The 45,117-nt window shown below is 64.0% G+C and carries 43 protein-coding genes, 1 tRNA gene and 1 riboswitch (1 of these 45 only partly in view); of the genes, 24 read left to right on the top strand and 20 right to left on the bottom strand.

Annotated elements, in window-relative coordinates; genetic code table 11:
* Positions 1-345: 345 nt before the first annotated feature.
* On the bottom strand, positions 346-2,631 hold the full coding sequence (locus GGQ89_RS10065; RefSeq protein WP_184105657.1) for a DUF262 domain-containing protein: 2,286 nt from the start codon (positions 2,629-2,631) through the stop codon (positions 346-348).
* A 412-nt stretch (positions 2,632-3,043) separates the two neighbouring features.
* On the opposite strand from GGQ89_RS10065, the gene GGQ89_RS10060 reads away from it, so the two are divergent.
* Positions 3,044-3,442 carry a hypothetical protein gene (locus GGQ89_RS10060; RefSeq protein ID WP_184105656.1) on the top strand — a complete coding sequence of 133 codons (399 nt, stop codon included), beginning with the start codon at positions 3,044-3,046 and terminating at the stop codon, positions 3,440-3,442.
* On the top strand, positions 3,439-3,807 hold the full coding sequence (locus GGQ89_RS10055; RefSeq protein WP_184105655.1) for a hypothetical protein: 369 nt from the start codon (positions 3,439-3,441) through the stop codon (positions 3,805-3,807). Before GGQ89_RS10060 ends, GGQ89_RS10055 begins: the two co-directional genes overlap by 4 nt.
* Before the next feature lie 175 nt (positions 3,808-3,982).
* Here GGQ89_RS10055 and GGQ89_RS10050 read toward each other — a convergent pair whose 3' ends face one another.
* The 3 genes from GGQ89_RS10050 to GGQ89_RS10040 all read right to left on the bottom strand — a co-directional run bounded on the left by GGQ89_RS10050 (position 3,983) and on the right by GGQ89_RS10040 (position 6,390).
* Positions 3,983-4,261 carry a hypothetical protein gene (locus GGQ89_RS10050; RefSeq protein ID WP_184105654.1) on the bottom strand — a complete coding sequence of 93 codons (279 nt, stop codon included), beginning with the start codon at positions 4,259-4,261 and terminating at the stop codon, positions 3,983-3,985.
* Between the two features lie 71 nt (positions 4,262-4,332).
* Positions 4,333-5,487 (bottom strand): site-specific integrase, encoded by a 1,155-nt coding sequence (locus tag GGQ89_RS10045; RefSeq protein ID WP_206362724.1) that lies wholly within the window; start codon positions 5,485-5,487, stop codon positions 4,333-4,335.
* Positions 5,488-5,742: 255 nt separating this feature from the next.
* Positions 5,743-6,390, bottom strand: a complete 648-nt coding sequence (locus tag GGQ89_RS10040) for a VapE domain-containing protein (protein ID WP_184105652.1) — start codon at positions 6,388-6,390, stop codon at positions 5,743-5,745.
* Positions 6,391-6,443: 53 nt separating this feature from the next.
* Here GGQ89_RS10040 and GGQ89_RS10035 point away from each other — a divergent pair, with 53 nt between their 5' ends.
* The gene (locus GGQ89_RS10035) at positions 6,444-7,643 is read left to right on the top strand and encodes an IS256 family transposase (protein WP_017503803.1); all 1,200 of its coding nucleotides are present in this window, start codon (positions 6,444-6,446) and stop codon (positions 7,641-7,643) included.
* Positions 7,644-7,688: 45 nt separating this feature from the next.
* On the opposite strand, the gene GGQ89_RS10030 is transcribed toward GGQ89_RS10035, so the two are convergent.
* The 5 genes from GGQ89_RS10030 to GGQ89_RS10010 all read right to left on the bottom strand — a co-directional run bounded on the left by GGQ89_RS10030 (position 7,689) and on the right by GGQ89_RS10010 (position 10,477).
* The gene (locus tag GGQ89_RS10030) at positions 7,689-8,462 is read right to left on the bottom strand and encodes a VapE domain-containing protein (protein WP_184105651.1); all 774 of its coding nucleotides are present in this window, start codon (positions 8,460-8,462) and stop codon (positions 7,689-7,691) included.
* A gap of 471 nt (positions 8,463-8,933) precedes the next feature.
* Entirely contained in the window at positions 8,934-9,329 is a 396-nt protein-coding gene (locus GGQ89_RS10025) for a hypothetical protein (RefSeq protein WP_184105650.1), read from the bottom strand.
* Positions 9,330-9,432: 103 nt separating this feature from the next.
* Positions 9,433-9,786 carry a hypothetical protein gene (locus GGQ89_RS10020; RefSeq protein WP_184105649.1) on the bottom strand — a complete coding sequence of 118 codons (354 nt, stop codon included), beginning with the start codon at positions 9,784-9,786 and terminating at the stop codon, positions 9,433-9,435.
* A 73-nt stretch (positions 9,787-9,859) separates the two neighbouring features.
* Complete coding sequence (locus GGQ89_RS10015) at positions 9,860-10,129, bottom strand: hypothetical protein (RefSeq protein WP_184105648.1); 270 nt, start codon at positions 10,127-10,129, stop codon at positions 9,860-9,862.
* Between the two features lie 3 nt (positions 10,130-10,132).
* Positions 10,133-10,477 (bottom strand): hypothetical protein, encoded by a 345-nt coding sequence (locus GGQ89_RS10010; RefSeq protein ID WP_184105647.1) that lies wholly within the window; start codon positions 10,475-10,477, stop codon positions 10,133-10,135.
* Between the two features lie 805 nt (positions 10,478-11,282).
* Between GGQ89_RS10010 and GGQ89_RS10005 the strand changes: the two genes are divergently transcribed.
* Together GGQ89_RS10005 and GGQ89_RS20030 are read left to right on the top strand one after the other, a co-directional pair.
* Positions 11,283-12,350 carry a dsDNA nuclease domain-containing protein gene (locus GGQ89_RS10005; RefSeq protein ID WP_184105646.1) on the top strand — a complete coding sequence of 356 codons (1,068 nt, stop codon included), beginning with the start codon at positions 11,283-11,285 and terminating at the stop codon, positions 12,348-12,350.
* A gap of 47 nt (positions 12,351-12,397) precedes the next feature.
* Positions 12,398-14,107, top strand: a complete 1,710-nt coding sequence (locus tag GGQ89_RS20030; RefSeq protein WP_240456400.1) for a coiled-coil domain-containing protein — start codon at positions 12,398-12,400, stop codon at positions 14,105-14,107.
* 325 nt (positions 14,108-14,432) lie between these two features.
* Here GGQ89_RS20030 and GGQ89_RS09990 read toward each other — a convergent pair.
* Positions 14,433-14,508, bottom strand: a tRNA-Thr gene (locus tag GGQ89_RS09990).
* A gap of 130 nt (positions 14,509-14,638) precedes the next feature.
* On the opposite strand from GGQ89_RS09990, the gene GGQ89_RS09985 reads away from it, so the two are divergent.
* Positions 14,639-15,469 carry a hypothetical protein gene (locus tag GGQ89_RS09985; protein WP_184105645.1) on the top strand — a complete coding sequence of 277 codons (831 nt, stop codon included), beginning with the start codon at positions 14,639-14,641 and terminating at the stop codon, positions 15,467-15,469.
* An 80-nt stretch (positions 15,470-15,549) separates the two neighbouring features.
* Entirely contained in the window at positions 15,550-20,163 is a 4,614-nt protein-coding gene (locus tag GGQ89_RS09980; RefSeq protein WP_244955774.1) for an NAD-glutamate dehydrogenase, read from the top strand.
* A gap of 343 nt (positions 20,164-20,506) precedes the next feature.
* Here GGQ89_RS09980 and GGQ89_RS09975 read toward each other — a convergent pair whose 3' ends face one another.
* Positions 20,507-22,297 carry an aminopeptidase P family protein gene (locus GGQ89_RS09975; protein WP_184105644.1) on the bottom strand — a complete coding sequence of 597 codons (1,791 nt, stop codon included), beginning with the start codon at positions 22,295-22,297 and terminating at the stop codon, positions 20,507-20,509.
* A 128-nt stretch (positions 22,298-22,425) separates the two neighbouring features.
* Here GGQ89_RS09975 and GGQ89_RS09970 point away from each other — a divergent pair, with 128 nt between their 5' ends.
* From GGQ89_RS09970 to GGQ89_RS20270, 7 genes are all read left to right on the top strand, one after another.
* The gene (locus tag GGQ89_RS09970; RefSeq protein ID WP_184105643.1) at positions 22,426-23,526 is read left to right on the top strand and encodes a glycoside hydrolase family 43 protein; all 1,101 of its coding nucleotides are present in this window, start codon (positions 22,426-22,428) and stop codon (positions 23,524-23,526) included.
* Positions 23,527-23,721: 195 nt separating this feature from the next.
* Positions 23,722-25,788: a S9 family peptidase gene (locus tag GGQ89_RS09965; RefSeq protein ID WP_184105642.1), complete on the top strand. Its 2,067-nt coding sequence runs from the start codon at positions 23,722-23,724 to the stop codon at positions 25,786-25,788.
* Positions 25,764-26,369, top strand: coding sequence for a DedA family protein (locus GGQ89_RS09960; protein WP_236697072.1), 606 nt, complete (start codon positions 25,764-25,766; stop codon positions 26,367-26,369). The genes GGQ89_RS09965 and GGQ89_RS09960 overlap by 25 nt, the downstream gene beginning before the upstream one ends.
* Positions 26,366-26,761 carry an acyl-CoA thioesterase gene (locus GGQ89_RS09955; RefSeq protein ID WP_184105641.1) on the top strand — a complete coding sequence of 132 codons (396 nt, stop codon included), beginning with the start codon at positions 26,366-26,368 and terminating at the stop codon, positions 26,759-26,761. The genes GGQ89_RS09960 and GGQ89_RS09955 overlap by 4 nt, the downstream gene beginning before the upstream one ends.
* Positions 26,762-26,829: 68 nt before the next feature.
* Complete coding sequence (locus GGQ89_RS09950) at positions 26,830-27,309, top strand: methylated-DNA--[protein]-cysteine S-methyltransferase (protein WP_280529161.1); 480 nt, start codon at positions 26,830-26,832, stop codon at positions 27,307-27,309.
* A complete protein-coding gene (locus GGQ89_RS09945) occupies positions 27,306-27,953 on the top strand; it encodes an FMN-binding negative transcriptional regulator (RefSeq protein ID WP_184105639.1) in 648 nt (215 codons plus the stop codon). Before GGQ89_RS09950 ends, GGQ89_RS09945 begins: the two co-directional genes overlap by 4 nt.
* A 198-nt stretch (positions 27,954-28,151) precedes the next feature.
* A complete protein-coding gene (locus GGQ89_RS20270; RefSeq protein WP_221238915.1) occupies positions 28,152-28,442 on the top strand; it encodes a chorismate mutase in 291 nt (96 codons plus the stop codon).
* A gap of 44 nt (positions 28,443-28,486) precedes the next feature.
* Here GGQ89_RS20270 and GGQ89_RS09935 read toward each other — a convergent pair whose 3' ends face one another.
* From GGQ89_RS09935 to GGQ89_RS09910, 6 genes are all read right to left on the bottom strand, one after another.
* Positions 28,487-28,891, bottom strand: coding sequence for an OsmC family protein (locus GGQ89_RS09935; RefSeq protein ID WP_184105637.1), 405 nt, complete (start codon positions 28,889-28,891; stop codon positions 28,487-28,489).
* Between the two features lie 5 nt (positions 28,892-28,896).
* Positions 28,897-31,572, bottom strand: coding sequence for a phosphoenolpyruvate carboxylase (gene ppc / locus GGQ89_RS09930; protein WP_184105636.1), 2,676 nt, complete (start codon positions 31,570-31,572; stop codon positions 28,897-28,899).
* A 119-nt stretch (positions 31,573-31,691) separates the two neighbouring features.
* Positions 31,692-31,910, bottom strand: a complete 219-nt coding sequence (locus GGQ89_RS09925; protein ID WP_184105635.1) for a hypothetical protein — start codon at positions 31,908-31,910, stop codon at positions 31,692-31,694.
* The gene (locus tag GGQ89_RS09920) at positions 31,907-32,950 is read right to left on the bottom strand and encodes a hypothetical protein (protein ID WP_184105634.1); all 1,044 of its coding nucleotides are present in this window, start codon (positions 32,948-32,950) and stop codon (positions 31,907-31,909) included. Before GGQ89_RS09920 ends, GGQ89_RS09925 begins: the two co-directional genes overlap by 4 nt.
* A 77-nt stretch (positions 32,951-33,027) precedes the next feature.
* Complete coding sequence (locus GGQ89_RS09915) at positions 33,028-33,486, bottom strand: EF-hand domain-containing protein (RefSeq protein ID WP_184105633.1); 459 nt, start codon at positions 33,484-33,486, stop codon at positions 33,028-33,030.
* A gap of 17 nt (positions 33,487-33,503) precedes the next feature.
* The gene (locus GGQ89_RS09910) at positions 33,504-34,070 is read right to left on the bottom strand and encodes an HNH endonuclease (protein WP_042485172.1); all 567 of its coding nucleotides are present in this window, start codon (positions 34,068-34,070) and stop codon (positions 33,504-33,506) included.
* 110 nt (positions 34,071-34,180) lie between these two features.
* On the opposite strand from GGQ89_RS09910, the gene gluQRS reads away from it, so the two are divergent.
* The 9 genes from gluQRS to GGQ89_RS09865 all read left to right on the top strand — a co-directional run bounded on the left by gluQRS (position 34,181) and on the right by GGQ89_RS09865 (position 43,333).
* The gene (gluQRS, locus tag GGQ89_RS09905; protein ID WP_184105632.1) at positions 34,181-35,032 is read left to right on the top strand and encodes a tRNA glutamyl-Q(34) synthetase GluQRS; all 852 of its coding nucleotides are present in this window, start codon (positions 34,181-34,183) and stop codon (positions 35,030-35,032) included.
* 10 nt (positions 35,033-35,042) lie between these two features.
* Entirely contained in the window at positions 35,043-35,270 is a 228-nt protein-coding gene (locus tag GGQ89_RS09900; protein WP_056435854.1) for a twin transmembrane helix small protein, read from the top strand.
* Between the two features lie 4 nt (positions 35,271-35,274).
* The gene (locus GGQ89_RS09895) at positions 35,275-35,838 is read left to right on the top strand and encodes a cob(I)yrinic acid a,c-diamide adenosyltransferase (protein WP_184105631.1); all 564 of its coding nucleotides are present in this window, start codon (positions 35,275-35,277) and stop codon (positions 35,836-35,838) included.
* A 39-nt stretch (positions 35,839-35,877) separates the two neighbouring features.
* Positions 35,878-37,149, top strand: a complete 1,272-nt coding sequence (egtB, locus tag GGQ89_RS09890) for an ergothioneine biosynthesis protein EgtB (protein WP_184105630.1) — start codon at positions 35,878-35,880, stop codon at positions 37,147-37,149.
* A gap of 2 nt (positions 37,150-37,151) precedes the next feature.
* A complete protein-coding gene (egtD, locus tag GGQ89_RS09885; RefSeq protein WP_184105629.1) occupies positions 37,152-38,129 on the top strand; it encodes an L-histidine N(alpha)-methyltransferase in 978 nt (325 codons plus the stop codon).
* A 200-nt stretch (positions 38,130-38,329) separates the two neighbouring features.
* Positions 38,330-39,310 carry a ferritin-like domain-containing protein gene (locus GGQ89_RS09880; RefSeq protein WP_184105678.1) on the top strand — a complete coding sequence of 327 codons (981 nt, stop codon included), beginning with the start codon at positions 38,330-38,332 and terminating at the stop codon, positions 39,308-39,310.
* Positions 39,311-39,344: 34 nt separating this feature from the next.
* A complete protein-coding gene (locus GGQ89_RS09875) occupies positions 39,345-40,376 on the top strand; it encodes a ferritin-like domain-containing protein (RefSeq protein WP_056435841.1) in 1,032 nt (343 codons plus the stop codon).
* 153 nt (positions 40,377-40,529) lie between these two features.
* A riboswitch (TPP riboswitch) is annotated at positions 40,530-40,620 on the top strand.
* Positions 40,621-40,668: 48 nt separating this feature from the next.
* Entirely contained in the window at positions 40,669-42,516 is a 1,848-nt protein-coding gene (gene thiC, locus GGQ89_RS09870) for a phosphomethylpyrimidine synthase ThiC (RefSeq protein WP_184105628.1), read from the top strand.
* Positions 42,517-42,703: 187 nt separating this feature from the next.
* A complete protein-coding gene (locus GGQ89_RS09865; RefSeq protein ID WP_184105627.1) occupies positions 42,704-43,333 on the top strand; it encodes a hypothetical protein in 630 nt (209 codons plus the stop codon).
* On the opposite strand, the gene GGQ89_RS09860 is transcribed toward GGQ89_RS09865, so the two are convergent.
* The 3 genes from GGQ89_RS09860 to ung all read right to left on the bottom strand — a co-directional run bounded on the left by GGQ89_RS09860 (position 43,330) and on the right by ung (position 44,639).
* Positions 43,330-43,515 carry a type II toxin-antitoxin system Phd/YefM family antitoxin gene (locus GGQ89_RS09860; protein WP_184105626.1) on the bottom strand — a complete coding sequence of 62 codons (186 nt, stop codon included), beginning with the start codon at positions 43,513-43,515 and terminating at the stop codon, positions 43,330-43,332. The two genes, GGQ89_RS09865 and GGQ89_RS09860, sit on opposite strands and share 4 nt — an antisense overlap.
* A gap of 38 nt (positions 43,516-43,553) precedes the next feature.
* A complete protein-coding gene (locus GGQ89_RS09855) occupies positions 43,554-43,865 on the bottom strand; it encodes an alkylphosphonate utilization protein (protein WP_056435829.1) in 312 nt (103 codons plus the stop codon).
* Between the two features lie 78 nt (positions 43,866-43,943).
* Positions 43,944-44,639: a uracil-DNA glycosylase gene (gene ung, locus GGQ89_RS09850; protein ID WP_184105625.1), complete on the bottom strand. Its 696-nt coding sequence runs from the start codon at positions 44,637-44,639 to the stop codon at positions 43,944-43,946.
* Positions 44,640-44,750: 111 nt separating this feature from the next.
* Between ung and GGQ89_RS09845 the strand changes: the two genes are divergently transcribed.
* A protein-coding gene (locus tag GGQ89_RS09845) for a hypothetical protein (protein ID WP_184105624.1) crosses the window boundary here: on the top strand, positions 44,751-45,117 show its 5' portion. 11 nt of this gene lie beyond the right edge of the window; only the first 367 of its 378 coding nucleotides appear in the window; its start codon is at positions 44,751-44,753; the stop codon falls past the right edge of the window.

Raw genomic sequence — 45,117 nt, 5'->3', positions numbered from 1 at the left:
GGGGAAGCTACGTCCGGGCTACGCCCGGCCTCCGCTTCCCCCCACACGTCATCTACGATGTCGCTGACCCTTCAACTGCGATGTCGCTGTGCACGCTTGTCCCGTCTTGCCCAAAGCATGAGCTCTCACGCGCCCATGGCACTCCACACAGCGCATGAACCGCCCTTTTGGCATCCGAACGGCCAGTTCGATGTCGATCAGTTCCCAGCGCTTATTGGCCCAGAGCTCGCAATCCGTGGATCTTGCCATTCAATCCTCTCTTCGTCTCGGGGTGCCGCCAGCGCTTCAAATTGAGCCGACAACAGCGGGGGCGTGAACGCCGCCGCAACATGACCCGGGTGGGGCTCAGTCGCGTACGACCTGCGATACCGTGCTGACGTAGCGATCCGTCTCTGCGATCAGCCAGCGAGCTGCGACATCCCATGACGCAGGATCGTCAGTGATCGACGGGCCATGTTTTTCATACAGATACCGATCGCTTCCCGGCGGCACGCCAAGCGCAGCTTCGAGTTGCCCACGGAAAGGCTCCAGGCGTCGTGCTTCCTCGCTGTAGTCCCGTTTGCGCGGCCCCCGGATGAAGATACCAACCCGTTCGCCACCGCTGATGAAACGGGACACGACGCTCCTGACATCGGGGACGGCTCGCCATCGGACGGAACCACCCACGGCGTGATCAGCTTGCGTCGCAGGATCGAGTTGCACGTATCGTTCCCAGAAGGCACGGGCGCGCATGGTTCCTGCACCGGCTACCGTATCCGAAGACCATTTCGGTGCAGATGCGTCGCCTGCTCCTTGGGTCTCGACGCGAGCGGGGGCGGTCCAGATCGTTTTAGCCGTCTCAAAAAGTGACGCGCCGCGTTCCTGAATCGTGTCCTCGTTCCACTCCACATAGCTGTTGAGCTCGCGATTCAATGCCAACGCCGTATTAGCCCTCAAGGCAGGCATCTTGAGCGAAAAGGGGCCGTTGGAGACGGTCGAGTTCAACGCCTGCGTGATGAGCGTCAGATTGCCGAGAACGTTGATCGATGCCTGTCGTGCACGAACCTGACTGGCGATATGCGGGTCGAGATCGGCTTCGCTCAAACCTTCCGCTTCTGGTATCTGCCAATTCGCCTGCCACTTCTGCGGCATGATATGCTCGACAGTCAGCGCCGATCGGATCGTGATGTCTTCGGTCAGAGAGGTGCGCTTCGCGCGCTCGATTTCCTCGAAAATGTATCGCAGGCGTGGCTGGCGTGCGGACTTGTACTGTTCGCGAAGCAGCCAGTGATGTCGCAGTTCCGCGTCGCCGGGCCACCTGTCGGTATCGGCCGTCCGGCTTGAGAGGTAGTGGATCAATGCGTCGACCTTGTCGCCATCGTGGGCGCGTAGGCGACCGATCAAGCCGACGAAAAAGCGGTTATAATTCTTCGTTGTATGCCCGCAGATATCACGACGCAGAATGTAGCTCTCGAGCGCGGCGAACGCTTCCCCTAGACGTGACGCCACACTGGGTTCGGTCGCAAGGTATACGGCAAGCGGCATCGCCGTAGACACATCGAAAGCGTCCGCCATTCGGCCGAAACGTGCAACGGGATCGCCATGCGTGGGTGCGAATAGGCGCTGCTCGACGGCGGCGGTGGTGGAAATCGACTCCAATTCGTCTGTCACCGAGGCGAACGGCGTATGATCGAGAACCCATTTGCGATAGTCGGAAAACAGGCTTTCGATCGACACGATGTCGCCGACATGCATCGCAAGATGGTCGGTCAACATCCAGTCCAGGCGGGTGCGGGTTTGACGGCCCCGTGAGGCTTGGCGGGTCCAGAAACTCCGGTCCAACGGCAACCAATGCCGCTCGTACAGCCGATCGACATTTAGGCTGGCGCCGTTCTGACCGAGGCCCTTGGCTCTTTGAAAGATGAAGTTGCGCAGAAGGTCGGCGGGCGACAACGGCACCCCCCGACTGTTCAGCGTCTCGAAGATGGTCTGGGGATCGTCGCCGCCCTCCAATTCGATCGAGACGACTGCGAGGCCCTCTTTCAGCGCTTCGAACAGCAGTTCCAGCCGATCTTCGCGATACTCGCCCTCGACCATGACGTGACGGTTGATACGGCTGCGGAAAGCGGCGTGAGCTGCGTCGGCCCTTTTTCCGACAAGTTCGTCGCCTTCCGGCAGTCCGGCGACCCTGGACAGGTCCGCGCCGGGATCGATCAGGCGCACGAAAGCTTGACGGTCGGTGATCGAGGGCCAGAGCTTGTAACGCTCCTCGTCAGGGTTCTCCATCACCCCGTCGTTCATCAGGTACTTGCCAACCTCCAGCGCGTAATGGGACTGATGTTCCAAGGCAACGTCGCGAAGGGCCGTCAGCAAGAGTTGAAAAGTCGTCAGCCGCTGTTGACCGTCGATCACCTCGAACGCTTGAACTTGTCGACCATAGGTCTTGACCTGATTGATGACGATCGCGCCCATGAAGTGGGGAACAAGCCCCGACCGATCGGTTTCGATCCGCACCACCGCGCGCTCTATATCTTCCCAAAGAAGGCGGAGCTGGGGTTCGTCGCACCACGAGTATTGGCGTTGATAGAGAGGAATCAGATAGCGGCGCTTGCCGTCAAAAAGATCGATGATCGAACGCGTATATGGCTTCATCGCGGGCGGTGGCTCCGTTGAAATACAAGAGGCTGCAAATTTACATGACTATGTTTGCGGCGGCCGATTGAGATAGGATTAACGATAAGCGATCAATTGATAATTCTTCGGTCGTATACGATGGTATCGTGACTCATGAACGTTGGCCTTCGCTATGCTTATGCATAAGCCGAGGCGCGTCCTGCATAATAGCGGAACTGAAAAATCGCGTTAGCCCATTCCGTCGTATGAGTGCGTTCGGTCACGAGGAATTTGCAAAACGAATAGGTACTTTTTTAGTACCAGCAGATTAGGGAGCGAAATTCGGTCAATTAGTGTATGGTCAATAGGTCGAATCGCGATTGCTCTTCACGCGATAAGTGCTGCGGTGCGGCGTGTGCTTACCTCTCTAAGATATAACGGGAGACGCGCAGTGAATGATATCGCAAAAGGACCTGAGGTACCATTTCCGCTAAAACAGACCGAAAAGGATCCGGGGGTTCCTTTCCCTTGGGGGCAGCTGGAAACCACCCTGTGTCGTGATTGTCCGTTCCCCATGAAACCGGGTTGGCCTGACGATGTAATGCAGGCGTTTGAAAAGTGGCGGGAAAGCGCTTTGTCCTTGGTTAAAAGTCGGATCTTCGTCGAAGGGCAGGTGGAAGAAACCGGTCCTTATCCTGAGTTAATGGGAAAGAGACTCGAAGTCGTGCTGCCCGGTGGAGGCGCCCAATTTATTGACGATCCAAATCGGATAGTCATTTCGATCGACGATCACAGCAAAATTCAACACATCTCTGTCGGCCGAAATATCCAGCCGAGCGGAGGTGAATGATGGAGCAGGTCAAAGAGGTGAGGATAGTCGCGGCGACCGTCTTCGATCTGATCGATCGCAAGGTACTTCATGTAGGAGCGATCGGCATCGTCGGTAGAGGAGGTTACTCCGACGGGCGATTGGAACCGCGCGTTTACATCACACCACCGGACGACGGCACATGGGACTTCGACATGGTAGCTGCGCCGCCCGCTGAGGTCGCAATACAGGTGGAGACACCCATAGGCGCGTCGTTCAGCGGGGTCGCCGCGGACTGGCTCAAATGCGTCCGCGTACATGCGGCACAGAATGCCTTGGTGCAGGAGGTGATCGTGATGCTGAACGCTGCACCTGATTCAGGCGGCGGTTCTGCAGATACGGCATAATGCCGATATGGATTGAATCGAGCGGCGTTCGTGTCTGGCGTGAGAATCATCGTCGTTAAATGTCGCTCGCCTTTCAAGTGTCGGGCTGTAGCGTTATGCGGTCAGGGTGTCTTCCAGGGCAAAATCGTGCCGAACCGTAGAAAAAGACCTGCCGCATAACGCAAGCCTTGGGTCGTCAGGGCATAAAATAGTATCCGGAGACGTTGTTGCGGCTCCATTGGACTCCGGTCAGGTCTTTCAATATCATACCAATATGTTTCTTATTAAAGTCGAGCTTGGCCAAGGCGCCGGTGATGCGCTTTCCTTCATTAAATCCTTCCAAAATAGACGCACCGATCATTAGGGCTGCTAACTCGTGGCCATCCAACTTGCTGTCGTATTGCTTCTTGATGCGCCGGAGGTTGCGGAAGGCGGCGTTGACCTGGTCGTCCGTCATCTGATTGTCGGGGTGCATGTCATTCTTCCAAAAAAAAATAAGCGGGAAAGGCGCCCCCGACCGGCGTGAACCGGAAGAGGGCGAGGGGTTCAGGCGGCGATGTTCAGCTTGGCGGCACCGGCCTCCACGGCGGCCATGAGGGTGTCGTCGGCAAGGTGGCTGTACCGGGCGCTGGACGACAGGTCGGCATGGCCCAGCAGCTTACCCACGGTCGCCAGACTGACGCCGTTGTTGATCCAGGCCGACGCGGCCGAGTGGCGCAGGTCATGGATACGCAGCGAAGGCATTCCTGCGGCCTCTCGGACCGCCTGCCAGCCGTGTTTGATGGTCGTGAGATGCGCTTGCGGGTTGCGCGGGTTGGGAAAGAGATAGGCGCAGCCGGTCGGGCGAGGCAGGGCGTCGATGATGTCGATGGCGGCTTGGGGTAGAGGCAGGCGCCGCGATCGTCCGGTCTTGGAGGTCGGAATGAAGAGTGTCCGCTTGGCGGTATCGACGTTTTCCCACCGCATGGACAGCAGCTCCGACACCCGCATGCCGAGCAGGAGCAGAAGCTGGATGATCGCGGCCAGCTGCTTGTTCCGGGACTTCTGCGCCGCAGCGACCAGGCGGGCAGTTTCGTCGGCGTCGATATAGGTCTCGCGGGCGTTGCTGAACTTCACGCGCGGGACGCCCCGGACCGGATTGCGATCGGCACCGGGGACTTGCCACTGCGCACCCAGCTGGAACGATCGGTTCATGATGACGCGGGTTTTCTCGACCGTGGCAGGGGCCAGACCGCTCTGCCGAAGCTCGGCCAGCCAGACCGCGACATCCTGCTGTCGAATATCGGTCAGGCGGAGGCGACCCCAGCGCTTGCGGATGCGCTTCAGATAGCCCTCGAGTGTCTTGATGCTCTTTATGTGTGTCCGGGCATGGGCGACGTGCTGGTCGGCAAGGGCGTTATAGGTGCCGACCGCCCGCGCCTCCTTTTTCTTGGCCGCCGGGTCGCCGCCGAGGACGAGTTCTGCACGCAGGCGCATAGCCTCGCGCTTGGCCTTGTCGAAGCTGATGTCGCCGTAGGCCGCAATCTTGATGGTCCGGCGGGACTTTCCTTCGTTGTGACTCAGATAGTAGGTCTTGCCGCCACTGGCGCGGCATTCCAGCACGAAGCCCCGGACGATTTCGTCGTACCAGTCGGTCTTGCGCTTGCCGGGTTCGCATTGGGCAATGAGGCAGAAAGCTGCGTCGAGTTTGCGGATGGGCATTGTCGGTATCCTTATGTCGAGGTGATGATGGCGCACGCCCCCAGACGCGCGCACAGGGCGCACCGGGCAGCGGGTGCAGTGGGGAGGGGACGGGCGGAAAAGTTGCTCTGGGCGGGCCCAGGGTGCGTTGGGCGGGCCGGGCCGCCGGATAGCGATGGTGGGGGGAGGGGGCAGGAGAAGCGCGAAAGGACGCTGGCGGTAGACCCCATCCAGGCTGACCTCTTACGATTTGCCACCCCCTGCCCCCACCGGAAATCAGAAGACTTCCTCGGACATGTCGTTAAGTTGTTTTTTCAAGGGATATGGGGTGGGAGCCTTCACGCCGAGATCGTGCGTGGTTGGTGTCCGAAAACTGACCTTCCATTTGTCTCGGCCATTGATTCGGTGGGGACTCCCGTACTCTGTTCTGAGGATAGCCCCGCATTCCTTCGCTTGAGCATTGTTCGGATGTGGCATGCCGACCGCCTTCAAGACCTCGCTGGGCGTCATCCAGACGGGTGGTTCGTCCTGATCGAGGTCGAGCCATGCATAGACGCTGTCGGCCACGACGCTGCTCGCGGCATGGCGCTTGTTCCATTCGGCAAGCTCGGCTTCTTCGAGATGGTCGAGCCACCACTTCTCGCCCGCTTCGACTTCTGTGGCCATCTGCGCGAAGACCTGCTGCATGTCGATGCCGTGCGAATGGCGGATGTATTTCACCGCGATGGTCCACCAGCGTGAATTGCCCGTGCTGTCGACCAGAAAGGCCGGGTCGTTCACGGTCGCGACGAACAGTGTCCGGCGTGGGTATTCGCTTTCCCGGGTCGTGTCCCGCGTGGTGGTGTAGCTCAGCGGTAGTGAAGCTGACCGGCCGCGCGCTATCATCCAGCGCTGTAGCGGCCGGTCAGGTTCACGGGTGGCCATCGAAGATCTTCGGATAGGTTTGGGTTGCAAGACTCAACCAAAGGAGACCTTCGATGACCGACGACACGATGAACCTGCAGGCGCTGGTGGGAAAGAGCGCGGATGCAGATTTCCTGCGTGAGATGATAGGCTTTGCCGCGCAGCGGCTGATGGATCTGGAGGTCGGTAGTCTGACCGGCGCTGGATATGGCGAGAAGAGCAGCGACCGGCTTGCCCAACGTAACGGTTACCGCGAGCGCGACTGGGAAACGCGGGCCGGCACCGTTGAACTGCGCATCCCCAAGCTGAGGACGGGCAGCTACTTTCCCGCCTTCCTGGAGCCCCGGCGCCTTTCAGAAAAAGCGCTGACCGCGGTTGTCCAGGAGGCATACATCCAAGGCATCTCGACCCGTTCGGTCGACGACCTGGTGAAGGCCATGGGTATGAGCGGCATCTCGAAGAGCCAGGTAAGCCGGCTTTGCGAGGAGATCGACGTCCGCGTGAAGGCTTTTCTCGACCGGCCTATCGAGGGCGACTGGCCGTACGTGTGGATCGACGCGACGTACCTGAAAGTGCGTCAGGCTGGTCGGATCGTCTCGGTCGCGGTCACCATTGCAGTCGGCGTGAACGGTGACGGCAGGCGCGAGGTGCTCGGCATGGCGATCGGTGCGTCGGAGGCTGAGACGTTCTGGACAGACTTCCTCCGCGGCCTCGCGCGGCGGGGCCTACGCGGTGTGAAACTCATCATCTCGGATGCCCACGAGGGCATCAAAGCTGCCGTCTCACGCGTGTTCAGCGCCACGTGGCAGCGGTGCCGCGTACATTTCGCGCGCAACGCTACGGCCCATGCCGGCAAGAGCGGGCGGCGCGTCGTCTCGGCCTTCATCGCCACCGCGTACGCACAGGAGACGCCCGAAGCCGCCAAGGGTCAGTGGCGCAAGGTCGCCGACCAGCTGAGACCCAGCGTCCCTAAACTCGCAAAGCTGATGGATACGGCGGAGGAGGACGTGCTCGCCTACATGTCGTTCCCGCCGCAGCATCGCACCAAGCTGCACAGCACGAATCCACTCGAGCGCCTGAACGGCGAGATCAAGCGACGCACCGGCGTGGTCGGCATCTTCCCCAACGAGGATGCCATCACCCGCCTCGTCGGCGCTTTGCTACTAGAGCAGAACGACGAGTGGGCGGTCCAGCGGGGACGCTACATGACACTGGAAAGCGTAACGCAATTGAGCGATGATCCCGCAGTCACGTTGTCGTCCATGGCGGCGTGATCGACCCGGCCATGTCCGGAGATCAAAGCGGCTACGCCGCTGAAGCTACACCACGCGGTGGGACACGATCCTTTCCCGCCGGTCGTAGGGGCGTCGAATCCGATCGCTGTCGGAGGTGATGAACCCTTTGAGTCGGGCCAAGTCCTTTTTCAGAGAGCTTTCGACCTCGCCCATCTCGACGATCCAGTGCGATATGGCACCGAGGATCGAGTCCTTGTTCGAGCTGTCCATGTGATGGTCCAGCTTTACGACGCTTTTTGCGAGCTGTGGGTCGGAGACCAGGGATTTGACCCAGCTTGTCTTGCCGAGACCCTGTGCGCCTTGGAATGTCAGCACCCCTCTGCCCTTATAGTCGGGCATGATGGCCGCTGCTGCCGCGCTTCGGAGCCATTTGTGCATCAGGGCCCGCTGTAGGGTTTCGGGATAGTCAGGCTGAACGACGATGGTGTTGAGCATCGCCTGCACACGGTCTTCGCCATCCCAGGGTCGGGAGCGGATCCAGTCGGCAACCGGATTGAATACATGCCGATCGGCGATCGCATTGACATATTCCGCGACATGCCCGGTCGAGATGCCGTGGGAGGCGCACAGGCTCATGACATGGGCCATAGTGACGTTGTCCGCGTTCTCGGCGGTTGGGACCAAGCCGGGCACGGTGACCTCGACCCGTTTCTTTACGCTGTTATACCGGGCACCGATTCCGGCTTGGTCCAGCAGAAACGCAACGTTGTCGATCGTCGCTGGTGGAGAAGCGGAAGCCGATCGCGGTTGATTGGGGAAGTCGGTCGGCTTGACCGTGGTGGAAGTCGGCGTGGTCATGCCGCTGCTCCCCCAGTCGAGGGGCTACCGGCCTGCTGCGTTTCGCTTTCGCAATGTGCTACGATCGCCTGCCATCCGTCGGCGATTTGAGCACCGAAGATTTTCGTAAGGCGCTTATCTGCCGCAATAGTCATCAACAGCTTCGGGTTGCTGCAGATAATGCATCCCGTTGGCTTGTAGTCTGTGTAATGGAATGTGGGAGTGGATTGACCCTGGCAAGAGCCTAGGATTTGAAAATACATAACATATCCGTGCGATATTTGAGCCTGATGTTGGACGGGCCCGCACTTGCGGATAGGTACGTTATGTAGATGGATGCTCGAAGAGCACCTTCCCCTCTTGGGGTTTGCTGAGCATCGGTGGCCTTGTCCTTGGGCCGCTCAGGTCAGAGTGGCCGCGTATGCCAGGGCCGGGGGTGATGATCAAGCGGAATCCACTCGTGTCGATGAATTTTCTACGGGGGCGGCAACGCTAGTCAGTGACGAACTCGCGGCAGAAGGCGACGAGGTCGGGCGGTGCCCTATCGCTGTCCCGTATGAACAGGATGAAGACCGCCTCGTTGCCGACGCAGACATGCATTTCGAACCATCCGCCGCGATCCTTCAGCGCTTCATGGAAGGGGTGTAAGGCTGCATCGCCGTAGCGCTGGCCGTCGATCGGATTGACCAGCGGCGACCAGCCGAGTTCGTCGGTCACGTCCTCCATGGCGCAACCGGCGTCGATGACGAGGAAGTACGTGGTATCCCGCACGTCGAGGTCGAGCCGATCGAGGTGATCGACATGGGCCTGGAGCAGGCCGCGCACCTTGCGGTCGAGGGGAAGGGACAGGGCACGTTCGAGCGAGGGGGTGTCGAAAAGTGAGAGCATCGGTGTTCTCCGGGCATAAAAAAAGCGCCCTCGCCGGGTGGCGGGACGCGTTGGGTTGCTTGGCTTTGTGGTCCAAGACGCCCGCGGAAGGGCGCTTGGGAGGTTAGCTTTGGTCGTTGGGCTCGGTCGCGTCGCGACGGCACAGGGTCAGCAGACCGGGATCGACGCCGTCCATGTCCGGGATCAAATAGACATGACCGAAGCCACTATCGTCGTAGATGAAGACGGCCTCGAAGAACGAGCCGTGGTCCTGCACCCATTCCCATGACGGCTCCTCCGGGGTGCCATCTACGGCATTGACGAGCAGGGCACTGACATCGTCGCCCGGCCGGACGAGGTAGAAGCGGCCCAGGTCGCTGAGCGGGACGGCGTGTTCGGCCAGTTGAGCGAAGCGCAGGCGCAACAGGTTTTGCATCGCCGGATTGGTAACGTCGTCGGGGTCGGTGATTTCATGCATGATCTTCTCCAGACATAAAAAAAGCCCCCGGCCGGTGGGCCGAGGGCGGGACGTGGGTGGCGGGCAGGATACGCTATTGGGGTTGGCTCCGGTCTTCGATGACCGGGGTGGCGCTGTCGCCTTTGGATGATTTGACGATCGCCACGATGACGATGGCCACCACGGCACCGAGCCCCAGCAGGGGCTGAGCGGCGATGAGGGTAAGCATGGCTCCTATGAACAACAGGCCGAGCGTCGCCTTGGTCCTGAAGATCAGGCCTGCGAGGATCAGCGCGACGATGACGGCCTTGATGACGGCGAGGGCCGCGACGAAGACGAGGAATGCGAGAACCAGCCGACCCATATGTCAGCTGGCGTTCGTGTCGGCATCGTCGGCGCCTTGGTCCGCAAAGATGTCGCGGCAGGAATCGGCCGAGATTTCGGCGATCTCATAGGTCTCCCAGCCCTTGTCGGTGCGCTGGACATAGGCCTGTTGATCGCCGGTATAGCCGCCCATCGAATTGCGGGCATTGACCGTCAGGCAGCCTTTGCCGGTCTTCTCGTTGAAGTAGAACTCCCCGAATTTGGCCGAGTCCGGGTCCTTGAGGTTCTCGCGGACGACGGCTTCGGCATTGTGCCTCGCCCGGTCGCAGGCGGACAGAGATAGGATGCAGGCCAGGGCCAGCACCGTGCGTGACGGCTTGGGTGTCATGGATTCTCCTGTTGTGGACGCGCGACATCGCGCCTCGACGCTGGATCGCGCAGACGTGGTTGTGGATGTCGTCATGATGTCGTCGCCCCCTGATGGAGCGACCTTCGGCTCAGACCCTCGTGCCGCCCCTATGTACCTCTCGGAGCGACGGCCGAAGCCGGATGTTAGGAACCCGCTGAAGCAACGAGCGCATGCGCCTTTATCGGCCGAAACCGACTGGACATGCGCGCATGCCACCCGGCCTCGAATTTCTTCGCGACCGAGTTGCTTCGAGAGAGGTTCCTACGCCCCACCCCCTGGCTTTCACAGGAGGCATGGCGATCATGGAAGGCTGTTCGGCAGATCGCAATAGTCCTTTGCAGGACAAAAATCTGACGCCCGATGACCTTCATATAAGATGGCGCATTCTGCGCACTGGCGCTGGCACCTTGTCCGCATAGTCGCCAAAGGTAGATGTACGCGGAACGCCCGACGCTGGTGAAAAGCGGACAGTCTGCCCTCTGGTGGCAGTCAAGCTGAACTGCCGCTCGTTAGTGAGGGCAGGTAAGAACGGCAGCTCCCGACCAGCTCCAATCATTCGCTCATCCGCGCTTCAACGTCCGTTCAACCCAAAAGCCGACGTGCATCCGGAGTTAGCGCATAAAATTTCAGCCTATGGACCGCCGTGGAAGAAAGACCAGACAAACCTGCAAGCACGAATGGTGGTATAGTTACTCTGTCATGGTGGACCGCGCAATCGAACGGCTCTTGGCTGTTGTGCAATCTCGCGATTGCTGGCATCAAACCTTATCCAAGGGGGGCGTACATGGTCTTAGCGACGAATCTGGTCAGCACTCCCTTACGCGAGAAAGCAGCGACCGGCGGTCGGTATGACTTCCAGGCCATGTGGGGGCTGGCGTTGCTCTTCCAACAGCATGGGACCAATGACGATTATGCGATTGTCTTTGAGTTTCACGACGATGTTGCATTGCTCAACAGCGCTACTAATCCCACAACGGTTCGCTTCTATCAGGTAAAGTCCAAGGATACAAACGGCGGCTGGACCCTAACTTCCCTGCTCAAGCGGGAAAAGGTTAAGGTTGAGGAGGGTATCAGAGAGAAACCCTCATACATCGACAAGATGTTCGACAATTTCGACAAATTTCAGAACGCCGTACTCTCCGCTGACTTTGTTTCGAATCAACTTTGCGGATTTAATGCCGCGAAAAAATCTTTCCGCTTGAATGAATGCTCGTCCGACGATTTTGAGAAGATCGTGGCGTCCGTCAAGCAGGCCTATCCGAAGGCTACTGAAGCCCAGATCGGGCTGCTGGGCTTTCAGCACACCGATCTTAGCCTTGGGGACGTCGTCTCCCATACAAAGGGCAAGCTTCAAACCTTTATTGCCGGTCAGCTCGGCTCGGTCTGGTTCAGTCCTGAGGCAGTCTATCAGGCAATCGCCGACGAATGCCGAAGGAAGGCCAATTTCTCCGGCGAGATAACGTCACTCCAGAATGTCATCAAGGAAAAGGGGCTCACCAAGGCCAATGTGCAGGAGTGGTTGGACGCCATCCAGAGCAACAGCCGCTCTCCGGATTGGGGTGCGATAGCCCCCAGCCTGAGCTACCCGTTCACAGAACAGCTTCGCATCAGCCAAGAGTATTCGGTTTATCGCGCCGCCGCCTTAAACTCGGCCGACCGCGCAGTTCAACGGATCCGGATGAAGATCGCAGAAGCCCTACCGACGGTCATCGACGATACGAGCCTGACCCTCGTCGACATGGTCGAGGCTGTTTACCTACAGGCTGAAGCAGTGGGTAAGAAGTATTTGTCACCGTTTAGTCCATCAAGGCTGAAAGCGATGATTATATATGAGATATACGCGCATCATTAAGGTTGAGCAGTACAAACGGTTGATTCGAAGTATCAGAAAGAAATCTCATGAAAAACTTGAAGTTGCGAAGGCTTCTTCTCCTGTCGCGGCTCGAGGGGAAGGCGAGACAGGAGAAGTTTGACGATAGCATTACGGTTGTTCGCGGCGAGAACGACACCGGCAAGTCACACCTAATCAAGTCCGTATACAGCGCTTTTGGTGCTGACGCCTCGGTTGTAAACGAGAAGTGGACGAAAGCATCCGTTGCGACGATGCTAGAATTTTCCGTGGACGGGGCGGTCCACTCGATTCTTCGCTTTGACGACCAGTTCGCCTTGTTCGATGCTGCGGATAACATCCTCTGGACCGGCACTTCGCTCGTCAATGAGGTTGGGCCTAAAATAGCAGAGCTCCTTGACTTTACTATCCAGTTGACCACCAAATATTCTGCTCTCATCGTACCGCCGCCACAATTTTGCTTCCTTCCGTTCTATCAGGATCAGGATCGAGGTTGGGACGACAGCTGGAGCTCGTTCAGAAGTCTTGCGATGATCCCGCACTTCAAGAAGAGCATCTTGGAATATCACACTGGCATTCGCCCGAGAGAGTATTACAGCGCGCAGGCTCAGCGGGCGGATGCGCAACGCGAGCAGAACGAACTCAAAGCCGAGCGACGTGCCTTGGATCGCGCGACGGCGCGTCTGCGTAACGGGCGCTCCCCGGTTACGGTGACTTTCTCCCCTGAGTTGTTCGGAAATCAGATCGAGCAATTGCTGGCTGAGTTAAACGAGATCAGGGTGATCTTTGAAAGCGTTAAGCAACGGATATCCGAGCTCCAATCTCGTCGGGCAGTACTCGTTGAAGAAATCGAAATCGCGCGCGTTGCGTTGACGGAGCTCGACGCCGATGTGAAGTTTACCCAGAGCTTAGTGGGCGCCCAAGTCGTCTGCCCTACATGCAACACTGTTCATGAGAATGATTTTGCGAACCGTTTCAGCCTGATTAATGACGCGGACGCATGTAGGGGTTTCCTCGCCAGCGCCCGACATTCGCTGGTCGAGGTTGAGGCAGATGTGGCGCGCCAGATGCAGTCGCTACGGGCGTATGATGACCGGATCAGACGCATTGATGCACTGCTCGCCGAGAAACGGGGCGAGGTGAAGCTTCGGGACATGCTTCAAGATGAAAGCGAACGAATCGTTGATGCAACAATCGCGGCAGAGCGCGCCGTAATCGACGGGGGAATAGTTGAATGGCAGATTAGGGAAAATGAGGCAGTTAAGCTGATGAAGGCGCACAGTAGCGCCAAGCGCAAGGCGGAAATCGTGGCCTTCTATGCCAAAAAGCTTAGCGCCTTTGCGGTTGAGCTTGGTGTTACGTTTGAAGCCGCGGTAAAAAAGAGCATATCACCGAAGATTAATGAAACTGGCAGCTACGGACCGAGGGCTATCCTCGCCTATCACTTTGCGCTGTTGCACACGATCCGAGAATTCACCACTTCCTGTCTGTGTCCGATAATATTGGATACGCCACTCCAACAGGATCAGGACGAAACCAACGCGGCTGCCATCATTGGCTTTGCGCTCAAGCACCGTCCACGTGACATGCAGCTGATTTTAGGCACGGTCTCGCTACACGGCGCAGAGTATAATGGGCACGTGATCAATCCGCTGGTGAAGGAGTCCCTATTGCGCGAGGACGAGTTCGATACCGTTAATTCCTACATGCGACCGTTCATCAACAAGCTTTTGGGGCAGGATCAGGGCGAGCTTATCTAGTCGTAAACTTCCCATGGCTGAGAGCCGCTGTCCTCTGTTCACGAATTAGTGGGTTCTCAGTTATTGGCCAAGGGATGCGTTAACGTCCGTTCCTGCCCAAAGCCCTCGTTCGGCGCGACCTGCAAAAATGGCGGCTTTGTCCCAACATTGCCGATTGAAAGCTTGCTGACGAAGATAAACGAACGGTGGGTTCGGGGGAGGGCTGAATGGCTGGGATTAGATCCTAGTGACCAGGCCTTCCCAAAGCGTCCCAAACAGGACCCACGCGAAAGGCGCTTCCGCCTTGGCTACCGCTGGTTGCCTTGTGGATGTGCTATAAAATGGATGGTGCCGCTTACAGGACTCGAACCTGTGACCCCCGCATTACGAATGCGATGCTCTACCAGCTGAGCTAAAGCGGCCCGTCTCGTGAACCGGCTGGTGTCCGGTCAGGTGGGGGCGCTTAACAGGTCGTTGGGGGGCTGGCAAGCGGCTTATGGCGGGTGGGGCGATCTTCATCTATGGTTAACTATGTCGGGGCATGACAGGAGCATGACCAGGAAGACCGTCATGGACCGCGAACCGCAAAATCCCCGGGATCCCGTTCCGGCTCGTCCGGCCGGCGAGATCGCGGGCGGGGCGGAGGATGCGCTGTCGCGGCTGGGCGGGGTGGAGCGGCGGCTTCATGCGCGGGCCTATCACCACTGGGTTTCGCTGTCGGGGGAGGCGCGGTTTCCCTCGATCCGGGCGCTCGATACCGAGGCGATCGGCGATTTCGCGGCCAATTCTGTATTGCTGGATTTTCGCGGCGACCGGATCGATCCGGCTATCGCCTATATCGGCCAGGCGCTGCGCGAGGAATGCGGCACGGCGGCGCGACCGGCTCGAATCGGGGAATTGCCCGAAGCGTCGTTGCTCGCGCGGCTGACCCGGCATTTCGATCATGTGCTGGCCGATCAGGTTCCGGCCGGGTTCGAGGCCGAGTTCGTCAACGCGCGCGGCCGCATGACGCTGTATCGCGGCATATTGCTGCCCTATTCGTCCGACGGGTTGATGATCGACTTCATCCACGGCGTCCTGAGCTGGAAGGAACTGGCCGATCCGCTGTTGCAGGCGGCGCTGGATTCGGAGCTGATGGATTCCGCCGGGGAGGGGATCAAGCCGCCGCCGCCGGGTTCGGCCGCCGCGCTGTGGAACGGGCCGCCATCCCCCGGCGGGGAGGAACCCGAAGCTATCGCTAACATATCATGGCCGACCGATGCGCAGCCCGGCACTCCTGTGGTGATGGTCGGACGCGTCGCCGGGGATGGTAGCGTTTCCATCACCGGGACGGTGGTCGGCGACGCGCGCTTGGCCGAAAGGGTGTTGCGCGCTTCGCAATGAAAATTGCGCTGCGGCGCAACATCTTTTCTCCGGCGGCAAAGGGTTGAGCGCCGCGAGAGCCCGGCCTAGGACTTGGCACCATGGCACCGAATATGTCGCATCCGATGGCCGACGCGATTGCCGCGCGGCTGACCCAGGGCGCCCTTCCGGCGGAGTTGCAGGGGTTCGGCCCCGCGGAGGTGGCTGCTGCGGCGGCCTTCGTCGCGGGCGTGGCGCAACAGCGCTCGCCGGGAGAACCGTCGATCGCGCTGGAGCCGATGTCGGGCGACGACACGCACCGCCGGATGCGCCTCGCCATCGTCAATGACGACATGCCCTTCCTGGTCGATTCGATCGCGGCGATGGTCGGCGCGGACGGCATCGCGATCGACCGCGTGATCCACCCCGTCCTGCCCGTGACCCGCGATGCCGAGGGACAGCTTCTGGCGATCGGCACGGGCGGAAAGTCCGAATCCTTCATCTATCTGGAAATGGAACGCGCCGATGCGCGCGACCGGCGTGGGCTGGTCGACGATCTGCGCGCGGTGCTGGCCGATGTCCGCGCCGCGGTGGCCGACTGGGCGGGCTTGCAGGACGCGCTGGCCGCCGATGCGACGACGCTGGGCGAGAAGAATGGCGAGGGCGCGGCGCTTCTCCTGTGGTTCCTGGGCGGCAAGCTGACCCTGCTAGGCCATGAGAAATGGTATGAGGATGGCCGCGACGCGCCCGCGCTGGGCGTGGCGCGGACGCCGCACAAGGTGCCGCTGCTCGCCGAGACGTCGCGCCAGCGCGCGCTCGACTATTTCGCCGAGGGTGGCGCGGCGCCGCTGCTGCTCAAGTCGAATGCGATCTCGACCGTCCACCGCTCGGTGCCGCTCGACCTGGTGCTGGTGCCGGTGATGGAAGGGGGCCGCGTTGTCGGCCTGTCGATCCATGCCGGGCTGTGGACCAGCGCCGCGCTGGCCAGCCCGCCGCATGAGGTGCCGGTGCTGCGTACGCGCCTGGCCGCGCTTCAGGCCAAGTTCGGTTTCGACCCGCGCGGCCATACCGGCAAGGCGCTGACCCATGCGCTGACCGCGCTGCCGCATGACCTTGTCACCGCCTTCCCGGCCGAGGCGCTGGAGCAGCTGGCGCTGACCGCCATGTCGCTGGCCGACCGTCCGCGCCCCGAGCTGGTGCTGATCCGCTCGGTGTTGCAGCGGCATCTGTTCGCGTTCGTCTGGCTGCCGCGCGACGAGCTGACCACCGCGCGGCGCGTGGCGATCGGCGAGATGCTGGGCGAGGCGGCGAACGGCTCGCTGCTCAACTGGTCGATCGCGCTGGAGGACGGCGTCGTGGCGCTGATCCGCTATACGATCGACCTGCGCCAGGACGGTCGCCTGCCCGATACGGCGGCGCTGTCCGAGCGGTTGCGCAAGATGGTGCGCGGCTGGATGCCCGATGTCGAGGCGGCGCTGGCCGAGCAGGTGCCCGCCCCGCGTGCGGCGCGCCTCGCGCTGCGCTGGGCCAATGGCTTCCCGACCAACTACCGCAATGTCAGCGATGCGGCGGAAGCAGCGGCGGACATTCTGCGCCTGTCGTCGCTGGAGAATGAATCGAGCCGTTCGGTCCGCCTCTTCCCGGTCCAGCCGGGGCAGGATCGCCAGCTGAAAATCTACAAGCTGAACGGCGCGCTGCCCTTGTCGGACGCGGTGCCGGTGCTGGAGAATTTCGGCTTCCGCGTCATCGGCGAACTGCCGACGCGGTTGCGCGACGAGGCCGATCCCTTCGTCCACGACTTCATCGTCGAAACCGAGGCGACGACCGAGCCCAAGGGCGCGGCGGTGCTGGAGGGGGCGATCGCCGCCGTGCTGGAGGGCAAGGCGGAGAATGACGCGTTCAACCGCCTGATCGTCGATGTTGGATTGAGCCCGCAGGCGGTGGTGCTGTTCCGTGCGTGGTTCCGCTATCTGCGCCAGGCGGGGCTGCCTTATGGCCTGACCACCGTGGTCGATGCGCTGCGCCGCGCCCCCAAGCTGGCGACCGCGCTGATCGAGCGGTTCACGGCGGCGCATGACCCGAAGGCGCAGGGCGATATCGCTGCGGCCGATGCCGCCATCGCGGCGGGCCTCGATGCGGTGTCGGCGATCGACGACGACCGGATCCTGCGCAGCTTCCGCGACATGATCGCCGCCACGCTGCGCACCAACGCCTTTGCCGAGGCGGGCAGGGAGGCCCTGGCCTTCAAGCTGGATAGCCACAAGATTCCGGGTCTGCCCGCACCGCTGCCGTGGCGCGAGATCTGGGTCTATTCCCCCCGCGTCGAGGGCATCCATTTGCGCGCCGGACCCGTCGCGCGTGGTGGCCTTCGCTGGTCGGATCGCCGCGACGACTTCCGCACTGAGATTCTGGGCCTGATGAAGGCGCAGCGGGTAAAGAACGCAGTGATCGTGCCGACCGGCGCGAAGGGCGGTTTCTACCCGAAGCAGCTGCCGTCGCCCGTCACCGACCGCGACGGTTGGGCCGCCGAGGGCAAGGAAAGCTACCGCGTGTTCATCCGCGCGCTGCTGTCGATCACCGACAATATCGTCGAGGGCGCGGTGGTGCACCCCGATGGCGTACGCGTGCTGGACGGTGAGGACCCCTATTTCGTGGTCGCCGCCGACAAGGGCACCGCAACCTTCTCCGACGTGGCCAATGCGCTGGCGCTGGAGCGCGGCTTCTGGCTGGGCGACGCCTTCGCCTCCGGGGGCAGCCAGGGTTACGACCACAAGGCGATGGGCATCACCGCCAAGGGGGCCTGGGTCTCGGTGCAGCGCCACTTCGCCGAGCGGGGCGTGGACGTGCAGAGCCAGCCGATCCGCGTCGTCGGTTGCGGCGACATGTCGGGCGACGTGTTCGGCAACGGCATGCTGCTGTCCAAGGCGATCAAGCTGGTCGCGGCGTTCGACCATCGCCACATCTTCCTCGACCCCAATCCCGATCCCGCGACGAGCTGGGACGAGCGCGCGCGCATGTTCGCGCTCCCCCGGTCGAGCTGGGCGGATTACGACACCAGCCTGATCTCGCCCGGCGGCGGCGTCTTCCCGCGTTCGGCCAAGACCATCCCGCTGTCGGACGAAATCCGCGAGGCTCTGGGCATCACCGCCACCTCGCTGGAGCCGGCGGCTTTGATCTCGGCGATCCTGAAGGCCCCGGCCGACCTGCTCTGGTTCGGCGGCATCGGGACCTACATCAAGGCGGCGGCGGAAAATAACGTCCAGGTCGGCGATCCGGCGAACGACCGCCTGCGCGTCGATGCCGAGGATCTGCGCGTCATCGCGATCGGCGAGGGCGCCAATCTGGGCGTCACCCAGGCCGCGCGCATCGCCTTTGCCGAGCGGGGCGGGCGGATCAACACCGACTTCATCGACAATTCGGCGGGCGTCGACTGTTCGGATAATGAGGTCAACATCAAGATCGCGCTCAACCGCGAGATGATCGAGGGCCGTCTGGCGGAGGGCGATCGCAACACGCTGCTCGCCTCGATGACCGACGACGTGGCGCATCTGGTGCTGGAGGATAACCGCCTCCAGACGCTGGGCCTGTCGATCGCCGAGGCGGACGGCGCGGGCGCGATGCCGAGCTATGTCCGCGTCATCGAAATCTTCGAGAGCGCCGGGCGGCTCGACCGCGCGGTCGAGGGGCTGGGCAGCAACGACGTGCTGCTGCGGCGCGGGCAGGACGGCATATCGCTGACCCGGCCCGAACTGGCGGTGCTGCTGGCGACGGCCAAGCTGACCCTGCAGGACGCGATCGAGACCAGTCCGCTGGCGCTGGACGACGAACTGCTCCCCGATCTGCGCGCGGCCTTCCCGCCCGCGATGCAGGAGGCCTTCGGCGAGGCCATCGACCAGCATCGCCTGCGCGGTGAGATTGTCGCGACCAAGCTGGCCAACCGGATCGTCAACCGGATGGGCATCCTCCACCCGTTCGAACTGGCGGAAGAGGAAGGCGCGGCGATGGCCGATATCGCGGCGATGTTCGTCGTGGTCGAGCGGCTGTTCGACCTGCCCGCCCTGTGGACCGCGATCGAGACGGCGGCGATGCCCGAAGCCGCGCGTATCGCGCTGTTCGACGAGGTGGCGCGGGCCACGCGGTCGCAGATCGCCGACCTGCTGCGCTCCATGCCGGCGGGCACCTCGCCCGGCGCGGCGCTGGAGCGTTTGCAGCCGGGCATCGCGCGGCTGGCGGCGGAAACGCCCGCACTGCTGCGCGACGAGGCCAAGGCGCAGAGCGCCCGCGTCGTCGCCGCGCTGGAAGAGGCGGGCGCGCCCGCCGACCTCGCGGCGCGGGTGGTGCGCGTGTCCGAACTCGACGGCGCGGTGGGGCTGGCCGATCTGGGCCAGCGGCTGTCGCTGGACGAGACGCGGTTGACCCATGCCTTCACCCGCTTGGGTCAGGCGCTGGGCCTCGACTGGGCGCAGGGCCAGGCGGCGCGGATCAGCCCGAGCGATCCCTGGGAGCGCCTGTTGATTGCAGGGCTTGCCCGTGACTTCCAGCAGCAGCGGCTCGACTTCCTCGGTCGTGCAGGGACGACCGACCCCGAAGCGGCGGTCGAGGCCTGGCTGGAGCGCAATGCCGCGCGTGTCGGCCAGTTCAAGGCGGTGATCGACCGCGCCCGCCTGGCAGCCCAACCCAACGCCGCGATGCTGGCCCAGATCGCAGGGCAAGCGCGGGTCCTGCTGGGGCGCTGATCTGTTCCCCGGCGAAGGCCGGGGTCCAGTTCCTGTGCCGTATGAGGCGCGCAAAACGCCGCGTGGGAGGCCCTCCCGCGCGGCGTTTTCTTGTTCACGCGAAGCCGCGATGACGCGAAGATTGATTGCGCGCGGAGACGCGGAGGCGCGGAGAAGAAGGTTTGTTCGCGCAGAGGCGCAGAGGACGCAGAGAGGAATTGCCGCGCGCAGCGCCCTCCATTCGTCAGCCCCTGAGATAAAAGGGCCGCTGGCGCGGCGGGCGAGACACCTCCGCGTCTCCGCGCCTTCGCGCGAACCAACCTTCTTCCTTCTTCTTCGCGTCCTCGCGGCTTCGCGTGAAAAATCAGATCGCCGCGCACTTCTCCAGCAACCAGTCGCGATCCGCCCCCTCCAGCTCCGGCGCCAGAACTTCCGCCACCCGCGCATGATAGGCGTTGAGCCAGTCCCGCTCCGCCGCGGTCAGCAGCTCGGGAACGATCAGCGTCCGCTCGATCGGGCACAGGGTCAGCGTCTCGAAGCCCAGCATGTCGCGGTCCGCGCCCGCGATGGCGCGCGGTTCGACCAGCACGAGGTTTTCGATGCGGATGCCGTACTCGCCCGCCTTGTAATAACCCGGCTCGTTGGACAGCATCATGCCCGCGCGCAGCGGCTCCATCGCCGCACCGCCGGGATAGTTGGGCGCGGCGATACGCTGCGGCCCCTCATGCACAGACAGATAGGCGCCGACGCCGTGCCCGGTGCCATGCGCATAATCCAGCCCGACCTCCCAGAGCGGCCGCCGCGCCAGCGAGTCCAGATGCCCGCCCAGCGTCCCGTCGGGGAAAACGGCTGTCGCCAGCCCGATATGCCCCTTCAGCACGCGGGTGAAGCGATCGCGCATCTCTTCGCTAGGCTGGCCGATCGGCATGACGCGGGTGATGTCGGTGGTGCCGTCCTGATATTGCCCGCCCGAGTCGATCAGGAATAGTTGACCCAATTCGATGGCCGCGTTCGATTCCTCGGTGACATGATAATGCGGGCTCGCGCCATGCGCGCCGGTCGCCGAGATGGTCGAGAAGCTGGTGTCCTTCAGCAACCCGGTCGCCTCGCGACAGGCCAGCAACCGCGCGGCGGCGGACAATTCGGTCTGTCCGCCCTTGGGGCATTCGCTCTCGACCCAGCGCAAAAACTTCACCATCGCCGCGCCGTCGCGCACCGAGGCGGCGCGGTGCCCGGCGACCTCGGCGGGGTTCTTGATCGCCTTGGTCAGCACCACCGGATCGCGAAGCGCCAGCACCTTGGCCCCGCCTGCCTCCAATGCCTGCGCAATGGCGGCGACCGCGCGCTCGGGGTCGGCGACCACGCGCTTGCCCGCAAAGCCGGTCAGATATCCTTCGAACGCCGAACGCTCGTGCAGCCGGACGGCATTGCCCAGATGCGCGCGCACCTCGGGCGTGATCTTCTCGGGTGCGACGAACAGGTCGGTCTCGCCGTCCGCATGGACGATGGCATAGGAGAGCGCGACCGGCGTATGCGCGACGTCGGTGCCGCGCACGTTCAGCGCCCAGGCGATGGAATCGAGTGCCGACAGCACCACCGCATCGGCGCGCTGCTCGGCCAGCCATTCGCCGATCCGCGCGCGCTTGGCGGCCGAGCTTTCGCCCGCCACCGCATCGTCCTGCACGGTGAGCACGGCAGGTGAGGGGGCGGGGCGGTCGGTCCATACCGCGTCGATCGGGTTGGCGGTGACGGCGACCAGTTCGGCCTCGCGATCGGCGAGCGCGGCGGACATGTCGGCGACCTGCTGGCGCGTGTGCAGCCACGGGTCGTACCCGATCCGCTGCCCCGCCGCCGTCTCGCGACCCAGCCAGCCCGCGACGCTGTCCTGCGGCACCGGGATATAGGCATAGTCCTCGCCCGACACCTGCTCGCGCACCTGAAGGGTATAGCGCCCGTCGGTGAAGATCGCCGCCTTGTCGCCAAGCACCACCGCCGACCCCGCCGACCCGCCAAAGCCGGTCAGCCAGCTAAGGCGCTGCGCATAATCGCCGACATATTCGCTCATATGCTCGTCGGTCAGCGGCACGACGAAACCGTCGAGCCCCTGGGCGGCCAGTTCGGTACGAAGGGCGGCAAGGCGGGCGGAATGGGACATGGAACAGCCTGACAGCAATGGAAACGCGGTCGGTCTAGCCCTCCGGCCGCACAGCGTCGAGCCTCACAGGGGCTTGTCGAATTTGTCAGACCATATACGATCTTTGAGGGAGCAGATGGGAGGTTGGAATGATGATCGACCGGCGGAGCGTTTTGGCAGGGGCGGGCGCGGTGGCGTTGATGGGCAAGGCCGCGCAAGCGGCGGGACCGGATGGGTTCCGGCCCGGCGAAGTATGGAACGACACGAACGGCGTCGCGATCAATGCGCATGGCGGCGGCCTGCTGCGCCATGGCGGACGCTGGTGGTGGCATGGCGAGCACAAGACGGCCGGAGACGCGGGCAATCGCGCGCAGGTCGGCGTTCATGCCTATAGCTCGGCCGACTTGGTCAACTGGCGCGACGAGGGGGTGGCGCTCGCGGTCTCGGACGACCTCGATAGCCCGATCGCGCGGGACTGCATCTTGGAACGGCCCAAGGTCGTCTACAACCCGCGCACTCGGAAATTCGTGATGTGGTTCCATCTGGAGCTGCGCGGCAAGGGCTACGGCGCGGCACAGGCAGGCGTCGCGGTCGCCGACCGGCCGCAGGGGCCGTTCCGCTTCCTCCGCGCGGGCCGCGTCAATCCGGGCATCTGGCCCGCCAATGCGACCGCAGAGGACAAGGCGCCGGACACCAAGCTGGCCCAGGACATGCCCGGCGGGCAGATGGCGCGCGACATGACGGTCTTCGTCGACGGCGACACCGCCTGGCATGTCTATGCCTCGGAAGAGAATGCCACGCTCCAGATCGCACGGCTGACGCCCGACTGGACCAAGCATGACGGCTATTATGTCCGTGCGCTGCCCGATGGCGGGAACGAAGCGCCCGCGCTCTTCAAGGCGAAGGGGCGCTACTACATGTTCGCCTCGGGGCTTACCGGCTGGCGGCCCAATCCGGGGCGGGTCTATGTCGCGGACAAGGTGACGGGGCCGTGGCGCTCGCTGGGCAATCCGGTGCGCGGGAGCGAGGTCGACCAGAAGACGACCTTCCATTCGCAATCCACCTTCGTCCTGCCGCTGCCGCCCGCGCGTCCGGGCGGTGAGCCGCGCTTCATCTTCATGGCGGATCGCTGGCGGCCCGAAAATGCGATCGACGGACGCTATGTCTGGCTGCCGGTGGAATGGGAGGGCGAGACGCCGGTGCTGCGCTGGCGGGATCGCTGGACGCTGGCGGATGGGTGGAAGGGTTAAACGCCACCGCCGTTCAGCCTGAGCGAAGTCGAAGGCCACGGGATTCCCTTCGTGGCTCATCGCGGAACGTGCGCTTCGACTTCGCTCAGCGTGAACGGCTGTTGAGGAGGCACGTGGCGAGGGAATGGCGGGGCATGAGAAATAGCCGAGCCGCCGCCTCTTCCGGCAGACCCCAACCCTAGCTACATCCGGGCGATGACCGAACCCGCGCCGACGCCGCCCATTGCCGACACCCGCCCGCACAGCTTCACCGCGCACGGGATCACCATCACCGACCCCTATGCCTGGCTGAAGGACCCCGCCTATCCGGAGGTCGAGGACAAGGACGTCCTTGCCTATGTCGAAGCGGAGAACGCCTATTTCGAGGCGGTCATGGCCCCGCGCCAGCCGCTGATCGACCGGCTGTACGAAGAGATGAAGGGGCGGATCAAGGAGGACGAATCCTCGGTCCCGCAAAAGGATGGCGAGTGGCTCTACTGGACCGGGTTCGAGACCGGCGGGCAATATCGCAAATGGTGGCGCAAGCCGGTCGCGGGCGGTCCGGACGAATTGCTGCTCGACGAACCCGCTCTGGCCGAGGGCAAGGAATATTTCCGGCTGGGCGCCTTCTCGATCAGCAACAATGGCCGTTACCTCGCCTATGCGATCGACGACAATGGCTCGGAACGGTTCGAGGTGCGGATCAAGGACCTGACGACGGGCGAGCATCTGCCCGAGGTCATTCCCGGCATGTTGTCGGAGATCGTCTGGGTCGCCGACGATAGCGGCTTCCTCTATGGCGTGGCGAATGCGCAGTGGCGCACCGACAATGCGCGCTTCCACAAGCTGGGCACGCCGGTCGAGAACGATGTCGAGCTGTTCCATGAGGATGACGAGGGTTACCGCGTCGCCGTCGCCGAAACCTCCGCGCGCAACTGGATCGTGATCGCGACCGGCGATCACGTCACCAGCGAGGTGCGGCTGCTGCCTGCCGACAATGTGTTCGCCGAACCGATTCTGGTCGCCCCCCGCAAAGAAGGCCGCGAATATGACGTGGACGAGCATGACGGCACGCTGTTCATCCACACCAACGATGTGGACCCGCAATTCCGCCTCTGCACCGCCTCGATCGACAATCCCGGCGACTGGCACGAGCTGATCGCGCCCAACCCGCATTTCTACATGACCGGGGTGGAGTGCTATAAGGACTTCTTCGTGGTCGAGGGGCGCGAGGACGGCTTGGACCGCATCGCCATCCACCGCTACGACACGCCGACCATACCCCAGCGGATCGACTTTCCCGAGGCGAGCTATACGGCGGGCCTGGGCGACAATCCCGAATACGACGTCTCGGTCCTGCGGCTGGGTTACGAATCCATGGTCACGCCGGGCACCGTCTATGATTACGACGTCGCGACCGGCGGGCTGACCGTGCTGAAGGTGCAGGAAATCCCGTCGGGCTATGACGGCGACAAGTACCGGACCGAGCGGCTGAAGATCGCGGCCCGCGACGGGACGATGGTGCCGGTGTCGATCGTCTATCCCAAGGACTTTCCGCGCGACGGATCGGGCAAGCTGTTCCTCTATGCGTACGGCGCCTATGGCTATGCTATCCCGCCCGGCTTTTCGACGGGGCGTATGAGCCTGCTCGACCGCGGCTTCGCCTATGCCATCGCGCATATCCGGGGCGGCGACGATCTGGGCCAGCAATGGTATCTGGACGGCAAGCTGGAAAAGCGGACCAACACCTTCCACGATTTCGTCGACGTGGCGAAGGGGCTGATCGAGGGCGGTTGGACCCAGGCGGGCCAGATCGCCATCGCAGGCCGCTCGGCGGGCGGCGAGCTGATGGGCGCGGTGGTCAATTCCGATCCCGAGCTGTGGGGCGCAGTGATCGCCGATGTGCCGTTCGTCGACGTGCTCAACACGATGATGGATGCCGAACTGCCGCTGACGCCGGGCGAGTGGCCCGAATGGGGCAACCCGATCGAGGACAAGGCGGCGTTCGAGCTGATCCGCAGCTACAGCCCCTATGACAATGTGAAGGCGCAGGCTTATCCCCCGATGTTCATCTCGGGCGGGCTGAACGATCCGCGCGTCACCTATTGGGAGCCCGCCAAATGGGCCGCCCGGCTTCGCGCGACCAAGACCGACGACAATCTGCTGCTGCTCAAGACCAATATGGGTGCCGGGCATGGCGGCAAGTCGGGCCGGTTCGAGAGCCTGCGAGAGGGCGCGGAGGAGCACGCCTTCATCCTGTGGCAGATGGGAGTCGAATCCTGAGCATAGAGGCGATCGTCGCGCGCTACGGCGTTGCGGCCATCGCGCTCGGCGCCGGGTTGGAGGGAGAGACGGCGGTCGTGACGGGAGGCATCCTGTCGCATCAGGGGCTGATCGGCTGGCCCGCCGCCTTTCTCGCTGCGGCGATCGGGTCGTTCCTGGCGGACCAGGTTTTCTTCACCATCGGCCGGCGGGCACGCGACGGGCGCTGGGTGGGCAAGTTGCGCAAGCGGCGGGTCTATACGCGCGTCACGAAGCTGATGGAGCGTTACCCGGTCGGCTTCATCTTCGCCTTCCGCTTTCTCTATGGCCTGCGCACGATCAGCCCGGTGGCGCTGGGCACCAGCCATGTGTCGACCCGGCTGTTCGTCGCGGTCAATGCCGCATCCGCCTTATGCTGGGCAGCGATCTTCACCGGCATCGGTTATCTGTTCGGCGAGGCGTTTCACGAACTCGCCGCGCGCTATCGCCCGACACTGCCGCACATCTTGATGGCGGCCGGGCTGGTGATGGTCGCCGCCGCGATCGGCTGGGGCGTCCGCGCGCTGTGGTTGCGATACAGGGAAACGGACGAACAGGCATGAGCCGCTTCACCATGACCTTCACCGCCCAGCCCGATCATATCGACGAGCTGGGCCATGTGAACAACGCCGTCTGGGTCCAGTGGATTCAGGCGATTGCGGGCGCGCATTGGGAATCGGTCGTGCCCCCCGAACATGCCGCCGCCCATGTCTGGGTCGTGACGCGGCACGAGATCGACTATCGCGGCAATGTCGTGGCGGGCGAGACGGTGACTGCCGAAACCTGGGTGCCGGACCCGCCCAAGGGCGCGCGCTTCGACCGGCATGTCCGCTTTCTGGATGCCGAAGGCCGGGTGAAGGTGGAGGCGGTGACGACCTGGGCGTTGATCGACCGCGCCACCGGCCGATTGCTGCGCGTGACGCCCGAGATCGCCGCACCCTTCTTTCAGCTTTGACCGCAAGAAGCGGGACGCTTCGGACACGTCCCTGCGCTAAGGTCGCGCCCATGTTGAGCCAATGCACCATGGCCTCGCCGGTGGGCGAGCTGACCCTCGTGGCGAGCGAGCAGGGCCTGCGCGCGGTCCTCTGGGCCGAGGAACGGGTGGGGCGGGTGATGCTGCCCGAACGACAGGGCGATCCGGCGCACGCGATCCTGACGGAGGCGGTGCGCCAGCTGACCGAATATTTCGCGGGGGAGCGCCACGTGTTCGACCTGCCGCTCGATCCCGTCGGCACCGATTTTCAGAAGGCGGTGTGGACCGGCTTGAACGCCATTCCCTATGGCGAGACGCGCAGCTACGCCGCGCTCGCCACCGCGATCGGGCGGCCGGGGGCATCGCGCGCGGTCGGAGCGGCGAACGGGCGCAACCCCCTGTCGATCGTGACGCCCTGCCACCGGGTGATCGGCGCGAACGGCACGCTCACCGGCTTTGCGGGCGGACTGGCGGTCAAGCAATGGCTGCTCGCACACGAACGCGGCGAGCCGACGCTGGCGCTTGCATGAGCTATCCGCCGCGTGCCTTTCGCGAGACGCGGGAAGAGGTGCTGTTGAAGGCCGTGGCGGAAATCGGCCTCGCTTCGCTGGTCGTGATACGTGATGGCGTACCCGAGGCGGTCTCGTTGCCGATGATCGCAACGCGCGATGGCGAGGCGCTGATCCTGGAAGGGCATGTGGCGCTCGCCAATCCAGTCTGGCGGCTGGCCGAGGGTGGTACGGCGGCACTGGCGATCTTCCAGGGGCCGCATGCCTATGTCCATCCCGGCTGGTATCCGACCAAGCGCGAGCATGGGAAGGTCGTGCCGACCTGGAATTATGTGGTGGTACAGGCGCATGGGGTCCTGTCCGTCACGCGCGATCCCGAATGGCTGGCGGCCCATCTGGCGCGCCTGACGGAGACGCGGGAAGCGGGCCGGGCAGAACCCTGGTCGATGGACGATGCGCCTGTGGATTTCATCTATGGCTTGCAGCGCGGCATCGTCGGCCTGACCCTGCACGTTGCCCGGCTGGAGGGGGTGTGGAAGATCGCCCAGCATCACCCCGAGCCCAACCGGCGCGGCGTGATCGCCGGACTGGCGGCATCGGACGCGTTTGGTGATCGGGCGATGGCGGCGGTGATGGAACAGGCCGAGCGCGACCGGGTGGGGTAAGGCGGATTATCCGACTCATTCCTCCCTTGGAAGGGCAGGCATCGGATCACCTCAACGTGACGGCGATGTCACTGGCGGCGAAAGAAATGCGGCCCTACCGGGCCGGATATCCGTCCATGTCGGAGATTCCGGATGCGCCTGTTGCCCGTTTGCTCCACGCTTTTCGCCATCCTACTATCCGCGCCCGCCCCGGCAGAGGTGCCTGCCACGCCCTGCTGCCGGACTCTGGGTGAAGTGCGCACCAACATCGACCGGATCGACGACGAAATTCTGCGCCTGATGGCCGAGCGGTCGCGCTATGTGGCGCAGGCCGGGCGCTTCAAGACCTCCGCCGCGACCGTGCGGGACGAGGCGCGGATTCGGCAAATTCTGACGCGCATCCGGGAAAAGGCCGCGACGCAGGGGGTAAGCCCGGATGTGGCGGAAGCGACCTTCCGCGCGATGGTCGAGGGGTTCACGGCGGAGGAAGCGCGGCAGAAGAGGCGGTAGGTTCAGGCCTGTTCCTCGCCTTTGCAAGGGAGGAATAACGAGAATCACTCTTCGTCCCAGATAATGGCGATCGGCGCGTCGATTCCCAGTACCGCATGAACCGGGCATGCGGCCGCTGCGGCCTCCAATCGCTTGCGCTGCGCCGTATCATATCGCCCCGGCACCCGGACCGTGACGCCTAGCGTCGTGATCCGGCGCGGCGCATTGCCCATCTGCTTGGTCACTGTCGCCGTCGCGCCCGCCAGTTCCAGTCCGGCGACGCGGCCCGCCATCGCCATGATGCTCAGCACGCAGCCGCCCAGCGACACCGACAGCAGGTCGCTGGGCGAGAAATTCTCGCCGCGCCCGCCCAGTTCCTGCGACGCGTCCATGACCAGCACCGCGCCATTATCGGGATGGGCGACATGACAGCGCAGGCCGCCCTCGTAATGAACGACGAAATCCGCCACCGCTTTTACCCGCTGTTGCGCAACGCCGTGGCGATGCCGTTGATCGACAACAGGATGCCCTCGCCGATGCGCGGATCGTCCTCGCCTGCGCGGTGGCGCTTCATGAGTTCGATCTGCAACAGGTTGAGCGGCTCGATATAGGGCAGGCGCAGGCGGATCGACGCCTCCAGCGCCGGATTGTCGGACAGCAGGCGTGTCTGGCCGGTGACGGTCAACAGGCCGTCGCGCGCGCGGTGCCAGCCGTCATGGATTCGCCCGAAGATCGCATCGCGCAGGGCTTCGTCCTCGACCAGCCCGGCATAGCGCCGCGCAATGCCGATGTCGGACTTGGCCAGCACCATCTCCATATTCGCCAGCGTTGCGGCGAAGAAGGGCCAGCTCTTCGCCATCTCTGCGAGCAGCGCCTTGTCTTCGAAATTCGCGATCGCGGTGCCGACGCCGTACCAGCCCGGCAGCATGACGCGCGCCTGTGCCCAGCTGAACACCCAGGGGATGGCGCGCAGATCCTCGATCGCGTCGGACTTCTTGCGGCTGGCCGGGCGGCTGCCGATCTTCAGGCCCGCGATTTCGGCGATGGGGGTCATCTGGCGGAAGAAGGTACGGAAACCCTCGGTGCCATAGACCAGCCCGCGATAGGTGGAGAAGGCGGTCGCCGACAGTTCCTCCATCGCGGCGGTAAAGCGCGCGGTGTCCGCCGCCGACAGCCGGTCCGGCTCCAGGCTGGCCAGCAACGTCGCCGACGCCATGGCTTCCAAATTGGTCAGCGCCGAATCGCGCGTGCCGTATTTGCCCGCGATCACCTCGCCCTGTTCGGTGATGCGGATGCGGCCCTGCACCGTGCCATGCGGCTGGGCCCGGATCGCGGCAAAGGCGCTGCCGCCGCCGCGCCCGACCGCGCCGCCGCGCCCGTGGAACAGCTGCATCCTGACGCCCAGATCGTCGAAGACCGGGCGAAACGCGCTCGACGCCTTGGACAGCGACCAGGTGGAGGTCAGATAGCCGCCATCCTTGTTCGAGTCCGAATAGCCGATCATCACCTCCTGATGGCCCCGCGCGCGGACGATCGCGGCGATCTCCGGCAGCGCGAAATAGGCGCGCATGATCTCGGGGCCTGCCTCCAGATCCTCGATCGTCTCGAACAGCGGCACCGCCATGATTGCGGCGGTGGCGGGCTCGCCGGGGCGGTAGAGGCCGAATTCCTTCAGCATCAGATTGATTTCGAGCAGGTCGGACACCGACTTGCCCATCGAGACGATATAGTTGGTGATGCACTTCGGCCCATAGGTGGCATGGGCATCGGCGGCGGCCTGGACGATCGCCAGTTCGGAGCGGGTCTCGTCCGAATAGTCGGCATAATGGCTGAACAGCGGCCGGGCATTGGCCAGTTCGCGACGGAGCAGCGCGACGCGCGCCTCCTCGTCCAGGGCCAGATAATCCGCCTCGACCCCGGCGACCTTCAGCAGCTCGGCGACGACGCGTTCATGCACCGCCGAATTCTGCCGCAGGTCGAGCGTGGCGAGGTGGAAGCCGAACGTCTCGACCGCGCGGATCAGCCGCCCGAGCGCGCCGCCGCTCGCCAGCGCCCCGTCGCCCTGTGCGGCCAGCCCCCGCGCGATCGCGACCAGATCGGTGCGGAGCGCCTTTGGGTCGGGATAGGGTTCGCCGGTCAGGCGGCCGGGGCGCGGCGGGGTCTTGCCGGTCAGCTTCTGATGCGTGGCCGAAAGCCGCGCATAAATGCCCGACAGCGCGCGGCGATAGGGCTCGTCCGAGCGGCTCAGCGCCTCGTCGCCGCTGGCATCGGCCAGCGCCAGCACCGCCTCGTCCACCTGCACATGGCCGGTCGAGATCGACAGCTCGGCACCCAGCGCATGCACCCCCTCGCAATAATGGGTCAGCACCGCGTCCGCCGCCTGGGCGAGCGCGGTGGTCAACGACTCGGCGGTGACGAAGGGATTGCCGTCGCGGTCGCCGCCGATCCAAGAACCGGGGCGTAAGAAAGCGGGCACGCGCGCCCCGAACGCCTTGTCCCAGCGCTGGTACAAAGCGGGCAGTACCGGCAGGAACACGTCGCGCAAATAGGACAGCGCCGTCTCCACCTCGTCGGTGACGTACAGCCGCTCGCGGCGCAGCACGCGCGTCTGCCAGAGAAGTGCGATCTGGCGGCCGATCGCCGCGTCCACATCGTCGCCATCGGGCGTGACGTCACGGCCCGCATCGCGCATCGCCAGCAGTTCGGCGATGCGGTTGCGGTGGTCGATCATGCTCTTGCGCCGCACCTCGGTCGGGTGCGCGGTCAGTACCGGGACGACCAGCGCCTGCGCCAGCAGTTCCATCGCGGCCTCGCGGTCGATACCCTGTTCGGACAGCGTCGCCAGCACCTCGGCAATGTCGGTGCCCGGCTCGCGCGCAATGCCCTGCCGGTCCTCGGCCAGATTGGCGAGCATCGAGAAGAGCATGAAGCCGCGCACGAAATCCAGCGTCTCGTCGAGGGCAAGTTTCTCCAGTTGCAGGTCGACCGACCCGTCCTCGCCCAGCCCGCGATAGCGATCGACCGAGGCACGCCGGATCGCCTCGGTCGCCTCGAACAGCGCGTCGCCGCCATAACGGCGGATCACATCGCCGAGCTGGGCGCCCAGGAAGCGGATATCGGCATTGTTGGCGATCGGAGGCAGGGTCGTCATGGGCGCTATTGCTGCAACGCAATAGGGCAGGCGTCAACCGATTGCGGACGGTAATTTTGGTATAATATCTAGGCGCGGTAATTACGGGATATTGCGCCTCGACCTAAGGTTGGTCACGGCTAGGGAGTCGCCTGGGATCCCATCAATGTCGACGGGGTCAGCGTTGGCGCGACGACCAGCAGGTCGAATTGCAGGCTCTTTTTGCGCCATGTCGGCGGCATATCCTTGGGTGGATGGGCACGAAGCTGGCGCAGATCGACCAGCATCCATTCGGAAGAGCCGCCGTCGAGCCCGCCCAGCGCGTCCTTGAGCCAGGCATAGTCCGCATCGTCGGTCATGACGAAGGGCTCGGTCCGCACCTGCCGCCCCACGCCGTTGTAAAGGGCATGCACGCCTCTGGCGCCATAGACTGCGATGTGCAGCGACTCGGCGCCTTCGCCCTCGGCGCGTTCGGCGATGAAATTGCCCAGGTCTCGCTGGTCGAGCCCGTTGATGCCTTGGCGGCGTGGAGATCGCCGAACTTGAACAGGACCCGCGCCGATTTGGGGACCTCGGCCAGATGCCTCACCAGCGTCCGCTTCATCAGACGGGCACGGCGTCCGTTCGAGGCATAGCCATCGTCATTCTGACCCAGATAGATGGCACGCGTCTCGACCAGGCTGTCGAACAGCTCGCGAACCCGCTGCCCGCCGTCGCGCCGGATGGCGGCGTCCGCGTCGGCCAGCTGGGCCTCGCCGATCGTGAAGATCAGCAGATCGCCGACCGATCCCGATGCCATGGCCTTTTGGCTGGCCGCGCGGTCGAGCTCGACCAGCCGTGCGATCGCGGTGTGGGCGACGGGGCCGGGGTGTGCGGCCTGCATCTGTTCGAGCAGAAAGCCCGACGCACCGAAGAATTCCTGGTCCAGGCCCCAGATCGCGAAGTCGGGCCCGGCCATCTTGGCGCAATCGGCCGCCATGTCGCTTTCGTCACGGCCATTCTGGAAGGCCATGCCATCGGGATGCGTCTGCATGAACGCGGTAAGGCGCGCGACCCGGTCGGGGCGGCGGAGATGGGCGTTGACGATCCGAGCGGCCTCGGGCCCCGTCTCGACGGCAAAGGCGCGCAGCCCGTCCGGCGCCATCAGACCGCATAGGCCGCGCGCGAACATCGGGATTTCGCGCGACAGATGATCCTCGCCGATCATCACATAGCGCGCCTTGGTGACGGCATCGGCGATGGTCGTGGCGCCTGGGCCGTGCAGTCCGGTGGCGTCGACGCTGAAATGCGATCGGGCCTGCGCCAGGCGATCTGCAAAGGGCGGCTTCTTTTGGGGTTCCTGGGCCGACAGCGTGGTTGCGCAGGCCATCAGCGTCACCGTCATCCATAGCTTGCGCATGATCATGCCCCCCAATCCGCATAATCTGACGCATGGTGTCGGGCCTGCCTAGGTCCTCCGTACCGGGCGCCGTGGCGTCAGTTCGCATTCCCCGGCGGGGTCGCGTTCGCGCCGGTCGCGACCGGATTGGCGGGTGTCGCGGGCCGTTCGGTGCGCGATGCCTCGCGTTCTTCGGAGGTGACGGTGCCGTCGCGGTTCAGGTCCATCCGGTCGAAGCGCGCCAGCATCCCCTCGAAGAACTCGCTCTCGGTGATCTCGCCGTCCTTGTTGCGGTCCAGCTCCCACAGGCGCGAATTGGTCGTGGGCATTTCATCGGCGGTGATGATGTCGTTGCCGTCGCGGTCCAGTTCGCGGAAGCGGCGCGCCATCATGCTGCCGAAGTCGACGCGGGACGTGACGGAGGGCGGAACGAAGCCCGCCTTGGCGGCGGCGCGGTCGGCTTCGGCGCGGTTCTCCGCCTTTTTGCCACAGGCGGTGGTGGTGGCGGCCAGTGCCATCAATCCCAGGCTGATCAGGCCCCTTGCCCATCCACGCATTCGACACTCCCGCTTCGTTACGCTTCCAGCTCAACGTCCCAATAGAGCCAGTCGTGCCATGTTTCATGCAGATAATTGGGCGGGAAGCTGCGGCCATGTTCCTGTAAATGCCAGTTTGTCGGGCGGATCGGCTCGATATGCAGCGGCATGGCGGCCTGGCGCGGGGTGCGTCCGCCCTTCTTCAGGTTACAGGGCGCGCAGGCGGTGACGACATTCTCCCAGGTCGTCCGCCCCCCTTGCGCGCGCGGGATGACATGGTCGAAGGTCAGGTCGCGGTGCGATCCGCAATATTGGCAGGAGAAGCGGTCGCGCAGGAACAGGTTGAAACGGGTGAAGGCCGGGAATTGCGACGGCTTCACGAATTGCTTGAGCGCGATGACCGAGGGCAGCTTGACCTTGGCGGTCGGGCTGCGCACCTCGCGCTCATAATGGGCGACGATATCCACCCGGTCGAGGAACACGGCCTTCACTGCGGTCTGCCAGGGCCAGACCGACAGCGGATAATAGGACAGCGGCGTATAGTCCGCATTCAGTACGAGCGCCGGACAACTGTCCGGGTGTCGGATCAAATCGGGATGAAACACAGCTCCTCCCATCGATGTACGCCGACGCTATTCGCGCAAGCGCGTGACATGGCTATGACACTCGGGCGTATGAGAACATGCTATTGGAATCGCGGTCAAGAGGGCGGGCGATGAGTGGAGCGCCACGCGCCACGCGTTTCGCGCCCAGCCCGACCGGGCGGCTGCATCTGGGCCATGCGCTGTCGGCGGTGCGTGCGTTCGATCTGGCGCGTGCGGGGGGCGGGCGCTTCCTGCTGCGGATCGAGGATATCGACGGCACGCGCAGTCGGCCCGAGCATGTCGATGCCATATTGCGCGATCTGGAATGGCTGGGGCTGGAATGGGACGACCTGTCCTTCCAGTCCGAGCGGCTGGACCTTTATGCGGCGGCGCAGGCACGGCTGGCCGGCCTGCTCTATCCCTGTTTCTGCACCCGCGCCGAGATTGCCGCCAGCCTGTCCGCGCCGCATGGCGCGACGCCGCTCTATCCGGGGACGTGCCGCCCTCTGTCGCCCGAGACGCGCGCCGCGCGGATGGGGGAGCCGCATAGCTGGCGGCTGGACATGGCACGCGCGGTCGAGCGCGCCGGGCCGCTGACCTGGCAGGACGAATATGCGGGCGAGGTCGTCGCCGATCCGCTCGCCCATGGCGACGTCATCCTGGCGCGCAAGGATGCGCCCGCCAGCTATCATCTGGCGGTGACAGTCGATGATGCGGCGCAGGGCGTGACCGATGTGGTTCGGGGCGTCGATCTGTTCGACGCCACCCATGTCCACCGATTGCTCCAGGCGCTGCTGGACGTGCCGACGCCGCTCTATCACCACCACCCGCTGATCGTCGGCACGGACGGCCAGCGTCTGGCCAAACGGCACGGTGCGCCCGCCCTGGCGGCGATGCGCGAGGCGGGGGAGGACGGCCGCGCGCTGGCGGATGCGCTGCGGCGCAATATGCTTCCCGCTGGATTTCGGCTGGGGGAGGCGTAAGCTCAAGGGCATGACCACTTTTCTCGTGATCCTGCTGATCGCGGCGATGCTCGCCACATTGGTCGCGCTGGTGCGCGGCATCATCACCTTTCTCCAGGAGGCGACCGCCGAGGCAAAGGGCGAGGGGCCGACCGCGTCGCAGCTCAAGTCCAACCGGATGATGCAGCAGCGCATCTTCTTCCAGGCGCTGGCGATCACCGTGGTCGTGCTGTTGCTGTTCATGGCGGGGCGGACCTGATCCCTTGGTCAAGCTGACGAAAATCTACACCCGCACCGGCGACGAAGGCACGACCGGGCTGGTCGACGGATCGCGCCGTTCCAAGGCGGATATGCGCATGGTCGCGATCGGCGAGGTGGACGAGGCGAACAGCGCGATCGGCGTGGCCTTGCTGTCAGTCGAGGGGCCGCTCACCGAGCGACTGACCATGATCCAGAACGATCTGTTCGACCTCGGCGCGGATCTTGCCACGCCCGGAGAGGTGGAGGGGGCGCTTCGCATCATTCCCGAGCAGGTCGCGCGGCTGGAGGCGGAGATCGACGCGATGAACGCGTCGCTGTCCCCGCTGACCAGCTTCATCCTGCCTGGCGGCAGCGCGGCGTCAGCGCATCTGCATCTGGCGCGCGCCATCGCCCGGCGGGCCGAGCGCGCCGCCGTGGCGCTGGCCGGGCAGGAGGCGATCAACCCGCCCGCGCTCGCCTATCTCAACCGATTGTCGGATTGGCTTTTTGTCGCTGCGCGCACGATGAACCAAAGCGGCGCATCGGACGTTCTTTGGGTTCCAGGAGGGGCACGCATGGTACGGTAAGGGGCCGACCGCGTTTCCCGCTATCCCGGGGAGCGCCCAATGCCGACCCTTGTGCCGTCCTCTGCGGCGACCCTGACACCTGCCGATTCTCTGGCATCCCGCTATCGCTCGGTCCGCGCGCTGACCCTGGCGCTGGCCGAGCCGCTGTCCGATGCCGATGCGACCGTCCAGTCGATGCCGGACGCTTCGCCCGCCAAATGGCATATGGCGCATACCACCTGGTTCTTCGAAACCTTCGTGCTGCGCGACCATGTGCCGGGTTACGGCCTGCACGACCCGCGCTTCCCCTTCCTCTTCAACAGCTATTACGAGGCGGAGGGAAAGCGTCATGCGCGCCATCGCCGGGGGATGATCACACGGCCGACGCTGGACGAGGTGCGGGCCTATCGCGCCCATGTCGATGCCGCATTGCTGGCGGCGCTGCCCGACCTGCCCGCCGAGGCGCTCGAACTGGTGGCGCTGGGCTGTCACCATGAGGAGCAGCATCAGGAATTGTTCGTCACCGACATCCTGCATCTGTTCTCGGAAAACCCGCTGGAACCGGCAATCCATCCGCCCGAGCCGAAAGCCCCCGTCGCCATGCCCGGTCCGATCGGCTGGATCGAGGGCAGGGCGGGGATCGTCGAGATCGGCCATGACGGGCAGGGCTTCGCCTTCGATTGCGAAGGGCCGCGTCATCAGGCGCTGCTTCAGGGCCATGCCATGGCCGACCGCACCGTCACCAATGCCGAATGGATGCAGTTCATCGACGATGGCGGCTATCATGACGCACGGCTCTGGCTGTCGGACGGCTGGGCCTGGGTGAAGAGCGAGGGCATCGCCTCGCCGCTCTATTGGGAACAGCGCGACGGCGGCTGGACCCGGTTCGGGCTCGACGGGCGGCGTCCGATCGACCCCGCCGCGCCGGTCACCCATGTCAGCTTCTACGAGGCCGATGCCTTCGCCACCTGGGCGGGCGCGCGACTGCCGACCGAATTCGAATGGGAAGCGGCGGCCGCGTCGTTCGACGCATCGGGCGGCAACCAGTTGGACCGCGCGGGCGCGATCGAGCCGCGCCCTTCCTCGGGCGGCCCGGCCTTTTTCGGCGATGTCTGGGAATGGACCGGCAGCGCCTATCGCCCCTATCCCGGCTTCCACCCCGTCGAGGGCGCGGTCGGCGAATATAATGGCAAGTTCATGAACGGGCAGTTCGTCCTGCGCGGCGGCAGCTGCGCGACGCCGCGGGGCCATGCCCGCGCCTGTTACCGCAATTTCTTCTACCCCCATCAACGCTGGCAGTTCACCGGCGTCCGCCTGGCAAAGGATCTTTAAGCATGCTGAAGCCCGAGATCGAGGACGGCCAGATGTCGCTGGCCGACCCCGCCTTCCGCGCCGACGTCCTTGCCGGGTTGGAGCGTCGCCCGCGCGCCATCCCCGCGCGCTGGTTCTACGACCGCAAGGGGTCCGAGCTGTTCGAGGCGATCACCGACCTGCCCGAATATTATCCGACGCGGACCGAGACGGCGATCCTGAAGGCCATGTGCCCCGATCTGGTCGCGCATGTCGGCAAGGGACGCGCGGTGGTCGAATTCGGATCGGGCTCCTCGACCAAGACGCCGGTCCTGCTGCGCTGTGTCGAACCATCGGCCTATGTGCCGATCGACATTTCGGGCGACTTCCTGCGCGAATCCGCGCGCGGGCTGCAACAGGCGTTTCCCGACCTGCCCATCCATCCGCTGGAGGGCGATTTCATGCGCCCGCTGACGCTGCCCGCGATGGTGGCGGATGCGCCGAAACTGGGGTTCTTCCCCGGATCGACCATCGGCAACATGACGCCCGCCATGGCGACCGACCTGCTGCGCGCGATGCGCGGCTCGCTGGGCGAGGGGGCGATGCTGCTGATCGGCATGGACCGGACCAAGCCCAGCGACGTGCTGGTCCCCGCCTATGACGATGCGGCAGGCGTGACGGCGGCGTTCAACCGCAACCTGCTCGACCGGATCAACCGCGAGCTGGACGGCACCATCCCGGTCGATGCCTTTCGCCATCGTGCCATCTGGAACGACGATCGTTCGCGGATCGAGATGCATCTGGCGGCGCAGCAGGATGTCGACTTCACCATCGAAGGTCGCCCCTTCGCCATGGCGGCGGGCGAGACGATCCATACCGAGAACAGCCACAAATACGGACCACGCGATGCCAAGATCCTGCTGCGGGCGGGGGGCTGGACCCCGGTGAAGGACTGGACGGACCCCGATCAGCTGTTTTCGGTCTATCTGGCCGAAGCGCAATCGGCTCGGCTTGCACCATAAACGTCCTGTCGTGGCATCACGATTAAAATCTGATTTTTGTTAGTTCGATGCGTCTTTTCGTCAGAGCCGACGTTTTGACTTCCGGTTCGGCCAAGACCTCGCTCGCAAAGCAGGCCTTGGCAAAACCCCACGGCATGTACTTCTGATCGTTACATCATAACAGAAGAGCTGGCCGCTGGTTCCTGATCGGGAGGAGCATGATGACGGAAAGCGCACAACTGCTCGACGCGTTCGATGCACGGGTCGAGCGCCGCAATATGCGGCGCGAATTCTTCAAGACGGCGATGGGCGCGGCAGCCGCCGGCTTGACCGCCTTTTCCCTGGCAGGCAAGGCCGGGGCCCAGTCGACGATCACCGACACCGACATTCTGAACTTCGCGTTGAACCTCGAATATCTCGAGGCGCAGTTCTATGCCTTTGCCGCCAACGGCACCGGCCTGGCCTCCAACCAGCTGACCGGCACCGGCACCCAGGGTGCCGTGACCGGCGGCCAGCAGGTCAATTTCGCGACCGGCAGCGCCGACGACGCCATTGTCGGGCAATATGCCCGCGAGATCGCGGCGGACGAGGCGGCGCATGTCGCCTTCCTGCGCACCGCGCTGGGCAGTGCGGCGGTCGCGCAACCCGCGATCAACATCTCGGGCGATGCCAATGGCCCGTTCACGGCGGCGGCGCTGGCCGCGGGCGTGATTACTAGCGGCACCTTCAATCCCTATAGCTCGCCCACCGCCTTCCTGCTGGGCGCGTACATCTTCGAGGATGTCGGCGTGACCGCCTATAAGGGCGCCTCGCCGCTGATCAGCAACAAGACCTTCTTGCAGGCGGCGGCCGGTATTCTGGCGGTCGAGGCCTATCACGCGGCCATCGTGCGCACGACGCTCTATGCCCGCGGCTATGCCGATCCCAACCCGGAATCGTCGCTCGTCACCGCCGCCGGCAAGATTTCGGATGCGCGCGACAGCCTGGACGGTTCGACCGACCTCGACCAGGGGATCGCCCAGGCCACGGTCAACGGACAGCTGGTGTCCAACATCGTGCCGCTCGATACCAACGGCATCGCGTTCAGCCGCTCGCCGGGTCAGGTGCTCAACATCGTGTACCTGAACAAGGCGGCCGCCACGCTGGGCGGGTTCTTCCCGGCCGGCGTCAACGGCAATCTGCGCGCGAGCGTGGCGAACTGATCCCCTTTTTCCTCCTCTGGAGAGGATTTGAATCATGAGCGAAGAACGCTGCATTCTCGAGGTTATCGAAGAAGCCTCCGCCAAGCGCCGGTCCGATCGTCGCCGTTTCATGCGTATGGCCGCCGGGGCTGGCGCCGTCGGCGGCCTGGCGATGCTGGGCGCCTGCGGTGACGATGGCGACAACGTCATCGTCGTACCCACGCCGACGCCCACCACCACCCCGACCGGGTCGGTGACGGATGCCGATGTGCTGAACTTCGCGCTCCAGCTCGAATATCTGGAAGCGCAATTCTACAGCTATGCCGCCTTCGGCACCGGCCTGCCGTCGTCGGCGCTGACCGGCACCGGATCGCAGGGCGCGGTCGCGATCAACACCAGCGCCACCAACGGCGCGGGCCAGCCGCGTAAGGTCGAGTTTCAGGACCGGATCGTCGCGCAATATGCGCGCGAGATCGCCTATGACGAGATCGCGCATGTCAACTTCCTGCGCTCGGCGCTGGGCAGTGCGGCGGTGGCGCAGCCTGCGATCAACCTGTCGGGCGATGCCAGCGGCGCGTTCACGGCGGCGGCGCTGGCGGCGGGCGTGATCACCAGCGGCACCTTCGACCCCTATGCCTCGGACGAAGCCTTCCTCCTCGGCGCGTTCCTGTTCGAGGATGTCGGCGTCACCGCCTATATGGGCGGCGTCTCCCTGCTGACCAACAAGACCTTCATCGAGGCGGCGGCGGGCATCCACGCGGCCGAGGCCTATCATGCCGGTCTGGTCCGCACGACGCTGTACCGCAAGGGGCTGAGCAATTCGGCGCTGATCACCAATGCGGGCAAGATCTCGGACGCGCGCGACAGCCTGGACGGCTCGGCCGATCTCGACCAGGGCCTCGTGACGACGGTGAACGGCACGCAGGTGGCGAACCTGGTTCCCGCCGACTCCAACGCCATCGCCTTTGTCCGCACGCCCGGCCAGGTGCTGAACGTCGTGTATCTCAACAAGGCGGCGGTGACCGGCGGCGGCTTCTTCCCCAGCGGCCTGAACGGCAACGTCCGCACCAGCGCCGCCAGCGGCTAAAACCCCCTTCCCAAGGTCCCCTCCAAGGGCCGTTTGCCCCGATCGGTCGCTAGTCCCCTGGCCGGTCGGGGCATTTTGTTTGCGTGGCGGGGCTGATCCACCTTCACGCAAAACCGCTTCTTATCCGCCGCGAAGTCGCTTATGACGGGCCCATCCCCGGGGGAGCGCTGGCCTGCGCTTGAGAGGGGGGCAAGAGCCCCTGACCCGCTGAACCTGATCCGGCTGACACCGGCGTAGGGAGGGAGCGGCCCCATCTCTCATGGTCCGTTTCCTCCGCATGGAGTGGACGACTATGGCAGATATCCCCGCAAAGGCCGAAATTGGCGTGACCACCGGCCCCATTCGTGGCTCGAAGAAGATTCACGTCGGCCCGCTGAACGTCGCGATGCGCGAAATCCATCTCGATCCCTCCTCGGGCGAGCCGCCCTTGCGCGTGTACGATACGAGCGGTGCCTATACCGATCCGAATGCGCGCATCGACATCATGGCGGGCCTGCCGCAAATCCGTCGCAACTGGATCGAGGCGCGCGGCGATGTCGAGGCCTATGACGGCCGCGAAATCCGCCCCGAGGATAACGGCCAGCTTGGCCCCGACCGTTCGGGCGGCGTGCCGCAATTCCCGCGCACCGGGCTGAACCGTCCGCTGCGCGCGCGTGCAGGCATGAACGTCAGCCAGATGCATTATGCCCGCCGGGGTATCATCACGCCCGAAATGGAATATGTCGCGACCCGCGAAAATCTGGGCCGCGAGATGCTGAAGGAATATGTCCGCGACGGCGAGAGCTTCGGCGCGGACATCCCCGATTACGTGACGCCCGAATTCGTCCGCGACGAAGTGGCGCGCGGCCGGGCGATCATCCCCAACAATATCAACCACCCCGAATCCGAACCGATGGCGATCGGCCGCAACTTCCTGGTCAAGATCAACGCCAATATCGGCAATTCGGCGGTGGCCTCTAACGTGGCGTCCGAGGTCGACAAGCTGGTCTGGTCGATCCGCTGGGGCGCGGACACGGTCATGGACCTGTCGACGGGCCGCAACATCCACGACACGCGCGAATGGATCATCCGCAACTCGCCGGTGCCGATCGGCACGGTCCCCATCTATCAGGCGCTGGAAAAGGTCGGTGGCATCGCCGAGGAGCTGACCTGGGAAATCTTCCGCGACACGCTGATCGAACAAGCCGAGCAGGGCGTCGACTATTTCACCATCCATGCGGGCGTGCGCCTGCCCTATATCCCGCTGACCGCCAAGCGCGTGACGGGCATCGTGTCGCGTGGCGGCTCGATCATGGCGAAATGGTGCCTGGCGCATCACAAGGAGTCGTTCCTCTACGAACGCTTCGACGAGATCACCGAGATCATGAAGGCGTACGACATCGCCTATTCGCTGGGCGACGGCCTGCGTCCCGGCGCGATCGCCGACGCCAATGACGAGGCGCAGTTCGCCGAACTCTACACGCTGGGTGAACTCACCAAGCGCGCCTGGGCGCAGGACGTGCAGGTCATGATTGAAGGCCCCGGCCATGTGCCGATGCACAAGATCAAGCAGAATATGGAAAAGCAGCTGGAGGCGTGCGGCGAGGCGCCCTTCTACACGCTTGGGCCGCTGACTACCGATATCGCACCGGGTTACGACCATATCACCAGCGGCATCGGCGCGGCGATGATCGGCTGGTACGGCACGGCGATGCTTTGCTATGTCACGCCCAAGGAGCATCTGGGCCTGCCCGACCGTGACGACGTGAAGGTCGGCGTCGTCACCTACAAGCTGGCCGCCCACGCCGCAGACCTGGCCAAGGGGCACCCGGCTGCCAAGATGCGCGACGACGCACTGAGCCGCGCCCGCTTCGAGTTCCGCTGGCGCGACCAGTTCAACCTGTCGCTCGACCCCGACACGGCAGAGTCGTACCACGACCAGACCCTCCCGGCGGAGGGCGCCAAGACCGCGCATTTCTGTTCGATGTGCGGCCCGAAATTCTGCTCGATGAAGATCACGCAGGAAGTGCGGGAATTCGCGGCCAAGCAGAACGCGCCGGTCGAAACCTTCGTCGCAGCCGAGGATGCCGAAGCGGGGATGCAGGAAATGAGCGAGCGGTTCCGCGAGAAGGGCGGGGAGGTTTACCTTCCGGCGGAGTGAGGAAAGGGGCCGCATCCAGTGAGGGCGCGGCCCCCGTTGTTCTCGACCTTGGTTTAGCCTGAGCGAAGTTGAGGGCCATGGGGCAGCAAAACATCTAAATTCGACACAGTTTTGATATAAGCCGGTTGCTTGCAGTGGTTTTAGGGATAGATGCCTGTACGGGTTTTGAATATCCTGGGAGAAAGCCATGTTGCAGATCGCAACGGCAGGCGTCACGGCACTCGCGCAAGTTTACGGCTTTTCTGACGCTTCTAGCTTTCTCGCCAGCCACGTCGAGATGCTCAAAGGCTTGGACAATGTTCTACTAAGCCGTTGTGGTCATGTGCTTGAGGCCGTGCAAATTGGTTTTGGTGTTGGTTCTGAGCATGGCTTGATGCTGATCGGCGTAGGTCGAGCATTGTTAGGTGCGGGCATAGTGCCGGTTGGCGGGACGATTAGCTTAGCCAATCCGGTGATGATGACCTGTGCTGCGATTGGTGCCGTTCACTATGGCTGGCATGCGCTCAGCGAAGATGAGCGAAATAAGTTGCTCGACACCGTTGCCGATGCCTTTGCCATGGGAAAGCAGCTCATCAAATCGGTTGCCGATTTTGCCGTGGAAACAATCAAGGCGCTTCTTTCGAGCGAAAACCTTGCTGAACTTAAGCGTATGGTTGCAGACGCAGCGACAACGTTCGGGCGTCGCCTAGGTGACATTACTCGTTCAATTACCGATCGAGCGCTTGACGTGCGCAATATCGCCGTGGGTCACGCTTCGTCGATGATGAGCGCCATTCCAAAGCGTCTGCCATTTCAGCGCCCGGCGGAACCGTCTTAAGCCTTCTGCGTGGAATGCGGGCTCTGCAAAGCCTTCTCAATCATTGCCCATTCACTGGCCGACACCAGCACCGCGCCTTCGCTACGCTCAAGCGTGATCGCCAATGGCGCGCGGTCGGCGACGACCTTGTCGATCATCGCCTCCAGATTTTCGGACGCTTCGGCGTAGGAGACGGCTTGCATGAGCTGAAGGTCTCCTACGATCCTCCGAACGTCAACCGTCACCGCTTCCGCACAAACTCCGCGCGCAAGACCAATCCCTTGATCCCGTCGAACTTGCAGTCGATTTCCTGCGCGTCGCCGGTCAGGCGGATCGACTTGATGAGGGTGCCGCGCTTCAGCGTCTGGCCTGCGCCCTTGACGGTCAGGTCCTTGATCAGCGTCACCTGGTCCCCGTCGTTCAGCACATTGCCGACCGAGTCCCGCACCACGACCGCATCGTCGTCGCTGGCCGTTCCGCCCTTGGCGGCGGCGTCCGCGGCGCTGATCCATTCGCCGGTCGCTTCGTCATAGACATAATCGTCATCGGCCATCGCCTGTATTCCTTCGTCAGATGGGGGATGCACGACCCTATGCGCGCTCAGGCCTAATGATGCCATAGCGATTACAGATCATGACAGCGGCGGCAGTGCCCAGTCGATCGGCGGCTGGCCATGTTCGGCCAGAAAGGCATTGGCCTTGGAAAAGGGCTTCGACCCGAAAAAGCCGCCCCGCGCCGACAAGGGCGATGGATGGACCGAGGTCAGGACGCAGTGCCGCCCTTCGCCCATTTCGCGCACGAACCCAGCCTTCTTCTGGGCATAGGCGCCCCACAGGATGAAGACGACCGGCTCGGGCTTGGCAGCGACGGCGCGGATCACGGCGTCGGTGAACCGCTCCCAGCCGCGCACCTGATGCGAGGCAGCCTGGCCCATGCGTACGGTCAGCACCGAGTTGAGCAGCAGCACCCCCTGTCGCGCCCAATGGTCGAGCAGGCCATGGGAGGGCGGCGCAATGCCCAGGTCGGTCGCCATCTCCTTGTAGATATTGACCAGGCTGGGCGGCGGCCGGACGCCGGGCTGGACCGAGAAGGCCAGGCCATGCGCCTGCCCCTCGCCATGATAGGGGTCCTGCCCCAGGATGACGACGCGCACCTGATCCAGCGGCGTCAGGTCCAGCGCGCGGAACCACTCGGACGGGCGGGGGAAGACGCGCTGGCCGCCCTCGCGCTCCTCGGCCAGGAAGGTCTTCAGCGCCTTCATATAGGGTTCGTCGAATTCGGGCCGCAGCACCGACAGCCAGCTTTCGTGCAATCGAACGTCGCTCATGAATGCGTCTTGCCGTTCGCGACGGATGCGCGCAACCGGTGTCGCCGATGATCGTTATGCAGGCGATACGGTCGCCCTCCCGCGGCCGCCCGATAGGAAAGGACCTGGATCATGCAGCGTTCCACGATTCTCCTGGCCGTGATGGCCGCCGCGCTGCCGCTGGCCGCGTGCGGCTCATCGAGCGAACCGGCCAACAACAGCGCGGCCGCCGTCACCACCAACGGCACCGAGATGAGCGCCGACACGCTGGGGGCCAAGATCCGTGCGCTGCCCGAGGGCCAGCGTCGCGGCGTCCTGTTCCGCGCGATCCGCGATGCCGGGCCGAGCGGCGCCAGCTGCCAGTCGGTCACGGTGATGAAGGAAGCCGCCGCCACCAACGGCAACCCGACCTGGAACGCGGTGTGCGACGGCACGACCCAGTGGACGATCGTGCTGACCGCCGACCAGTCGGCCAGCGTCACCGGCCCCGGCCCCGTCA

Source organism: Sphingomonas yabuuchiae, assembly GCF_014199595.1.
Lineage (GTDB): Bacteria > Pseudomonadota > Alphaproteobacteria > Sphingomonadales > Sphingomonadaceae > Sphingomonas > Sphingomonas yabuuchiae.
The sequence above is the reverse complement of the archived record's forward strand: the minus strand, read 5'-3'. Positions and strand labels throughout refer to the sequence as shown.

Bases quoted from the DNA above. Each gene is read 5' to 3' on its own strand.
- GGQ89_RS10065 (WP_184105657.1), bottom strand. From the start codon at position 2,631: ATGAAGCCATATACGCGTTCGATCATCGATCTTTTTGACGGCAAGCGC.
- GGQ89_RS10055 (WP_184105655.1), top strand. From the start codon at position 3,439: ATGATGGAGCAGGTCAAAGAGGTGAGGATAGTCGCGGCGACCGTCTTC.
- GGQ89_RS10050 (WP_184105654.1), bottom strand. From the start codon at position 4,261: ATGCACCCCGACAATCAGATGACGGACGACCAGGTCAACGCCGCCTTC.
- GGQ89_RS10045 (WP_206362724.1), bottom strand. From the start codon at position 5,487: ATGCCCATCCGCAAACTCGACGCAGCTTTCTGCCTCATTGCCCAATGC.
- GGQ89_RS10040 (WP_184105652.1), bottom strand. From the start codon at position 6,390: ATGGCCACCCGTGAACCTGACCGGCCGCTACAGCGCTGGATGATAGCG.
- GGQ89_RS10035 (WP_017503803.1), top strand. From the start codon at position 6,444: ATGACCGACGACACGATGAACCTGCAGGCGCTGGTGGGAAAGAGCGCG.
- GGQ89_RS10030 (WP_184105651.1), bottom strand. From the start codon at position 8,462: ATGACCACGCCGACTTCCACCACGGTCAAGCCGACCGACTTCCCCAAT.
- GGQ89_RS10025 (WP_184105650.1), bottom strand. From the start codon at position 9,329: ATGCTCTCACTTTTCGACACCCCCTCGCTCGAACGTGCCCTGTCCCTT.
- GGQ89_RS10020 (WP_184105649.1), bottom strand. From the start codon at position 9,786: ATGCATGAAATCACCGACCCCGACGACGTTACCAATCCGGCGATGCAA.
- GGQ89_RS10015 (WP_184105648.1), bottom strand. From the start codon at position 10,129: ATGGGTCGGCTGGTTCTCGCATTCCTCGTCTTCGTCGCGGCCCTCGCC.
- GGQ89_RS10010 (WP_184105647.1), bottom strand. From the start codon at position 10,477: ATGACACCCAAGCCGTCACGCACGGTGCTGGCCCTGGCCTGCATCCTA.
- GGQ89_RS10005 (WP_184105646.1), top strand. From the start codon at position 11,283: ATGGTCTTAGCGACGAATCTGGTCAGCACTCCCTTACGCGAGAAAGCA.
- GGQ89_RS20030 (WP_240456400.1), top strand. From the start codon at position 12,398: ATGAAAAACTTGAAGTTGCGAAGGCTTCTTCTCCTGTCGCGGCTCGAG.
- GGQ89_RS09985 (WP_184105645.1), top strand. From the start codon at position 14,639: ATGACCAGGAAGACCGTCATGGACCGCGAACCGCAAAATCCCCGGGAT.
- GGQ89_RS09980 (WP_244955774.1), top strand. From the start codon at position 15,550: ATGGCACCGAATATGTCGCATCCGATGGCCGACGCGATTGCCGCGCGG.
- GGQ89_RS09975 (WP_184105644.1), bottom strand. From the start codon at position 22,297: ATGTCCCATTCCGCCCGCCTTGCCGCCCTTCGTACCGAACTGGCCGCC.
- GGQ89_RS09970 (WP_184105643.1), top strand. From the start codon at position 22,426: ATGATGATCGACCGGCGGAGCGTTTTGGCAGGGGCGGGCGCGGTGGCG.
- GGQ89_RS09965 (WP_184105642.1), top strand. From the start codon at position 23,722: ATGACCGAACCCGCGCCGACGCCGCCCATTGCCGACACCCGCCCGCAC.
- GGQ89_RS09955 (WP_184105641.1), top strand. From the start codon at position 26,366: ATGAGCCGCTTCACCATGACCTTCACCGCCCAGCCCGATCATATCGAC.
- GGQ89_RS09950 (WP_280529161.1), top strand. From the start codon at position 26,830: ATGGCCTCGCCGGTGGGCGAGCTGACCCTCGTGGCGAGCGAGCAGGGC.
- GGQ89_RS09945 (WP_184105639.1), top strand. From the start codon at position 27,306: ATGAGCTATCCGCCGCGTGCCTTTCGCGAGACGCGGGAAGAGGTGCTG.
- ppc (WP_184105636.1), bottom strand. From the start codon at position 31,572: ATGACGACCCTGCCTCCGATCGCCAACAATGCCGATATCCGCTTCCTG.
- GGQ89_RS09925 (WP_184105635.1), bottom strand. From the start codon at position 31,910: ATGACCGACGATGCGGACTATGCCTGGCTCAAGGACGCGCTGGGCGGG.
- GGQ89_RS09920 (WP_184105634.1), bottom strand. From the start codon at position 32,950: ATGCGCAAGCTATGGATGACGGTGACGCTGATGGCCTGCGCAACCACG.
- GGQ89_RS09915 (WP_184105633.1), bottom strand. From the start codon at position 33,486: ATGCGTGGATGGGCAAGGGGCCTGATCAGCCTGGGATTGATGGCACTG.
- gluQRS (WP_184105632.1), top strand. From the start codon at position 34,181: ATGAGTGGAGCGCCACGCGCCACGCGTTTCGCGCCCAGCCCGACCGGG.
- GGQ89_RS09900 (WP_056435854.1), top strand. From the start codon at position 35,043: ATGACCACTTTTCTCGTGATCCTGCTGATCGCGGCGATGCTCGCCACA.
- egtB (WP_184105630.1), top strand. From the start codon at position 35,878: ATGCCGACCCTTGTGCCGTCCTCTGCGGCGACCCTGACACCTGCCGAT.
- egtD (WP_184105629.1), top strand. From the start codon at position 37,152: ATGCTGAAGCCCGAGATCGAGGACGGCCAGATGTCGCTGGCCGACCCC.
- GGQ89_RS09880 (WP_184105678.1), top strand. From the start codon at position 38,330: ATGACGGAAAGCGCACAACTGCTCGACGCGTTCGATGCACGGGTCGAG.
- GGQ89_RS09875 (WP_056435841.1), top strand. From the start codon at position 39,345: ATGAGCGAAGAACGCTGCATTCTCGAGGTTATCGAAGAAGCCTCCGCC.
- thiC (WP_184105628.1), top strand. From the start codon at position 40,669: ATGGCAGATATCCCCGCAAAGGCCGAAATTGGCGTGACCACCGGCCCC.
- GGQ89_RS09865 (WP_184105627.1), top strand. From the start codon at position 42,704: ATGTTGCAGATCGCAACGGCAGGCGTCACGGCACTCGCGCAAGTTTAC.
- GGQ89_RS09860 (WP_184105626.1), bottom strand. From the start codon at position 43,515: ATGCAAGCCGTCTCCTACGCCGAAGCGTCCGAAAATCTGGAGGCGATG.
- GGQ89_RS09855 (WP_056435829.1), bottom strand. From the start codon at position 43,865: ATGGCCGATGACGATTATGTCTATGACGAAGCGACCGGCGAATGGATC.
- ung (WP_184105625.1), bottom strand. From the start codon at position 44,639: ATGAGCGACGTTCGATTGCACGAAAGCTGGCTGTCGGTGCTGCGGCCC.